This window comes from Amycolatopsis sp. NPDC003676 (genome assembly GCF_053587275.1).
The window spans coordinates 1-57,671 of the sequence record NZ_JBSFNS010000009.1 but is presented as its reverse complement, the minus strand read 5'-3'; the positions used below and the strand labels follow the sequence as shown (position 1 = coordinate 57,671).

At 69.2% G+C, this 57,671-nt stretch carries 47 protein-coding genes; 22 read left to right on the top strand and 25 right to left on the bottom strand.

The window, feature by feature from the left end; translation table 11 throughout:
* Nucleotides 1–136: 136 nt before the first annotated feature.
* Nucleotides 137–454, bottom strand: a complete 318-nt coding sequence (locus ACWDNU_RS07940) for a hypothetical protein (protein WP_370939371.1) — start codon at nt 452–454, stop codon at nt 137–139.
* Nucleotides 455–700: 246 nt separating this feature from the next.
* On the opposite strand from ACWDNU_RS07940, the gene ACWDNU_RS07935 reads away from it, so the two are divergent.
* The 3 genes from ACWDNU_RS07935 to ACWDNU_RS07925 all read left to right on the top strand — a co-directional run bounded on the left by ACWDNU_RS07935 (nt 701) and on the right by ACWDNU_RS07925 (nt 12,322).
* Entirely contained in the window at nt 701–2,629 is a 1,929-nt protein-coding gene (locus ACWDNU_RS07935; RefSeq protein WP_449668234.1) for a tachylectin-related carbohydrate-binding protein, read from the top strand.
* A 100-nt stretch (nt 2,630–2,729) separates the two neighbouring features.
* Nucleotides 2,730–11,822 carry a LamG-like jellyroll fold domain-containing protein gene (locus ACWDNU_RS07930; protein ID WP_449668233.1) on the top strand — a complete coding sequence of 3,031 codons (9,093 nt, stop codon included), beginning with the start codon at nt 2,730–2,732 and terminating at the stop codon, nt 11,820–11,822.
* 17 nt (nt 11,823–11,839) lie between these two features.
* Nucleotides 11,840–12,322 (top strand): hypothetical protein, encoded by a 483-nt coding sequence (locus ACWDNU_RS07925; protein WP_370939366.1) that lies wholly within the window; start codon nt 11,840–11,842, stop codon nt 12,320–12,322.
* Nucleotides 12,323–12,333: 11 nt separating this feature from the next.
* On the opposite strand, the gene ACWDNU_RS07920 is transcribed toward ACWDNU_RS07925, so the two are convergent.
* Both ACWDNU_RS07920 and ACWDNU_RS07915 read right to left on the bottom strand, forming a co-directional pair.
* Nucleotides 12,334–13,005, bottom strand: a complete 672-nt coding sequence (locus ACWDNU_RS07920) for a peptidylprolyl isomerase (protein ID WP_449668232.1) — start codon at nt 13,003–13,005, stop codon at nt 12,334–12,336.
* A gap of 42 nt (nt 13,006–13,047) precedes the next feature.
* Nucleotides 13,048–13,302, bottom strand: a complete 255-nt coding sequence (locus ACWDNU_RS07915) for a DUF2631 domain-containing protein (RefSeq protein WP_370939364.1) — start codon at nt 13,300–13,302, stop codon at nt 13,048–13,050.
* 93 nt (nt 13,303–13,395) lie between these two features.
* Here ACWDNU_RS07915 and dxr point away from each other — a divergent pair, with 93 nt between their 5' ends.
* From dxr to ispG, 3 genes are all read left to right on the top strand, one after another.
* Nucleotides 13,396–14,592, top strand: coding sequence for a 1-deoxy-D-xylulose-5-phosphate reductoisomerase (gene dxr / locus ACWDNU_RS07910; protein WP_449668231.1), 1,197 nt, complete (start codon nt 13,396–13,398; stop codon nt 14,590–14,592).
* A gap of 175 nt (nt 14,593–14,767) precedes the next feature.
* Nucleotides 14,768–15,970, top strand: a complete 1,203-nt coding sequence (locus ACWDNU_RS07905; RefSeq protein ID WP_449668230.1) for a M50 family metallopeptidase — start codon at nt 14,768–14,770, stop codon at nt 15,968–15,970.
* 118 nt (nt 15,971–16,088) lie between these two features.
* Nucleotides 16,089–17,240, top strand: a complete 1,152-nt coding sequence (gene ispG / locus ACWDNU_RS07900; protein WP_337822568.1) for a flavodoxin-dependent (E)-4-hydroxy-3-methylbut-2-enyl-diphosphate synthase — start codon at nt 16,089–16,091, stop codon at nt 17,238–17,240.
* Between the two features lie 52 nt (nt 17,241–17,292).
* On the opposite strand, the gene ACWDNU_RS07895 is transcribed toward ispG, so the two are convergent.
* Nucleotides 17,293–17,763 (bottom strand): nitroreductase/quinone reductase family protein, encoded by a 471-nt coding sequence (locus ACWDNU_RS07895; protein WP_449668229.1) that lies wholly within the window; start codon nt 17,761–17,763, stop codon nt 17,293–17,295.
* A gap of 89 nt (nt 17,764–17,852) precedes the next feature.
* Between ACWDNU_RS07895 and ACWDNU_RS07890 the strand changes: the two genes are divergently transcribed.
* The gene (locus tag ACWDNU_RS07890; protein WP_116200072.1) at nt 17,853–18,458 is read left to right on the top strand and encodes a TetR/AcrR family transcriptional regulator; all 606 of its coding nucleotides are present in this window, start codon (nt 17,853–17,855) and stop codon (nt 18,456–18,458) included.
* On the opposite strand, the gene ACWDNU_RS07885 is transcribed toward ACWDNU_RS07890, so the two are convergent.
* From ACWDNU_RS07885 to ACWDNU_RS07875, 3 genes are read right to left on the bottom strand one after another with little or no spacing between them, the layout of a single operon-like run.
* Nucleotides 18,455–18,733, bottom strand: coding sequence for a hypothetical protein (locus tag ACWDNU_RS07885; protein ID WP_449668228.1), 279 nt, complete (start codon nt 18,731–18,733; stop codon nt 18,455–18,457). The genes ACWDNU_RS07890 and ACWDNU_RS07885 overlap by 4 nt on opposite strands.
* Nucleotides 18,733–19,761 carry a DUF2891 domain-containing protein gene (locus ACWDNU_RS07880; protein WP_449668227.1) on the bottom strand — a complete coding sequence of 343 codons (1,029 nt, stop codon included), beginning with the start codon at nt 19,759–19,761 and terminating at the stop codon, nt 18,733–18,735. The genes ACWDNU_RS07885 and ACWDNU_RS07880 overlap by 1 nt, the downstream gene beginning before the upstream one ends.
* 1 nt (nt 19,762) lies before the next feature.
* Complete coding sequence (locus tag ACWDNU_RS07875; protein WP_354737427.1) at nt 19,763–20,017, bottom strand: hypothetical protein; 255 nt, start codon at nt 20,015–20,017, stop codon at nt 19,763–19,765.
* 76 nt (nt 20,018–20,093) lie between these two features.
* Between ACWDNU_RS07875 and ACWDNU_RS07870 the strand changes: the two genes are divergently transcribed.
* Nucleotides 20,094–20,918 carry a helix-turn-helix domain-containing protein gene (locus tag ACWDNU_RS07870; RefSeq protein WP_449668226.1) on the top strand — a complete coding sequence of 275 codons (825 nt, stop codon included), beginning with the start codon at nt 20,094–20,096 and terminating at the stop codon, nt 20,916–20,918.
* Nucleotides 20,915–21,307 (top strand): VOC family protein, encoded by a 393-nt coding sequence (locus ACWDNU_RS07865; RefSeq protein ID WP_449668225.1) that lies wholly within the window; start codon nt 20,915–20,917, stop codon nt 21,305–21,307. The genes ACWDNU_RS07870 and ACWDNU_RS07865 overlap by 4 nt, the downstream gene beginning before the upstream one ends.
* Here ACWDNU_RS07865 and ACWDNU_RS07860 read toward each other — a convergent pair.
* Nucleotides 21,304–21,639: a cupin domain-containing protein gene (locus ACWDNU_RS07860; RefSeq protein WP_370939351.1), complete on the bottom strand. Its 336-nt coding sequence runs from the start codon at nt 21,637–21,639 to the stop codon at nt 21,304–21,306. The two genes, ACWDNU_RS07865 and ACWDNU_RS07860, sit on opposite strands and share 4 nt — an antisense overlap.
* Nucleotides 21,640–21,710: 71 nt before the next feature.
* Between ACWDNU_RS07860 and ACWDNU_RS07855 the strand changes: the two genes are divergently transcribed.
* Entirely contained in the window at nt 21,711–22,649 is a 939-nt protein-coding gene (locus ACWDNU_RS07855) for a GlxA family transcriptional regulator (RefSeq protein WP_449668224.1), read from the top strand.
* 52 nt (nt 22,650–22,701) lie between these two features.
* On the opposite strand, the gene ACWDNU_RS07850 is transcribed toward ACWDNU_RS07855, so the two are convergent.
* The gene (locus ACWDNU_RS07850) at nt 22,702–25,326 is read right to left on the bottom strand and encodes a fibronectin type III domain-containing protein (RefSeq protein WP_449668223.1); all 2,625 of its coding nucleotides are present in this window, start codon (nt 25,324–25,326) and stop codon (nt 22,702–22,704) included.
* Nucleotides 25,327–25,561: 235 nt separating this feature from the next.
* On the opposite strand from ACWDNU_RS07850, the gene ACWDNU_RS07845 reads away from it, so the two are divergent.
* The 3 genes from ACWDNU_RS07845 to map all read left to right on the top strand — a co-directional run bounded on the left by ACWDNU_RS07845 (nt 25,562) and on the right by map (nt 28,855).
* Nucleotides 25,562–26,887, top strand: coding sequence for a glycoside hydrolase family 27 protein (locus tag ACWDNU_RS07845; RefSeq protein WP_449668222.1), 1,326 nt, complete (start codon nt 25,562–25,564; stop codon nt 26,885–26,887).
* Between the two features lie 214 nt (nt 26,888–27,101).
* The gene (locus tag ACWDNU_RS07840) at nt 27,102–27,956 is read left to right on the top strand and encodes a GNAT family N-acetyltransferase (protein WP_354737412.1); all 855 of its coding nucleotides are present in this window, start codon (nt 27,102–27,104) and stop codon (nt 27,954–27,956) included.
* 41 nt (nt 27,957–27,997) lie between these two features.
* Nucleotides 27,998–28,855, top strand: coding sequence for a type I methionyl aminopeptidase (gene map, locus ACWDNU_RS07835; RefSeq protein ID WP_449668221.1), 858 nt, complete (start codon nt 27,998–28,000; stop codon nt 28,853–28,855).
* Nucleotides 28,856–29,164: 309 nt separating this feature from the next.
* Here the strand turns inward: map and ACWDNU_RS07830 are convergent, their stop codons facing one another.
* Nucleotides 29,165–29,839: a FadR/GntR family transcriptional regulator gene (locus ACWDNU_RS07830; protein ID WP_449668220.1), complete on the bottom strand. Its 675-nt coding sequence runs from the start codon at nt 29,837–29,839 to the stop codon at nt 29,165–29,167.
* 48 nt (nt 29,840–29,887) lie between these two features.
* On the opposite strand from ACWDNU_RS07830, the gene ACWDNU_RS07825 reads away from it, so the two are divergent.
* The gene (locus ACWDNU_RS07825; protein ID WP_449668219.1) at nt 29,888–31,162 is read left to right on the top strand and encodes a CynX/NimT family MFS transporter; all 1,275 of its coding nucleotides are present in this window, start codon (nt 29,888–29,890) and stop codon (nt 31,160–31,162) included.
* Nucleotides 31,163–31,266: 104 nt separating this feature from the next.
* Here ACWDNU_RS07825 and ACWDNU_RS07820 read toward each other — a convergent pair whose 3' ends face one another.
* The 3 genes from ACWDNU_RS07820 to ACWDNU_RS07810 form a co-directional block, all read right to left on the bottom strand.
* Nucleotides 31,267–31,539 (bottom strand): hypothetical protein, encoded by a 273-nt coding sequence (locus ACWDNU_RS07820; RefSeq protein ID WP_370939345.1) that lies wholly within the window; start codon nt 31,537–31,539, stop codon nt 31,267–31,269.
* Nucleotides 31,540–31,640: 101 nt separating this feature from the next.
* Nucleotides 31,641–33,035 carry a mycothione reductase gene (locus tag ACWDNU_RS07815; protein ID WP_449668218.1) on the bottom strand — a complete coding sequence of 465 codons (1,395 nt, stop codon included), beginning with the start codon at nt 33,033–33,035 and terminating at the stop codon, nt 31,641–31,643.
* A 70-nt stretch (nt 33,036–33,105) separates the two neighbouring features.
* A complete protein-coding gene (locus tag ACWDNU_RS07810; RefSeq protein ID WP_449668217.1) occupies nt 33,106–33,966 on the bottom strand; it encodes a M15 family metallopeptidase in 861 nt (286 codons plus the stop codon).
* 172 nt (nt 33,967–34,138) lie between these two features.
* Between ACWDNU_RS07810 and ACWDNU_RS07805 the strand changes: the two genes are divergently transcribed.
* Together ACWDNU_RS07805 and ACWDNU_RS07800 are read left to right on the top strand one after the other, a co-directional pair.
* Nucleotides 34,139–34,957 carry a S1 family peptidase gene (locus ACWDNU_RS07805; protein WP_370939342.1) on the top strand — a complete coding sequence of 273 codons (819 nt, stop codon included), beginning with the start codon at nt 34,139–34,141 and terminating at the stop codon, nt 34,955–34,957.
* 20 nt (nt 34,958–34,977) lie between these two features.
* Nucleotides 34,978–35,406, top strand: coding sequence for a GNAT family N-acetyltransferase (locus tag ACWDNU_RS07800; protein ID WP_370939341.1), 429 nt, complete (start codon nt 34,978–34,980; stop codon nt 35,404–35,406).
* 147 nt (nt 35,407–35,553) lie between these two features.
* On the opposite strand, the gene ACWDNU_RS07795 is transcribed toward ACWDNU_RS07800, so the two are convergent.
* The 4 genes from ACWDNU_RS07795 to ACWDNU_RS07780 form a co-directional block, all read right to left on the bottom strand.
* On the bottom strand, nt 35,554–36,720 hold the full coding sequence (locus tag ACWDNU_RS07795; RefSeq protein WP_449668216.1) for an 8-amino-7-oxononanoate synthase: 1,167 nt from the start codon (nt 36,718–36,720) through the stop codon (nt 35,554–35,556).
* Nucleotides 36,721–37,570: 850 nt separating this feature from the next.
* Entirely contained in the window at nt 37,571–39,301 is a 1,731-nt protein-coding gene (locus ACWDNU_RS07790) for a DEAD/DEAH box helicase (protein ID WP_449668215.1), read from the bottom strand.
* Nucleotides 39,302–39,620: 319 nt separating this feature from the next.
* Nucleotides 39,621–40,577 (bottom strand): serine protein kinase RIO, encoded by a 957-nt coding sequence (locus tag ACWDNU_RS07785; protein WP_449668214.1) that lies wholly within the window; start codon nt 40,575–40,577, stop codon nt 39,621–39,623.
* Nucleotides 40,578–40,763: 186 nt separating this feature from the next.
* The gene (locus ACWDNU_RS07780) at nt 40,764–42,287 is read right to left on the bottom strand and encodes an FAD-dependent oxidoreductase (RefSeq protein ID WP_449668213.1); all 1,524 of its coding nucleotides are present in this window, start codon (nt 42,285–42,287) and stop codon (nt 40,764–40,766) included.
* A gap of 92 nt (nt 42,288–42,379) precedes the next feature.
* Between ACWDNU_RS07780 and ACWDNU_RS07775 the strand changes: the two genes are divergently transcribed.
* A complete protein-coding gene (locus tag ACWDNU_RS07775; RefSeq protein WP_370939336.1) occupies nt 42,380–42,982 on the top strand; it encodes a TetR/AcrR family transcriptional regulator in 603 nt (200 codons plus the stop codon).
* 204 nt (nt 42,983–43,186) lie between these two features.
* On the opposite strand, the gene ACWDNU_RS07770 is transcribed toward ACWDNU_RS07775, so the two are convergent.
* Nucleotides 43,187–44,173: an aldo/keto reductase gene (locus ACWDNU_RS07770; RefSeq protein WP_449668212.1), complete on the bottom strand. Its 987-nt coding sequence runs from the start codon at nt 44,171–44,173 to the stop codon at nt 43,187–43,189.
* A gap of 83 nt (nt 44,174–44,256) precedes the next feature.
* Here ACWDNU_RS07770 and ACWDNU_RS07765 point away from each other — a divergent pair, with 83 nt between their 5' ends.
* Entirely contained in the window at nt 44,257–45,777 is a 1,521-nt protein-coding gene (locus tag ACWDNU_RS07765; RefSeq protein ID WP_449668211.1) for a phytoene desaturase family protein, read from the top strand.
* Nucleotides 45,778–45,807: 30 nt separating this feature from the next.
* Here the strand turns inward: ACWDNU_RS07765 and yaaA are convergent, their stop codons facing one another.
* Nucleotides 45,808–46,551, bottom strand: coding sequence for a peroxide stress protein YaaA (gene yaaA, locus ACWDNU_RS07760; protein WP_370939333.1), 744 nt, complete (start codon nt 46,549–46,551; stop codon nt 45,808–45,810).
* Between the two features lie 66 nt (nt 46,552–46,617).
* On the opposite strand from yaaA, the gene ACWDNU_RS07755 reads away from it, so the two are divergent.
* Both ACWDNU_RS07755 and ACWDNU_RS07750 read left to right on the top strand, forming a co-directional pair.
* Nucleotides 46,618–47,583, top strand: coding sequence for a GNAT family N-acetyltransferase (locus tag ACWDNU_RS07755; protein ID WP_449668210.1), 966 nt, complete (start codon nt 46,618–46,620; stop codon nt 47,581–47,583).
* Nucleotides 47,584–48,028: 445 nt separating this feature from the next.
* Nucleotides 48,029–48,742: a hypothetical protein gene (locus ACWDNU_RS07750; RefSeq protein WP_449668209.1), complete on the top strand. Its 714-nt coding sequence runs from the start codon at nt 48,029–48,031 to the stop codon at nt 48,740–48,742.
* Nucleotides 48,743–48,769: 27 nt separating this feature from the next.
* Here ACWDNU_RS07750 and ACWDNU_RS07745 read toward each other — a convergent pair whose 3' ends face one another.
* Nucleotides 48,770–49,126 carry a VOC family protein gene (locus ACWDNU_RS07745; protein WP_449668208.1) on the bottom strand — a complete coding sequence of 119 codons (357 nt, stop codon included), beginning with the start codon at nt 49,124–49,126 and terminating at the stop codon, nt 48,770–48,772.
* A gap of 124 nt (nt 49,127–49,250) precedes the next feature.
* Between ACWDNU_RS07745 and ACWDNU_RS07740 the strand changes: the two genes are divergently transcribed.
* Nucleotides 49,251–50,999, top strand: a complete 1,749-nt coding sequence (locus ACWDNU_RS07740; protein WP_449668207.1) for a proline--tRNA ligase — start codon at nt 49,251–49,253, stop codon at nt 50,997–50,999.
* Between the two features lie 5 nt (nt 51,000–51,004).
* Complete coding sequence (locus ACWDNU_RS07735; protein ID WP_449668206.1) at nt 51,005–52,006, top strand: hypothetical protein; 1,002 nt, start codon at nt 51,005–51,007, stop codon at nt 52,004–52,006.
* Here the strand turns inward: ACWDNU_RS07735 and ACWDNU_RS07730 are convergent.
* From ACWDNU_RS07730 to ACWDNU_RS07710, 5 genes are all read right to left on the bottom strand, one after another.
* Nucleotides 51,946–54,117, bottom strand: coding sequence for a bifunctional lysylphosphatidylglycerol flippase/synthetase MprF (locus ACWDNU_RS07730; RefSeq protein WP_449668205.1), 2,172 nt, complete (start codon nt 54,115–54,117; stop codon nt 51,946–51,948). The genes ACWDNU_RS07735 and ACWDNU_RS07730 overlap by 61 nt on opposite strands.
* 233 nt (nt 54,118–54,350) lie before the next feature.
* Nucleotides 54,351–55,052 (bottom strand): haloacid dehalogenase-like hydrolase, encoded by a 702-nt coding sequence (locus ACWDNU_RS07725; protein ID WP_449668310.1) that lies wholly within the window; start codon nt 55,050–55,052, stop codon nt 54,351–54,353.
* A 30-nt stretch (nt 55,053–55,082) separates the two neighbouring features.
* On the bottom strand, nt 55,083–55,493 hold the full coding sequence (locus ACWDNU_RS07720) for a YjbQ family protein (protein ID WP_037820381.1): 411 nt from the start codon (nt 55,491–55,493) through the stop codon (nt 55,083–55,085).
* 16 nt (nt 55,494–55,509) lie between these two features.
* Nucleotides 55,510–56,154, bottom strand: coding sequence for a response regulator transcription factor (locus tag ACWDNU_RS07715; RefSeq protein ID WP_449668204.1), 645 nt, complete (start codon nt 56,152–56,154; stop codon nt 55,510–55,512).
* A gap of 24 nt (nt 56,155–56,178) precedes the next feature.
* On the bottom strand, nt 56,179–57,576 hold the full coding sequence (locus ACWDNU_RS07710) for a sensor histidine kinase (protein ID WP_449668203.1): 1,398 nt from the start codon (nt 57,574–57,576) through the stop codon (nt 56,179–56,181).
* Nucleotides 57,577–57,671: the final 95 nt, after the last annotated feature.

The following is a 57,671-nucleotide window of genomic DNA, read 5'->3' as shown; positions in this document are numbered from 1 at the left end:
GAGACCCGTTCGCCGCTCGCGGTCGGCTGGTCGTCGTAGAAGATCGCGCATCCTGCAGCCGGGTCGCCGATTGGCTCGGCGACGTACAGGACGAGGTCCAGCTGATCGGTCGTCTCCTCGGTCTGGCGGCACGTGCCTACGCTTCCCGGGCGACCTTTCGCCGCGTGATCTCCACGGGCTGGGCGGCCTCGGAGAGTTCGACGCGCACCCGCTGGAATTCCTCGACGTGCCGCTCGCGGTGACCGCTAGCCTGGACGACGAACTGCCCGCAGCCGTGACCGCCGCGGGTTTCGAAGTGCTCGAACTGCGCGAGGCGGCCGGCGACGGCCCGAAACCCGTCAGCATCGCTATGCCGCCGCTTGGGGGACTCGTGGCCGCCAAAGCGGTGAAAAGTGGACTGAACGGAGCAATTCCGTAAAAGCGGGTAACGGATCTGCCGGGCGATCGATACCAAGATCGCGAGGTTCGCGAACTGGTGGCCGGCGGCTGACCGGGGAGGTGTGGACGGCTTCAGGGAGGGAAGCTGTCAGAGCGTTTCCGCCGCCCGATCGCGATGGTCTTGAAGTCCACTGTCGAATGATCGCGTACCGGACGTGAGGTCCGGCGCAATCTGCTTGTGCTCGATTGTGCTGCCCCGCCGTGTGTCGCGGCCGGGGAATTCCGTTGTGCCTCATTTCTTGAAACAGCTGAGGGGTTTTCCATGCACCAGCGGCGTTTTCTGCTCAGATCCACGGTCCTGTGTTCCGCGCTCACCGCCGCGGTGGTCGCGCCCACGGCGAACGTGGCTGCCGCGGCGGACACGATCACCTGTCGAGAAAGCGCTTCCGTCTTTTACACCCGGCCTGACACTTATCTGGATCTCGACCGCCACAACGAGCCCGAAACCGGCATCAACTCCTGGACGGGACGGTCGACGATCGGCTACACGTGGAGCGGCCGCACGCTGGCCGGACCCGACGGACGGGTCTACTCCTTCGGGAAGGACGGCGTGGTCATCCGTCAGCGCCGGCAGGGGAACGCGTGGGACAACGGCGGCGTCTCCCAGACCATCGCGACCGGGTGGAACGTGACGCAGCCCGAGATGCGCAACCGCATCACCGTCGACAGTGCGGGTGACTTCTACTGGGCGCACGACGATGTCCTGACCTGGCGGCGCTACGACGAGACCGCCAAGACCTGGACCGAACGGCTCATCGACACCGGGTGGACGGCGCAGAAGTACGACCTGATCGTCGCGGCCGGGTATGGCGTTTTCTACGCGCGGACGCCTGCGGGCGTGCTGTACCGGTTCCAATACGACGCGGCGAGCCAGCGCTGGATCGAGCACGGCACCTTGGTCGGTTCGGGCGGCTGGCAGTACTTCAGCACGATCGCTTCGCCCGGCGGGGACGTCCTCTACGCGCTCGACAAGAACACCAAAGAGCTGAAGTGGTACCGCTACCTCGGCGGCGGGGTGTGGGCGGGTCCCACCGGCAAGGTGGTGGGCAACGTTCCGGCCGACTGGCAGGTGGCGATCACCACGGACGACTGCAAACTGGTCAACCCCGGCCAGCCGCAGCGGCCTGCGGTGCCGTCGAGGCCGACGTCGCCGAGCTTCGTTCTCGAGGGCGCCGCTGGGAAACTGCAGCACTTCTACGTCGACGACTTCGGCAGGCTGATCCACGGCAGGCAGCGCTCGGACGACATCACCTTGGTCGACTTCGCCGTGGTGCCCGGCTACCAGCAGCTCACCGGTATGCCCGGCGCGCTGCGCTCCGACGAATACGGCATGCTGGTGACCGCGCTCGGCCAGGACAGCGAAACCCGTGCCAGCACGCAGGCTCCGAACACGACGAGCTGGGCCCAGCTGACCGGTTTCGGCGGCTGGACGCCTGGGCCGCCGAGCCTCGTGATGCGGGAGAACCTCGGATACGCCTTCGCGGTCGACGCCTCCGGCAAGTTGTGGATGCGTGTGCAGAGCGCGGTGGGCCGCGAGTTCCTGCCCTGGACGGTGCTGCCCTCGTCCGGGCTGAGCCCGGACATCACCGTCGTGGCCCAGCCGGACGGCATCGACATCCTCGCGCGGACGACGAGCGGTGCCTACACCAAGGCCACCTACCTCGGCGGCACGCTCGGTCCCTGGATCACGGTCCCCGGGACGGGCTGGACAAAGAACACCGCCGCGGTCGCCAACCCGGACAAGAACCTCCAGGTTTTCGCTACCCAGCCGGACGGTGCCGTAGTCACGCTGCGGGAGACGAACGACGGGTTCACCGGCGAATGGAAGCCGCTGGCCGGGGTGACCGCCGCCGGCGCGCCGGCCGCCGCGGTGGACACCGCGGGGATCGTGCACGTGGCCGTCCTGGCGACCGACGGCTTCGTCTACGTCACCGAACAGGCGGCTCCGGGCAGCACGGCGTATCGCACCTGGGAAAGACTCAAGGATTCGCGGACCGGAGCCGCTTACCCGTCCGCGACGGACCCGTTCCTGGTCAGCCGCTCCGCGGGCGGCGTCGCCGCCGTATTCCGCGGCTCCGACGGCGTTTCCTACGCCTACAGTTCGGGCGCGGCCACCGCCGTCGCGGCGCGTTCGGCCGACGCCGATCGCACCGTCTTCGTGGGCGGGCCGTTGCCGAAGCCCCAGTTCTGACGGTATCCGGCGCGGCCGCCCCGAAGTACGCGGCCGCGCCGGACGCCCTCGATTCCTTTCCCTGGCTTCCTTTTCGCCGACTGACTTCGAGGTGGTCTCGATGTTCGCTCGTCAGGCTGGACACGTCCGTGCCCGGAAGATGTTCACCCGGCCCCTGCTCTTCGTCGTGCTGCTGGCGCTCCTCGCCGGGATGATCGGTCCCGCCGTCAACTACGCGATCCCCGGCCGGGACGACGACGCGACGCTGCTGGCCGAAGCCATGGCCAAATCGCCCAAGCAGCGAGGCGGAACGGCCGCCGGGCAGCAGGACGAGGCGGGGGGCGCGCCGAATTCCGCCGGCCCGAAGTCTCTGCAGTCGAAGTACGCCCCGATCGCGGCCGGAGTCGAGAAGGCAGCCGCCAACCGGGTCAAGGTCGAGACGCCGCCGTCGCGGGCCACCGGATACGACGAGAAGACGAGCAAGGAACTGCCGGAGCGGCGTACGCCCACCGAGCGGACCTACGCCAACACCGACGGCACCCACACCACCGAGTTCAGCCAGGACCCGATCAACTACCGGACTCCGAGCGGTGAGTACCAGCCGATCGACACCACGGTCGTGCCGAAGGAGAACGGCGCGGGCTGGCGGAACGCGGGGGACAGCATCGGGGTGGGGTTCGCGGCGGCCGGCTCCCCGGATTCATTGGTGGACCTGAAACTCGACGAAGAACACGGGTTCGGTTTCGGCGTCGCCGACGCGGCCGGAACCGCGGGCCAGGTGTCGGGCAGCAGCGTCAGCTACCGCGGCGTCCGCGAATCCGCCGACATCCGGTTCGACGTGGTGCCCGGCGGCCTGAAAGAGACGTTGGTCCTCGACAGTCCCCAGGCTCCGACGGCATGGGAATTCCCCTTGCGGCTCAATGGCCTCCGTCCGTCGCTTGTGGACGGTCGGGTCGCCTTGCTCGACACCGCCGGACAGGAGCGCGCGCGGATCCCGGCTGGGTTCATGACCGACGCCGCCCGCGACCCCGAGACCGGTGAGGCCGCCCTGTCTCGCGGAGTGACGTACCGGCTCGTGGAACGTGCTGGGAAGACCGTGCTGCGAGTGGAACTCGACGCGGCCTGGCTGCGCGATCCGGCCCGCAAGTACCCGGTCGAGGTGGACCCCAGCGTCGACACGACGGCGTCGAACGGCGGCACCGTTTTCCAGAACGGGAGCCGCCTCGACGGGTCGACCGAACTGAAGGCCGGGACGACCGGTCCGCTTCGGGCCGCCAGTTATCTGTCCTTCGGCGGAGTCGAAACCCGGCTGCGCAACCACAAGATCCTCGGTGCCCAGCTCACCCTCAAGAACACCTGGTCGTGGTCGTGCCAGCCGCGTCCGCTGACGGTGCACGGGGTCACCGCGCCGTGGAACACCGCGAGCGGCTATCCGGGCCCCGGCTACGGTCCGGCGCTGGCTGATCCGTCGTTCGCGCGCGGCTACATCGGCCGCCAGCAGCACGCGTCCAGTTGCCCGTCCACCACCGAGCTCATCCCGCTCGGCCCGGCGGGCCGCGACCTGGTGCAGCGCTGGGTCACCGGCGAAAGCCCCAACTACGGGCTGACCATCCGCGCTTCGGAGACCGATCCGTACGGCTGGAAGAAGTTCACCGGGCACAACACCGCCAACCCGCCGCGACTGTTCGTCACTCACTCCGCCTACGACGCCGGGTACCGAGTCGACCGCGGCGTTCCCGAGCCGCCGGTCACGCGCACGCAGGGCGGCAAGGTCCGGATCACGGTGACGAACCGGAGCGCCGAAACCTGGCGGGCGGCCGACTACGCGCTCGGCTATCGCGGCTTCACCGCCGCCGGCGCGCCGGTCGTCGCCAAGGAAGCCGCCAGCCTGCCCCGCGACGTTCCGCGCGGCGAGTCGGTCACGCTGGACGCGACGATCGGCGCCATCGAACCAGGGGACTACCTCTTCGACTTCAGCATGCTCCGCCGGGGCGGGCCGTGGTTCACCGACGAACAGGTCCCGCCCACCCGCCTGTCGATGACGGTTTTCGACATTCCGCCGATCGTGAAGGCCCAGTACCCGCCGAACGGCTATTCCGCGCAGACATTGACCCCTCAGCTGTGGGTGGACGCCGTCGATGTCGACGCGCCGGTGTCCTCGGCCCTGAAGTACCGCTTCGAGGTCTGCGAGGACTACCGGAAGCAGCCGGACGGAACGCTGACCGGAGTGTCCTGTGTGGACTCTGGCTACGTGGGCAAGCGGACGTGGAACGTCCCGCCCGGCGCCCTGCGATGGAGCAAGGACTACCAATGGCGGGCCTTCGCCTACGACGGTCATTCGGAGAGCGAGAAGCTCGCCCCGAGCCACCTGCTCACCGCGGTGCCCCAGCCGGAGATCACCTCGCATCTGGCCAACGCACCCTACAGCGGGGCGCAGCGCGACTTCGATCCCCAAACCGGCAACTACTTCTCGAGCGCCGTCGACGCGGCACTACAGGTGACCGGACCCGAGCTGAACATCACGCGGACGTACAACAGCCTTGATCCCCGACGGGACCTCCTCTTCGGCTCAGGCTGGTCGACGCGTTACGACATGAAGGTCGTCCCCGACGACGACGGCTCGGGCAACGTCGTGGTGACCTATCCCGACGGGCAGCAGGTACGGTTCGGCCGCAACCACGACGGCTCCTTCGCCGCACCGCCCGGGCGCCAGGCCAACTTCCGCGTCGAGGTCGAGGCGAACGGCGGCGGCTGGGTCCTCACCGACAAAGCTTCGACGCTGTACCGCTTCCGGCCCGACGGCCGGCTCATCGCGGTGTACGACCAGGCCGGGCACTACATCGAGCTCGACTACGGCACCCCCGAACACCTCAAGCGGATCATCAGCCGCACGAGCGACCGGATCCTGTACTTCACGTGGACCGGCAACCACGTGACGTCCGTGGCGACCGACCCGATCGACGGCAAGCAGCTCACCTGGACCTACAGCTACGACGGCGACAAGCTGACCAAGGTCTGCGATCCGAACAACGGATGCACCGGCTACGACCACGTCGCGGGTTCGCACTACCGGAGTTCGGTCGTGGATTCGCGTCCGTCCTCGTACTGGCGGTTCGGCGAGACGAACGGCGCCGTGGCGGCAAGCCAGAACGGGCTCAAACTCGGCAAGGACAACGGGACCTACAAGGACGTCGTCCTGGGCCAGCCCGGCCCGCTGAAGGACGGCGCGGACACCGCCGCGTCCTTCAACGGCACGTCGTCAGTGGTCACCGTGCCGGACGGCTTGGTGCGCAAGAACCGCGATCTCGCCATCGAGATGTGGTTCAAGACCTCCCAGGGCGGGCCGCTCTTCGGCTATCAGCGAGCGCCGATCGGCAGCACGCCCACCGGTGCGGTGCCGGTGCTCTACGTCGGAACCGACGGCAAGCTGCGCGGGCAGTTCTGGAACGGGGGCGTCGGGCCGATCACCTCGGCGGAGGCCGTCAACAACGACCAGTGGCATCACGTGGTGCTTTCCGGGTCGCTCGCGACGCAGACGCTGTACCTGGACGGGCGAAAGGTCGGCAGCGCCCAAGGCGAGATTTCGCACGACGACATCGTTTACAACCAGATCGGCGCCGCCTACACGGTGCCGCCGTCGGCATGGCCGGCGTGGGGTACCGAGCCGCGCCGGTTCTTCTCCGGCCAGATCGACGAGGTGGCCTTCTACGAGTACCCCGTCGGGCCCACGACCGCGCAGGCCCACTTCCAGGCCGGCTCCGGCGCCGACTACCTCTCGAAGATCACGCTGCCGAGCGGCCGGGTCGCCGCGCAGCTGTCCTACAACACCGCCGCCGACCGGCTGGCCGAGGTCACCGATCGGGACGACGGCCACTGGAAGCTCGGCGTCCCGGTGGTGACCGGCACCGAGGGCAACCTGATCCGCACGACCCAGATCTCCGATCCGGGGAACCGTCCGCATTTTTACGACTACGACCCGATGCGCGGCCGGATCCTGCGTTATGTCGCGCCGCTGGGTCTCGGCCTGCGTCCCGAGGATCGTCGCGACAACACGGGAGCGCCCGCTCCGCCGGAACCGCCGTGCGACCCTTCGGCGCCGCCCAAACCGGGCGAACCGTCCTACTGCGGCGGTCCGGTCAACGGCGGCGGTCCCTGGACGGGCGGCCCGGTCACGGGACTGGGCGTGCGGACCTACGACTACGACGACAAGGGTTTCCAGACCACCGTCGGCGACGAACTCGGCAACGTCCTGGTGTTCACCAACGACGAGCGCGGCAACGTCGTGGCGCGCAAGTCGTGCCGGGTGTCGCCGGGCGACTGCCAGACCAGCTACTACAGCTACTACCTGAACTCCGCCGACGTCACCGATCCGCGCAACGACAAGCTGTTGTCGGCGAAGGACGCGCGTTCGTCCGGCCCCGGTGACGCGAAGTACGCCACGACGTACACCTACACCGATCTGGGCGTGCGCGGCCTGGTGCAGACGAAGACGACGCCCGACGGAGCGACGACCCGATACCGGTACACGGAAAGCTCCGATGCCGCGGTCGGGGGAGGGAACACCCCGGCGGGGCTGATCGCGCTGATCACCGACCCCCGCGGCGGCGAGACGCGGTACTCGTACTTCCGCAACGGCGACCTGGCCCAGGTGGTCGATCCTGCCGGGCTGACCACGACCTACACCTACGACGTGTTCGGCAGGCAGCTGGCCGAAACCACGAAGAGCGACTCGAACCCCGGCGGGCTGACGACAACCTACGGCTACGACGCGCTTTCGCACCAGGTGTCGGTCACGAGCCCCGGCGTGGTCAATCCGCTCGACAACATCACGCACACCGCGCAGACAGTGTCTGCTTACGACCCCGACGGCAATCTCCTGCGGACTGAGGCGAAGGACCTGACCGGCGGGGACGCCGCCCGGATCACGGCCTACGCCTACGACAACTTCGGCCGCCGCAGCCAGGAGACCGACGCCGAGGGCGGTAACACCTTCTACGGCTATGACCCGTTCGGCAACAAGACGTGGATGGTCGATCCGGGCGGGAACAAGTACGAATACGGCTACACGGCTCGCAATGCCCTGGCCGAGGTCCGGCTGCGCGCCTGGCACGGCCAGGCAACCGACCCGTCCACCGGGGCCGGGGACCAGGACGGCGAAGGGGACACTTCGGCACTGCCGACCCTGGTGCTCGACTCCTACGGGTACGACCTCGCGGGGCGCCGGATCCGGCACACCGACTCGATGGGCCGGACCACCAAATACCAGTACTTCGACGACGGCAAGCTCTGGCGCACCATCGCCCGTGACGTCCGGGACCCGGACAACCCGAACGCGGCGAAACGCGACATCAAACTGGAAGAACTCACCTACGACGCCGCGGGCAACGTCGTCAAGCGGCTGGCACCCGGTGGCCTGCTCACCGCGTACGAATACGACGCCACGGGGCGGGGCACGGCGCAGACGGCGGATCCGGCCGGGCTCGCCAACCGCGTCGAGTGGACGTACGCGCCGGGAGGCGACGTCACCAGGGCTCAGCACACCGGTGCCAGCTCGAACAGCACCCGGGTCGATGTCGGCCGGGTCGAGACCGTCGAGTACGGCTACGACGTCGCGGGACGGCAGACGAGCACGTCCGTGATGAACGGTTCCTCGGGCAAGCTCACCACCAGCTACACCTACGACCAGCGTGGCCTGGTCACCTCGGTCACGGCGCCGCGCGGCAACGTCGAGGGTGCCGATCCCGCGCAGTTCACCACGAACTTCGAGTACGACAGGTCCGGGCTCGCCAGCTCGGTCGTCTTCCCGCCCGCCGCAGCCGAAAGCGCTGGGGGACAAGCGGTTCAAACTCGTGCTCGCGAGACGACCGGCTACAACGCCTTCGGCGAGCCCACCGGTGCGCGGGACGCGAACGGCAATGTCAGCAGCACGACCTACGACCGCGTGGGCCGGGTCGTCGAGCAAGCGTCGCCCGACTACCGCAAGCCCGGCGAAAGCGCCGCGGCGAAATCGATCACCAAGGTGCGTTACGACGCACAGGGCAATGTCCTGTCGAAGACCGATCCGATGGGCGCGACCACGCGGTTCCGCTACGACCAGCTCAACCGGCCGGTGGAACGCGTCGATCCCAAACCCGACGCGGGAGACCAGCCGGGCGGGGTCTGGAGCTACACCTACACGACCGCGGGCGAGCAACTGTCCGAAATGGACCCGACAGGGGCCAGGACGGAGGCGACCTACGACGATCTCGGCCGCCAGCTCACCGCCACGAAGCTCGAACGACGCCCGGAACCGGCGGCGTACACGACCCAGCTCCGCTACGACGACGCGGGCAACGTCGTTTCGACCATGTCCCCGACGGGTGAGGCGACGAAGCACGCGTATGACGTGCTCGGCCGGCGCGTCTCCACCACCGATCCCGCTGGCGTAATCACTCAGCAGGGATATGACCTGTCCGGGAACCAGGTCCGGGCCTCCGACGGTCTCGGCCGCACGACCTACCTGACCTTCGACGCCGCGGGCCGCAACGTCGGGGCCTACTGGTACGCCCCGGACGAGCACCTCCTGCGCAAGACGTCGGCGGGCTACGACCAAGACGGCAACCGGATCTCGGTGACCGACGCGCTGCTGCGCACGACGAAGTTCGCCTACGACAACCGCGGGCGGCTCGTGCAGCAGCAGGAACCCGTGTCGGACAAGGAAACCATCACCACGTCGTTCGGCTACGACGCGGCGGGCAACCGTACCCGCAGCACCGACGGCCGCGGCAACGCCACGATCCAGACCTACAACGCGCTGGGATTGCCGGAGTCGGTCGTCGAACCCGCGACCGCCGCTCACCCGAACTCCGCCGACCGCACTTGGACGGCGTCCTACGACCTCAACGGTCAGGCCCTGACCCTTCAGGCACCCGGTGGGGTCACGCGTCAGCGGACCGTCGATGCCTTGGGGCGCCTGACGGCGGAGACAGGTTCCGGGGCGGCCGAGCCGACGACTGAACGCAAGCGGCGTTTCGACGCCGCGGGGCGGCTGGTGGGCGTGAACACGCCCACGGGCGAGGAGATCTTCACCTACAACGACCGCGGCGATCTGCTGACCAGCACGGGACCGGTGGCCGGAACGTCGACCTACGGCTACGACGCGGCCGGGCGCCTGACCCAGCGTGTTGACGGAGCGGGGACGGCGACCTTCTCCTATGCCCAGGGCAGGCTGGCGACCCAGCAGGACGGGTTGACCGGTGTCAAGCAGACGGTCGGGTACGACGGTGCCGGTGCGTTGGCGTCGGTCGACTACGGTTCCGGCCGGACGCGGACGTATTCCTACGACGACCTCGGCCGCCAGACCGGCGATGTGGTCAAGGGCTCCGATGGCGCGTCGCTGGCGTCGATGACCTACGGCTATGACGCCAACGATCGGCTGACGAGCAAGAAAACCACCGGGTTCGCCGGAGCAGGCGACAACGCTTACGGCTACGACTACGCCGGGCGTCTGACGTCGTGGACCGCGGGTGGCCAGACCGTCGACTACGGCTGGGACGCATCGGGTAACCGTGTCAAGGCGGGGGACAAGACCGCCACCTTCGACGAGCGGAACCGCCAGCTGACCGACGGTGCGGACACCCTGCGGTGGAGCCCGCGCGGAACCCTGGAATCCCGTGGAGGCGTCGCGTTCGGGTTCGACGCGTTCGACCGCTCGGTCAAGCAGGGTGGTGCCTCCTACTCGTACGACGGTCTGGACCGGACTTCGGGACGTGACGACAAGACGTTCTCCTACGACGGTCTGAGCCTGAACCTGACCTCGGACGGCACGTCGAGTTTCTCGCGGTCGGCAGGCGACGACCTGCTCGCGCAGCGTCCGGGCGGCGGTGCGGGGCAGTTAGCCCTCACCGACCGGCATTCCGACGTCGTGGGAGGCCTCGATCCCTCCGCGAGTGCGCTGACGGGCTCGGCGAGCTTCGATCCCTTCGGAACGAAGACCGGTTCCGCGGGGGCGACATCCGCACTGGGCTTCCAGTCGGACTACACCGATCCGGACACCGGCTCGGTCGACATGGGCGCACGCTGGTACGCCCCGGGCACGGGCACCTTCAGCGCACGGGACGACGTCTCGCTGCCGGCGGACCCGTCCGTGGCCTCAAACCGCTACACCTTCGGAAACGCGTCGCCGACCAACTACACCGATCCGGACGGCCATTGCCCGATCTGCGTGGTGATCATCATTCACCTCGGTGTCGAGGTCGCCGTGGACCTCATCTTCGAGGGCACCGCGAACGCACCCACCTATCACGGCAGCCCGGGCGACTACCGCACGGACGGCTGGGGCAAGAGTGATCGGGGCTGGAATCCTTCCTACCGGTCCTCCTACTCCGATTCGGGCACTGGCGCAGGTCCAGCACCAGGACGTCGCGGGGGACACAGCGTCGGACCACGCGACCGGCACGGTCACGGCGTCGCCGCACCGCACGGCCGGCGTGGGCACGGCGGCGGCTCCGCCTGGCGACCGGCTCCGCCGCCTCCCCCGCCGCCGGGCATCAAGGCACGGCAAGACGCCTGGGAACGCGCCCTGCGGGTCGCCGACGCCATTCCCGCCGACGCGCAGAAGAACTACCTGGTCGACGGAACGACGTCGAGCAACCCGAACCTTCCCGCCAGCCGGGTGTCCGGAACCGCGGAAGGCCTGCAGAACGCGGCCGAGCTCTATCGGATCTTCCGGGACATCGTCCGGGGACCCAACGGCGAAGTGGTGCAGAACGTTGATCCGCTGCCCATGTCGGAGTTGGCGCAGCACGGAGACGTCGAGGTCTTCTTCCGGGCTATGTCCCGCAAGGAATTCGAGTCTTTCAAGGTGAATGGAATCGTGCCGAAGCGGACTGAAAGTTTTGTCACTCAGGAGGCCGACTACATCAAGACGAGGATTCCGCGGTTCAAGAGAGGGGAATACGATGTCGTCGTCACCATGTTCATGAAACCTGGCACCAGGGACATGCTGGTCGAGCATGGTGCGATCAGTCGGCCGCCGGCTCCCCTGCTGGAGGAACGCGGGCTGGGACACCTGCCGACACTGCAACCGGGTAACGCGAATCAGGTGCACGTCAAGGCTGAGCGCGGCTACGTGACGTATGGCCTCAGGCTGAGGGACGGGTCTGGGACGTCACAGCTGTACAATGAGAGAATAATCGGATACCGGGACGACGAATTAAAGGATTTCGCGGGCTGATGCTTTCCTGTGCGGACGTGGAACAAGTTGTGACGAATGCTTCCTTGTCGCCTCGGGAGAAGGGAGCCCGGTTACGCGAATGCGAGAACCTGGGAGACTGCGTCGAAGGCGGCTTGCGGGCCAGTCTCGATGCCGGTGACTGGAAGAAGTTCTATTGGTACGTGCTCGCGACCGATCTCGCTCCCCGGGAAAGCTACGTCCCGATTCTGGTCGAGGCACTGGAAATGGCTCGCGGTGAACCTCGGATCCATGCCGCTGATGTGGTCTCGGTTCTGTCCGACCTGGCTTCGCCCGAGTCGGTGCGTGTTCTCGCTCGCACGGTTGCTTGGCGTCCGAATGGAGAGGGGGGCGCCGACCTCGCGCTGGACGCGATGGACGCGTTACTGCATATCGACACGCCTGAGTCGAGGGAGGCCATCGCCTCCTTGGTGAGCGACGATCGCGCCGAGGTGCGGGAACTGGCGCGGGATGTCGTCGACAATCCCGGCCAGTTCTGGTGAGGAGCCGGATCTCAGAAGCCGAAGCTGACTCGTTCGATCTTCACCGGCTTGGCCGGAAGACCGTCGAGCGGCCCGCGTTCGCTAGGGATGATCCCAGCCGCCACGATCCGGTCCAGCACGTCCATCCCGCGCACCACTCGACCCAGCACCGAGTAATTCGCCGGAATATGCGCGAAAGAATGCACGATGAAGAACTCCGACCCGTTCGTCCCCGGCCCCTGGTTCCCCATGGCCACAGTGCCGCGCTCGTAGGTCTCCGCCCCGCTGACCTCGTCCGGGAACTTGTACCCAGGCCCGCCTTTTTCGACCTCGTAGATGTCGCCGCACTGCAGGACTCCGAGGCGCGCGGAGTTCGTCAGCCGCCAGCACTGGGAGCGGTCGTAGAAGTGCTGCAGCACCAGGCTCGCCATGTTCGCGACCGCGCACGGGGCCGCTCCGCCGCTGTTGAGGCGGACGGTGACCGGGCCGTAGTTGTAGTGGAAGGTGACGTCGATCGTGCCGCGGGTAAGCGCGAACGGCAGCGGGCGCAGCACCGGACGCGCCGCCGGGTTCTCCGGCGTCGGCGTGAAAGTGCATTTCACCACCGGCGGCTTCGCCGACGGGGCAGCGCTGGCCGGGGCCGCGGTGCACAGGGAAAGACCGGCGATGACGGCGGCCGCGAGCGCGGCCCAGCGTGGCTTCATGGGCCCGGAAACTAGCGAATCAGGGGCCGCCGGCGCCAGGGCTTACTTGCGCCAGGCGGTGCGGCTCTTGCGCAGGTCGAGCAGCAGGAGCAGGACGATGAACGCGGCCAGCCCGACGAGCCACACGTTCTCGGTGTTGTTCTCGTGGTTGCCCTTGATCATCACCAGCAGGATGGCCGCGGACAGCCAGCCCGCGATGCGGGTGGCCTTCGGGAACGAGCCGTGCCAGCCCCACTCCGCCGACGGCTCGTCGCGCGGGTCGACCTCGGGGCGCTTCTCGACCGCCTTGCCTGCCACGACCACTCCTTCAAACCGCCCGATGTTGTGCTCTCGCATGATCCCACACCGCTGGCCGCCGCGCGGACACGACCCGGGCCATAATGCTTGCTGATGACTACTTCGCGAAGCGTCCTCGTGCTGGGTTCCACCGGGTCCGTCGGGACCCAGGCGCTCGACGTCGCCGCACGTAACCCGCATTTGTTCACGATCGCCGGCCTCGCCGCCGGCGGTTCCGACCCGGCGACGCTCGCCGAGCAAGCGATCGCGCACGAAGTAGCGGCCATCGCCGTGACGAAGCCCACGGCGGTCGAAGACGTGCAGCTCGCGCTGTACGCCGAGGCGCAGCGCAGGGGGTACTCGAAGGGCGAGTTCCGTCTTCCGCGCATTCTCGCCGGCGCTGACGCGGTCGGCGAGCTGATCGATTCGGTGCCGGTCGACGTAGTGCTCAACGCGGTGCCCGGTTCCCAGGGCCTCGACCCGACGCTGCGCGCGCTCGCCACCGGCGCGACGCTCGCGCTGGCCAACAAGGAATCCCTCATCGCCGGCGGTCCGCTGGTGCTCGCCGCTGCGAAGCCGGGACAGCTGGTGCCGGTCGACTCAGAGCATTCGGCGATGGCGCAGGCGCTGCGGTCCGGCGAGGACAACGAGGTCGCGCGGCTCGTGCTCACCGCGTCCGGCGGTCCGTTCCGCGGGAAGCAGCGCGCGGACCTCGGCGAGGTCACCGTCGAGCAGGCGATGGCGCATCCGACCTGGTCGATGGGCAAGCTGATCACCATCAACTCGGCGACGCTGGTGAACAAGGGCCTGGAGCTGATCGAGGCGTCGCTGCTGTTCGGCATCGAACCCGCGCGCATCGACGTGACGGTGCACCCCCAGTCGATCGTGCACTCGATGGTCACCTTCGCCGACGGCTCCACCATCGCCCAGGCGAGCCCGCCGGACATGCGGCTGCCGATCGCGCTGGCGCTCAACTGGCCGCACCGCGTGCCCGGCGCGGCCGCCGCGTGCTCCTGGGACACCGCGGCGAGCTGGACCTTCGAGCCGGTCGACAACGACGCGTTCCCGGCCGTCGAGCTGGCTCGCGAAGCGGGTGCCGCGGGCGGCTGCCTGCCCGCGGTTTTCAACGCGGCGAACGAGGAATCAGTAGCCGCGTTCCTGGCGGGCAAGGCCGGATTCCTGTCGATTGTGGACACCGTCTCGCAGGTGGTGTCCGACGCGGGCGAATGGCGGCGCGAACCCCGCGACGTCGCGGACGTGCTCGCCGCCGAGCAGTGGGCCCGCACCCGGGCCGCCGAGCTGCTGGGATGAGCGCGACCGGTGCGCGAAGGCGGGCCGGTTGATGCAACACTGGTTTCACGCTGGCGGCGGATACTTGAACCCGTAACTTTCTCTCGGGTGGTCTCACCGCCTGAAGCCGTGGAAGACGACGAAACCTGCCGCCACCGCATCGCGGATCGCGGCTGAGGGGTGAGGTGCAGGGCCCGTGCTTGCCTATGTGATCGGCGTGGTGCTCTTCGCGCTCGCGATCTGTGTTTCGGTCGCGTTGCACGAAGCGGGCCACATGGTCACCGCCCGGATGTTCGGGATGCGGGTCCGCCGGTACTTCGTCGGCTTCGGTCCGACGGTGTTCTCGTTCCGGCGCGGCGAGACCGAATACGGCCTCAAGGCGATCCCGCTCGGCGGCTTCTGCGACATCGCGGGCATGACCGCGCTCGACGAGGTCACCCCGGAAGAGGCGCCGCGCGCGATGTGGCGGTTCAAGGCCTGGAAGCGGACCGTCGTGATGTCGGCCGGTTCCATCACGCACTTCCTGCTCGGCTTCATCGTGCTGTTCATCATGGCCGCGACCATGGGCCTGCCGAACGTGGACATGAAGCCGATCGCCGCGCAGATCTCCGACTGCGTGCAGAACGCCACCACGGTCGAGGCGGCCAACAACCCGGTGTGCAAGCCGGGCGACCCGGCTCCCGCCAAGCAGGCCGGTCTGCTCCCCGGCGACCAGGTGCTGTCGGTCGCGGGCAAGCCCACTCCGACCTGGGACGACATGGTCACCCAGGTGAAGTCGCTCTCCGGGCCGGTCCCGGTGGTCGTGCAGCGCGACGGGGCCGAGCGCACCTTCGTCGTCGACATCCCGAAGGTGATCCGGCCCGCCGCGAAGGGCGGCACCGAGTCGGTCGGCGCGGTGGGCATCGCCAGGGCCACGGCCATCCACTACAGCGTGGCCGGCGCGTTCGGCGGCGCGGCGTCGTTCACCGGCGACATGTTCGCCCGCACGTGGGACGGGCTGATGGCCTTCCCGAAGCGCATCCCGGCGGTCTTCAACTCGATCTTCGGCGGCGAGCGCGACCCGGACACCCCGGTCAGCGTCGTCGGCGCGAGCAGGCTCGGCGGCGAGGCGGTCGAGGCCGGGCTGTGGCAGGTCTTCCTGCTGCTGCTGGCCAGCCTGAACTTCTTCATCGGCGTGTTCAACCTGCTGCCGCTGCTGCCGATGGACGGCGGGCACATCGCGATCGTCTGGTACGAGCGGGTCCGCGACTGGCTGCGCGGCCTGCGCGGCAAACCCGCGGGCGGCCCGGTTGACTACACGAAGCTGTCCGCGATCACGATGGTGCTGGTGGTGATCGGCGGCGGCGTCACGCTGCTCACGGTGACCGCCGACATCGTCAATCCGATCCGCCTGCAGTAACCGCGCGCACCGGCCGGGTCACGCACGCGTCCCCGGCCGCCCGACCGGGGGTAACGCTGCTCACCGCGTCGGCTGACTTCGTTGAACCGCGCCCGGGTGGGGTGGGTACGCTGGAAGCGTGACCGTCGCGTTAGGTATGCCCGCTCTGCCCCCGCCCGTTCTCGCCGAGCGTCGCAAGACCCGCCAGCTGATGGTGGGGTCGGTGGGCGTCGGCAGCGACCACCCGATCTCGGTGCAGTCGATGACCACGACGCTGACCTCCGACGTCAACGCCACCCTGCAGCAGATCGCCGAGCTGACCGCCGCTGGCTGCGACATCGTGCGCGTCGCGTGCCCGTCGGCCGACGACGCCGAGGCGCTGCCCGCGATCGCGAAGAAGTCGCAGATCCCGGTGATCGCCGACATCCACTTCCAGCCCAAGTACGTGTTCGCCGCGATCGAGGCCGGCTGTGCCGCGGTGCGGGTGAACCCGGGCAACATCCGCAAGTTCGACGACCAGGTCAAGGAAATCGCGCAGGCCGCGAAGGACCACGGCACGCCGATCCGGATCGGCGTCAACGCCGGGTCGCTCGACAAGCGGCTGCTCGAGAAGTACGGCAAGGCCACTCCCGAAGCGCTCGCCGAATCGGCGATGTGGGAGGCGTCGCTGTTCGCCGAGCACGATTTCCACGACATCAAGATCTCGGTCAAGCACAACGACCCGGTCGTGATGGTGCGCGCCTACGAGATCCTCGCCGAGCAGTGCGACTACCCGCTGCACCTCGGCGTCACCGAGGCCGGGCCCGCGTTCCAGGGCACGATCAAGTCCGCCGTCGCGTTCGGCGCGCTGCTGCGCCAGGGCATCGGCGACACCATCCGGGTGTCGCTGTCCGCGCCGCCGGTGGAGGAGGTCAAGGTCGGCACGCAGATCCTGCAGTCGCTGAACCTGCGGCCGCGGAAGCTGGAGATCGTGTCGTGCCCGTCGTGCGGGCGCGCGCAGGTGGACGTCTACACCCTCGCCGACCAGGTCACCGCCGGGCTGGAGGGGATGGAGATCCCGCTGCGCGTCGCGGTGATGGGCTGCGTCGTGAACGGTCCCGGCGAGGCCCGCGAGGCCGACCTCGGCGTCGCGTCCGGCAACGGCAAGGGCCAGATCTTCGTGAAGGGCGAGGTCATCAAGACCGTGCCGGAGCACGCGATCGTGGAGACCCTGATCGAAGAGGCCATGCGGATCGCCGAGGAATCCGGCGAGAGCATCGGCGAGGGCGCGCCGAGCGTCACCGTCGGCTGAGTTTTTCCCCGCGGAAGGGCTCCTCGGCTTCGGTCGAGGAGCCCTTTCTTTTTCAGCGGCGTTCCAGCAGGACGACCGGGACCTGCCTCCCGGAAGAGGCCTCGAACTCGGCGAATTTCGGGACCAGCGCGATCTGTTCCGCCCAGATCCTGGCGCGTTCTTCCCCGGCGGCGAGCCGTGCTTCAACCGGGATTTCTCCCGTGCCCGCCTCGACGACGGTTCGCGGATTCGCCATGAGATTGCGGTACCACGCGGGGTCGCGCGGGCTGCCGCCGTGCGTCCCGAATACCGCCCAGTTCTCGCCGACCGGCCGGTAGAACAGCGGGCTGATCCGCGCTTTCCCGGTTTTCGCGCCGACGTGGTGCACGAGGATCAACGGCATCCCCTTTTCCGGAAACCCCGGCATATGCGGCGGTACCGGACGGCCCGCCGCGAGTTCCTCCGGACTGCTCCACGCGACGTATCCGGCGTTCTCCCGGAATTCGGCGCGGATCCGGACATTCCAGTCGTCAAGGGTGGGCACGGCATCTCCTTCGCTAGGCGGAGCACTTGCTCCGCAAAGTAGCACACTAGGAGGAGCGAGTGCTCCGGTTAAGCGAGTATGCTCGGCGCATGGCCGTGGCTGAACCGCACACCCCCACCCGCCGTCGGGCTTTGCGCGCGGACGCGATCCGCAACCGGGAGGCGATCGTCGAAGCCGCCGCCGAGGTGATGGCGGAGCAGGGAGCCGCGGTCGACGTCCGCGAGATCGCGCGACGCAGCGGGGTCGGCATGGGGACGCTGTACCGGCACTTCCCGAAGAAGGAAGACCTGGTCCGGACGGTCTTGGACCAGGATTTCTCCCGGTGGGCCGAGGCCGCGCGCCAAGCCGCGATCGAGGCGGAGGACCCGTGGGCGGCGCTGACGGATTTCTACCGGCAGGCGTTGTCCGGCTGCGCCCGGCACCGCGCGATCATGGAAAGCTTCGCGCTGACGTGGACGGACCCGGATCCGACGGGGATTCCCCAGCTTCGTGCGGTTCTGGAGGAGCTGCGGGCACGGGCGGCGGAGTTGCTGCGTCCTGGGGTTACTACGGATGATTTGGTGCTGTTGCTGATTTCCCTGGGGTACGCCGCGCAGTTCACGGACGAGTGCCGTCCGCACATGTGGAACCGGTTGTTGCTGGTTTCGCTGGACGGGCTGCGGGCGGAGCACCGGGAGCCGTTGCCGGAAAGCTAATCGCCACCGCCGGGCGTGATGGAGAGCCCGTGGCGCGGGTCCGGCACGGCTTCGAGCGCTGCTTTTACCGAGGGCTGATCGCAGAATTCGTCGCGGATGGTCTCGGTCCTGAAGGCGATCTCGAACACGACGCCGCGTTCGTGCGTCCGCCACGACCATCGCACGGCGCGGTCGATAATCGCGGCTTTGAGGAAGGTGTCGAAGTAGGTGCGGCGCCAAGTGCTCGCCGGGGTTTCTCCGTCGAGTACTTCGATGAGCAGCCAGGGGTCTGACACTATTCGGCCTCGCTCAGCAGAAGAAGCGCGTAGTAGGCCAAGAAATGCTCCACCGCATACGGTCCCTCGGTCACCTGCGGCAGCGAGGCCTCCGCATGCTCCCGCGAAGCCGCCTCGACCGCGGCGACCCGGCTGTCCCCATCCGGCAACGCCGCCGCGATCCGCCGCCAGCACCAGGCGCGGTGCAGGTTGAGCCCGTGCAGATGGGCGATCAACCCGTCGGAAGCGTCGGTCACCACCGCCGGAGTGAACAACGCTGCCGGGTTCCGGTCGGAGATTCCGGGCAGGAAATCCTCCAGCCAGGCCCCGAAATCGGCAGCCGACATGAGGCGGCTCATCAACTCAGCCTCAGCCAGCGCGGGGGTCAGGAAGTCGGCCCCGGACGGCTCCCAGGCACCTGGGTAACCACGGTCCGAGCCGAACCAGCGCCAGGCCGTTTCGGTGATCACCTCCCGCAACTGCGGTTCGCCCTGGGACGCCAGGTGGTCGGCGTACGGCAGCGCGCGAGAGAGCCCGAAAGCGCCGTTCTCGTGCAGGCCATAGCGAATGGGATAAGTGACCTTCGGCAGCCAGTCGAGGAAGCGGGTCACGAAAAGCCTGCTTAACGGCTGGAGGGCAGCGGACCAGCGCGCGGCGTCAGGGTCGTCCCAGGTCGCGGTTTCCCTGGTCAGAGCCAGCAGGATCGACCAGCCATACGGGCGTTGAGCCGTCCGGTGCTGCTCCGGCGCGAAGCAGGCGGCTTCGGCGGCCAGCGCGGGCTCGGTCAGGTGCGCATTGAGCACAGCGCGGATCTCGTCGGCCGGGACGAGGGCAGGGTAGTGGCGCAGCAGATGTGCCAGCACCCAGAACATTTCCACGCACGAATGCCAGTCGAAGCTGCCGTAGAAGCACGGGTGCAGCTCGCGGATCGGCGGGACGGGAGAGTCGTCGATGCGCCAGTGGCTCTCGTAATGCGGATACTCGCGCACGACGTTGGCCAGCGCGATCCCCGCGAACTCGCCGGCGTGCGCGGCCAGCAGCCCGGCCACGTCAGCCGCGCAGGTGATGTTGGGCGGCTTCGCGGATCTGCAGCCGCACGTTCTCCAGCGAAGCCGCGACCTCGTCGATCTGCCGGATCGCGATCTGCACCGACCCCTGGATCGCCGTCGCGGAGCCGGTTTCGCCGAGCAGGCCGAGCACCTGGGCCTGCAGGCCCTCCAGCTCGTCCTTCGTGGCGAGGGCGATGCCGGTCGGCACCTGGTCGGCGAGCAGTTCGAGCTGCTGCGCCTGTTCCTGGATCGTCATCGGGCTTCTCCTCATCGTGGGGACCGCTCTCCCGTGGTAGCACGAATTCGCCCGCGTCCGGCGCTAGCCTGATCACGTGAGTGAGAGCTGGGCCGCCCGTCCGCCGCATCCGGTGCTGCGGGGGCTGGTCACGCGCTACGTCGGGTACGCACAGGAGAACGTCACCCTCGAAGTGCACCGCGGGCTGCCTTCGCGGCACATCACGCTTGTGATCAGCCTCGAAGAGCCGATCCGGTACGCCGGGCTGGACGGAGCCGGAACGCTGCAGAGCGTCGTCGGCGGCCTGCACACCGAACCCGCGCTGATCACGCAGGACCGGGTGCAACGAGGCGTGCAACTGGAGCTGGACCCGCTGGGAGCGCGGACGCTGCTGGGCGTCACGGCCGCGGAACTGACCGGCCGGGTAACCGACCTGGCCGACTTCGGCGGCGACCTCGCCTGCCTGCCGGACCGGCTGGCGTCGGCGAAGGATTGGCGCACCCGGTTCGCGATTCTCGACGAGGTGCTGGCCGCGCGGGCGGTCGAGCCTGCCGAGCAGCCACCGGAACTGAACCGCGCGTGGCACGAACTGCGCCGCAGCGGCGGCTTGCTGCGGGTCGGCGATTTGGCGGAGGAGGTCGGCTGGAGCCGTCGGCATCTGGGGGAGCGGTTTCGCGCGGAGCTGGGGCTGGCCCCTAAGCAGGCGGCGCGCGTGCTGCGCTTCGAGCGCGCGGTCCGGTTGTTGCGCAGCGGGCATCGTGATCTGGCCGGGATCGCTTATGCCGCAGGGTATTACGACCAGGCGCACTTCTCGAACGAGTGGCGCTCGCTGGCGGGGTGCTCGCCGCGGACGTGGATGGCGGAGGAGCTCCCGTTTCTCCAAGACGAGACCAAACCCGCCGCCGCAGAATCCAGGGCATGACACCACAACCGACAGTCTGGCCAGCCTTCCGCTACAACGACGCCCGGGGCGCGATCCGTTTCCTCACCGACGTCCTGGGCTTCGAGGAGGCCCTCGTGGTGCCCGGCGAGAACGGCGTCGCGCATGCCGAACTCCGGTGGCCCGAAGGCGGTGCCGTGATGCTGGGCAGCTACGGCGGTCCCGCCGACGGGGTGCACGACGAGATGAAACCTGGCACCAGCGCCGTGTACGTGGTGTCGGATCGGGTGGACGAGATCTACGCCCGCGTGCGCGAAGCCGGTGCCGAAATCAGCCTGGAGCTGCACGACACCGACTACGGCTCGCACACGTTCACCGTCCGCGATCCCGAGGGGAACGCTTGGACGGTCGGGAGTTACCGGGGCGCTTAGCCCTCGGGGTAGAAGACGAACAGGGTGCAGCCGGTCGCCGTCGCGGGGACGTGCCACGAGCCGGCCGGGGCGTGGATGAACGTGCCAGCCGGGTAGTCGCGGGCGCCGTCGTTGAAGACGCCGGACACGACGAAGACCTCTTCGGAACCGGGTTCGTGCACGTCGCGTTCGGGCCATGTGCTGCCGGGGTCGAACTCGACGACGTTGGCGTGCGCGCCGTTTTCGCCCTTCCACAGCGGGCGGAGGCGGATGCCGGGGAACAGCTCCTTCACCGGCGCTTCGTCGACCGGGACCGAGGTGTAGCCCGGCTGGGCAAGGATTTCGGGGTGCATGGGTCCCAGCTTGGCTTTCCCGGCGCACGCGGGACAGTGTCAGGAAAGACGTCATAGGGTACTTTCTTGCCATGCATCGCGTGGTGGCTCTCGTTCAGCCGGTGCAGTCGACGTTCGAACTCGGCTGCGGCGTCGAAGTGTTCGGCACGACCCGGGGCGGGGTGCCGCAGCACTACGAATTCGAGGTGTGCACCGAGAATCCCGGGCCGGTGCCGACCACGGCCGGCTACGAGATTCACGTGTCCAGCGGGCTTTCGGCGCTTTCCCGGGCCGACACGGTGCTGATCCCCGGCTGGACGCCCGTCGAAACACCGCTCTCGCCGAAGGTGCGGCGAGCGTTGCTGCGCGCGCGCGAACGAGGCGCGCGGCTCGTCACGATCTGCTCGGGTTCCTTCGCGCTGGCCCAGACCGGGCTGCTGGACGGAAGAACGGCCACGACGCACTGGGCGCGGCTCGACCAGCTGCAGCGGGATTTTCCGAAACTGCAAGTGGAACCGGACGTGCTGTACGTGGACCACGGCGATGTCGCCACGAGCGCGGGCGCGGGAGCAGGCATCGACCTGTGCCTCCACCTGGTCCGGCGCGACCACGGGGCGGCGCACGCGGCGCTGATCTCGCGGCACATGGTGATGCCGACGCATCGCGAGGGCGGGCAGGTGCAGTACGTGCCGCGGCAGGTGTCCGCGGACGCGTCGCTGGACGGGCTGCTCGACTGGGCGGGGGAGCGGTTGGGCACGCCGTTGTCGGTGGAGGATTTGGCTGCCCGCTTGAGGATTTCCCCGCGGACACTGGCCAGGAGGTTCGCGGATCAGCTCGGCACGAGCCCGGGCGCGTGGCTGCTGTCGCGGCGGGTGGCGGAGGCACGGCGACTGCTGGAGGAGACAGACTTGCCGGTGGACGCGATCGCGGCGCGGGTCGGCCTGGTGTCGGCGGTGAACTTGAGGCGCCGGTTCCGGGCGCAGGTCGGAACAACGCCGGGGGCGTATCGAAGGGCTTTCCGGCTGGGGTGAACGGTGATCGGCGCGTACCGGCAGGGAGGTCCGGTACGCGCCGATCACCGGGTTACGCGGTAGTGGTCTGCGCCGTCACCGCGGGGCCGACGCCGTTTCCGGTGACGGCCGCGATCGTGAAGGTGTACGCGGTCCCGGACTTCAGCCCGTCCACGACGCGGGTCAGGCCCTTCTGCGTGGGCTGGCTGACGATCGTGTCGCGGCCGACGACCTCGATGGTGCGGCCGTCGGACACGGTGATCCGGTAGCCGATCACCGGGGTCGACCCGGATTCCTTCGGCGGCGTCCAGCGGATGCTCGCCGCGTCAGTGCTCGGCAGCGCCTTGGCCCCTGTCGGGACGGCCGCGAGCTGGGTGCCAGGCGGCCCGACGGTGACCGGTGCCGACGGCAGCGACGGCAGGCCAGTGCCGAACCGGTTCCGTGCGGCGACCGTGACTGTGTACGTCTGACCATCCGTCAGCTTCGGGATCACTGTGTATCCGGTGCGCGCGAAGTCCTTGGCAGACACCGAACTCGTGACACTGTGCTTGCCGTCCGAAGCAGTCAGCACGTAGTCCTGCACCGGCGCACCGTTCTCCGCGACCGTCGGGTTCCAGGTCGCGTACAGCTGGCCGGACACCGAGAACGTGCCGATCCGCGTCGGAGCCTGCGGAGCGGACGCGCCGTCGATCCTGCGGTTCAGCACCGAGCGGTGGCCCGGTTCGATGCCCGCGTTGTCCACAATGGACTTAGGTGCGGCGGCCGGGTTGCTCAGCAGGTGGTTGCCCGACGTGATGACACCCTTCTTGTTGCCGTCCGGATCGCCCTGCTCCCAGTAGTTCTCGGAGATGACCGTCGGGTCGTTGTTGCCCAGCGAGTCGCGGTAGTCCACGTGCGTGGAGGCGACGTTTGCGTACGCCGCGTGGTAAAGCACGTTGCCGGAAACGGTTTCGTAGGTGCAGCCGTTGTCGGTGTAGACGGACTTCCCGAGACCCCACTGGTCGTAGATGACGTTCCCGGTCACCTTTTCGCCCTCGGCCTGCGACGGTCCGGTGATGCCCTGCGTGTAGATGCCGCCGCCGTCGTCCAGCGAAAGCATGTAGTCGTGGATCAGGTTGTTGGACACCACGTTGTTGCGCGAGACGTTCGGCGTCGCGGCCTGCTTGATCTTGTCCGGCCAGCCGCCCCAGCCCATCGAGATGCCGGAGTACGCTACGTGGTCGATCTGGTTGTGCGACACGACATTGTCCTGCGAATACCCGTTGACGATCGGGACTCCGCCGGTGAATTCGCGCGGCATGCCGTACAGGTGGTTGTTGGTCACCTTGACCCGCGTGGTCAGGTCCGCACCCGCCGCGGTGGGCTTGCTGACGCCACCGATTTCGACGCCGTTGCCGGAGATGTCGGTGAACACGCTGTCGGACACGCTGCTGTCCTGCGCGCCTTCGCCGAGGTCGAGTCCGGCCGCGCCGAGGTGTGCGAACACGGTGTCCTGGAACTCGATCCGGTGCCCGTGCGACAGCGAGACGTTGCCGGGTTCCTTCGTCCAATCCGCGTACGGGCAGGAACCGCCGGGCGTGAACTGGCACAGGCCCTGCGTTGCCCAGCCGCGTTCGCCGGTGATCCGGTAGCCGGCCTGGATTTCGGAGAAGCCTTCCGGCGACGACGGTTCGAGCCACGTCGCGTAGGAGAACTGGATGCCGCGGAAGGAGATGTCGTGGATCGGCTTCTCAGCAGTGCCGCGGCCGTCCACGAGCTTCTCCAGCGCGGGCATCTCGACGTCCGCCCAGTGCAGGTTTTCGCCCTTGCGCGGCAGGTAGTACACGGTGTGCGCGGCGCGGTCGAGGTACCACTCGCCGGGAGTGTCCAGCAGCTCGAACGCATTCTCCACATAGGACGGTTGCCGTCCGTTGGTGAGATCGCCCGGGCCGACCATGTTGACCGAGCGACCGGGGATGTCGGCGAACATCACGCGCTTGGTCGAGTTGTCCCAGCACGGCTGCGCCATGGTGATCGTGGTGCCGGTTGCCGAGGCGACCGGGCAGCGCGGCTCGGTCCACTGGCCGAGGCCGTTGCGCTCGACGTTCCACAGCTCCTCGCCGCTGGTGTACACCAGTTCGAGGTCGCTCGGGTTTCGCCAGTGCGCCATGGTGTCCGCGGACGCGGTGTACCCGGTGTCGGTCGCCTTCACGGTGACCGGAAGCCGCCCGGAAGCCCGCTGCGCGCGGACCCCGTCGACGTACAGCTGGCGAGTGTTGTCCAGGCCGGCGGGCGCGGGCGCGGAGTAAAGCCCCGGCCGTCCGGCGACCGGACGCCAGCCGCTGACCTGCTTGCCGCCGCTGACCACGGTGCCCGGCGAACCCTGCCAGACCACCCGGTGGCCGTTCGTGCCGGAATCGGCCGCGTCGAGTTCGAGCGGCTTGTCGAGCCGGTAAGTGCCGGAGGCGACGTGCACGGTCAGATCGGAGTGCAGCTGCGCGGCGCGTTGCCGGACCAGCTGCTGCGCGCGGGGGAGCGTGCGCACCGGCGACCAGGCGGCGCCGGACCCGGAATCGTTGCCCCACGGCGAGACGTACACGTCCTGGCTGCCCGGCCACGCGGCGGCCGCACCCGCGGGGAGCAGTGCGGTCGCGGTCAGCACCGCGGCGGCGAGCCCGAGGGCGCGCCTCCCGCTGGCGCGCGCTGGTCTGAGCTTCATCCGGGACCTCCGTGTTCGCCAGTGAACGACGCTGGGGCGCGCCGCAAGAAAGATAGGATCTATTCGCGATCGTGTCGAGGGGATTCGGGCGGATATTCCGAGCATTCACGGTGGTGAACAGGGTTGATCCGGTCGGCGGGTTCCGTCCCGGCTAGCGGTCAGTGATCCGATGAATCATTGCTGCCCGAGGTTCGGCGCGCGTACAACGAAGCGATCCCCGGGAGAGGTGGTCGCGATGAAGCGAAGTCGGATCGGTGTGCTGGCCGCGGCGGTCGCGGTGCTGGCCGGAGCGCTGGCGGGAACAGCCGCCGCGGACAGTCAGTCGATCGAGTCCTGGACGCCGGTGGCGAGAACGCCGCCGATGGGCTGGAGCAGCTGGAGCGCGCTGCGCCGGAAGTTCACCGAGGAGACGATCAAGGCGCAGGCCGACGTCATGCACGACCGGCTCGCCGCCTACGGCTACCGGTACCTCAACATCGACGCGGGCTGGAACGACCACGTCGACGAATTCGGCCGCGTCGCGCCGGACCCGAAGAAGTTCCCGAACGGCATTGCCTCGCTGGCCCGGTACCTGCACCAGCGCGGCCTGAAATTCGGCATCTACCTGGTGCCCGGCGTCCCCGCGCAAGCGGTCGCGGCCGATTCGCCGATCGAGGGCACGCCGTACCGGGTGCACGACATCGTCATGCCCGGCGCGGGCAACACCGCGGACGACAAATCCGCGAAGCTCGATTTCAGCAAGCCCGGCGCGGCCGCGTACGTCCGCTCGCAGGCGCGGCAGCTGGCGTCGTGGGGCGTCGACTACATCAAAATGGACTTCGTCGGCCCCGGCGGCGGAAAGATCCCCGCGGACAACCGCGAGGACATCCGGCAGTGGCATTCAGCGATCCAGGCCACCGGTCGTCCGATCCACTTGGAACTGTCGAACTCGCTCAGCATCGCCGAGGCCGCGACCTGGCAGCGCTACAGCAACGGCTGGCGGATCGAAGGCGACATCGAGTGCTACTCGCACTGCGTGGGCCTCACGAACTGGGACGTGCGGGTCAAGCTGCGTTTCGCCGACGCTCCCCAGTGGACTGGCTTCGCGGGTCCCGGTCACTGGAACGACCTGGACTCCATCGAGATCGGCAACGGCGAAGCGAACGGCATCACTCCCGACGAGCGGCAAAGCGTGATGACGCTCTGGGCGATCGAATCCTCGCCGCTGCTGCTCGGCACCGACCTGACCAAACTCGACCCGGACGACCTGAAGCTGCTCACCAACCGCGAGGTCCTGGCCGTCGACCAGGCAGGCCGACCGGCGCATCCGGTTTCGCAGGCAACGCAGCAGCAGGTCTGGTTCAGCCCCGACGGTCGCGGCGGGGTGACGGTCGCGCTGTTCAATCTGGGCTCGACGGAAGCCCCGGTGACCGCGTCTTGGCAGGACCTGGGGCTGAGCGGCCCGGCAGCGGTACGGGATCTGTGGACGCATCGGAACCTCGGGGTCAGCCGGGACAGTTTCACCGCGACGCTCGCGCCGCACGCTTCGCGGCTGCTGCACCTGGTTCCGCGTCATCACTGAGCCCGGCGGCCGTGAGGGGAACCCTCACGTCCGCCAGGGGGACAGCTCCGGAGGCGCCCGGGCGGGGTGCCTCCGGAGCGCTGTGCGGCGGGTTCGAGCACTGTCGGTGGCCGAGCCCGCCGGGGCGCCGCCGTTCGGGTGCGAGGTTCATTCATCTCAGCGTGTCGCCTGGCTCGCGTTCCGTTCACCCGGTTCATCTGGCACTCTGGACCCCGTGTTGCGGCTTGCAGGTGCACGGCTGCTCGATGATCGGGACTATCCGGCGGTGCGCGCTGCACTCGCCGCCGACCCGGTGGGCAGCTGCATGGTCAGCGCCCGGGTCGAGGCGGCCGGTCTCGACCCGTGGCGTCTTGGTGGCGAGCTGTGGGCGTCCGACGCCCGTCCGGTGCGCGCCGGACGGCTCACCGGTTTGTGCTTCGCCGGACCGAATCTGATCCCGTTGCGCGGCAACGCTTCGGCGCTGCGGTCGTTCGCCGACCGGGCCCTGCGCCGCCAGCGCACCTGCTCCTCGCTCGTCGGGCCCGCGCCGCAGGTGCTCGGGCTGTGGGACGAGCTGTCTTCGGAATGGGGACCGGCCCGCGAGGTGCGCGGCGACCAGCCGCTGATGGCGCTCGAAGGCGACCCGCTGGTGCCCGCCGATCCGCAGGTCCGCACCGTCCGCCCGCACGAACTCGACCGCTACCTGCCCGCGGCGGTGGCGATGTTCATCGAGGAGGTCGGCGTCGACCCGCGCGCGGGCGACGGCGGCGCCAGTTACCGCGCCCGGGTGAGCGAGCTGATCTCCACCGGCCGCGCGTTCGCCCGGTTCGAGGACGGCGAGGTCGTGTTCAAGGCCGAGATCGGCGCGATGTCCGCGCGGGTCGGCCAGATCCAGGGCGTGTGGGTGCACCCGGACCGGCGCGGCGGCGGCCTGGGCACCGCAGGCACTGCCGCGGTGGTGAATCGTCTGGTCCACGGCCTCGGCCGGACCGCGAGCCTCTACGTGAACGGGTTCAACGCGCCCGCGCTGGCGGCGTACCGGCGGATCGGGTTCCAGCAGGTCGGGCAGTACGCGACCGTGCTGTTCTGAGCTGGCTGCGCCGCGATCGGGTGAGGTCGTAGGCTGGGGACATGTCCGTTCGCGCCCCGTTGAAGCCCGGCGTCCAGACGCCGCGCCGTGCCGTCCCCGCCGACATCGCCCGCCCCGAGTACGTGGACCGGCCGGCGCCGAAACGGGACACCGGCAACGGAGTGCGCACGCCCGAGGTCATCGAGGCGATGCGGGTCGCGTCGAAGATCGCCGCACAGGCGCTCGAAGAGGGCGGCAAGGCGGTCAAGCCGGGCGCGACCACCGACGACGTCGACAAGGTGGTGCACGAGTTCCTGCTGGACCACCGCGCGTACCCGTCGACGCTCGGCTACCGCGGCTTCCCGAAGTCGTGCTGCACCTCGCTGAACGAGGTGATCTGCCACGGCATCCCGGACTCGACCGTGATCGAGGACGGCGACATCTGCAACATCGACGTGACGGCCTTCATCGGCGGCGTGCACGGTGACACCAACGCGACGTTCCTCGCCGGCGACGTCTCCGAAGAGGTGCGGCTCCTGGTCGAGCGCACCCGAGAGGCGACCGCCCGCGCGATCAAGGCGGTCCGCCCCGGCCGTCAGCTCAACGTGATCGGCCGCGTGATCGAGGCGTACGCGAAGCGCTTCGGCTACGGCGTGGTTCGCGACTTCACCGGCCACGGCGTCGGCCCGGCGTTCCACACCGCCCCGACGGTGCTGCACTACGAGGAGCCCTCGGTGCAGACGCTGATCGAGGAGGGCATGACCTTCACGATCGAGCCGATGATCACGCTGGGCACCATCGAGTACGACGTGTGGAGCGACGACTGGACGGTCACCACGAAGGACAAGAAGTGGACGGCCCAGTTCGAGCACACCCTCGTGGTGACGGCTGACGGCGCGGAGATCCTGACGCTTCCGTAAGGCTTCTCCGGCGGGGAAATTCGATAGGCGGCGCGTGCTGGCCGAGGCAGAATTCGGTCGTCGAACGCATGACGGCGGAGGCATTGCTCCGCCGTCACAACCCGGCCTGGCTTGCCGTGGTCGCCGCCGCTTTGCCGACGCCGACCCGAACCACGCTGACCGGATCACTACCGCGGTGGACGACGCCGCGGTGGTGAGTGGAAGGCACTGAAAAGGGACGCTGACGAGCGAATGCAGCGCGGTGCGAAGCTCTTGATCGACGCGCTCACCTCATTCACCCCGCTCCTCAGCCCACCGCGGAACGACTGATCACAAGTCCTCCGCCCGCGCGATCAGCACGTCCAAGAATCCCGCAGCTTCGGCAGCCGACCGATCCGCGTCGCGGGCCTCGATCGCGTCCACCAGTTCCCGGTGCCGGATCATCTCCGCGTGTTCCGGATTGTCCGAAGTGGACGCCACGCTCGCCGTGATCGCCTCCATCAGGCCGCGGTACAGCTCCAGCAGCAGCCCGTTGTGCCCGCACCGGACGACGACCTGGTGGAATTCCGCGTCGCTGCGGGCGAAATCGTCGAGGCGGCCTTCGTCCCAGTCGGTGTCGCGGCGGTTGAGCAGGACGCGCAGCTCGGCCACGTCTTCGTCGGTACGCGCGGTCGCGGCCAGCCGAGCGCCCTCGACCTCCAGCAACCGGCGCACGTGCAGCACCTCGCGCAATTCCGTGCCGCACAGCCGGCGGATCGCGCCGGACACCTCGCTCGTCGCGCGCACGTACGTGCCGTCGCCCTGGCGGACCTCCAGGATCCCGGTGTGCGCCAGCGCGCGCACGGCCTCACGGACCGTGTTGCGCCCGACGCCCAGCTGCGCGGACAGCTCCGGCTCGGTCGGGATCCGGTGCCCGATCGGCCATTCTCCTGCGGTGACCGCCTCGCGCAGCTGCTCGATGACCTGGTCGACGAGTCCGGCGCGGCGGGTGGTGGCCAACGGCACAGCCTGATCCCTTCATCCAATCATCCTACGTATGCGATAGTAGCGCACATGTCCGCCGATTCCCGAGACTCAGCAGCCGTGTCCACCGCCACCTATTCCGACCGGCTCGAGCTCGAGCTGGAAGGCAGCCTCGAGGAAGAGGTGCCCGCGGGCCGTCGGCCGGGCGTGGTGGCCGGCGGCGTGCTGCTGGCGGTCGCGGTGGTGCTGACGGCGATGAACCTGCGGCCGGCGATCACGAGCGTCGGCCCGCTGCTCGCGGAAATGCGCGGAAGCCTCGGCGCGTCCGCGGTGTGGGCGAGCATCCTCACGACCCTGCCCGGCCTGTGCTTCGCCGGGGCCGGCCTGGCTGCGCCCGTGCTGTCGCGCCGCCTGGGCATCGGCCCGGCGATCGGCCTCGCGCTGGCGGTGTTGACCGCGGGCCTGGTGGTGCGGGTGCTCGACGGACCGTACGTCGTGCTCGGCGGCACGCTCATCGCCACCGCCGGAATCGCGCTGGTCAACGTGCTGATCCCAGTGGTCATCAAGGATTCGTTCCCGGCTCGCGTCGGGCTCATGACCGGCGTCTACACCGCGGCCCTGCAGGGCGGCGGCGCGGCGGGTTCCGCGCTGAGCCCGCCGCTGGAATCGGCTCTCGGCGGCTGGCGTGCCGCGCTCGGCGCGTGGGGCGTGCTGTCGGCGATCGCTTTGGTGGCTTGGCTGATCGCTTCGCGCGGCGCCGGTCGTCCGCCGCGTCCGGCCGCCGGCACCGCTCCCGCCCGGTCGCTGATGCGCAGCCCGCTCGCGTGGATCGTCACGATCTTCTTCGGCCTGCAGTCGTTCATCGCCTACGTCGTGATGGGCTGGCTGCCGCAGGTCTTCATCGACGCGGGCGTCAGCAAGGCCGACGCCGGTCTGCTGCTCGGCCTGATCTCGGTGATCGCGGTGCCGATCAGCCTGGTGATCCCGCCGATCGCGGCGCGGCAGAAGAGCCAGAGCCCGTGGATCGTCGGAATGGGCGTCTTCGGCGCGGCCGGGATGCTCGGTCTGGTGATCGCACCGGGGTTCTCGCCGCTGCTGTGGAGCATCCTGCTCGGCATCGGGATGAGCGTGTTCTCGTTGGCGCTGACGGTGATCGCCCTGCGAGCCCGCAGCGGTGCCGAGACCGCGCGGCTGTCGGGAATGGCGCAGGGCTTCGGATACCTGCTGGCGGCGGTCGGCCCGTTCGTGTTCGGCTTGCTGCACGATGCGACGGGTAGCTGGACGGTGTCGTTGATCGTGCTGCTCGTGGTGATGGTGACGCAGATGATCTTCGGCGCACTGTCTGGGCGGCGTCGCTTCGTCTGATCCAACCGAAGAACGGGCGGCCGGTAATCCACCGGCCGCCCGTTCTTTTGGTCCCTGGCTCCGACGGGGTCTGCCCACTGTGGACACTCCCGCCGGACAGCCGCCTAACTCGCTAGCGCCGCGTCTTCCAGCACCGGCCCGGGAAGCTGGCCCGTGCGCCGGACGTCGTCGAGCGCGGCCACCGCGACCGCGAGGCATTCCGCGGCCCGTTCGGACGGCATCGCCCGAAGCTCCTCCAGCAACGTCAGCGTCGCGGCCGTCGTCCCGAGCTCCGCCCGCCGCGCGGCGAACATCAGCTCGAGATCCGTGACTTCGCTCCAGCGAGCGGCCAAATCTTTCGCGGCCACAACGAATCCCCCGGCGATCATGTCGGTCATGTCAGTCCCCGCACCTCCGCGAGAACACTAACAACGCGACATCCTTGTTACCCGATTCGGGAATCGCCTCCCCGCGAGATCAACTCTGGGTATCCCCGGGGTCAGTCGAGCGGCAGGTTCAGCAGCGCGTTCTCCACCAGTTCCGGCATCGCCGGGTGGATCCAGTACTGCCCGCGCGCCATCGACCGCGCGTCGAGGCCGAAGCTCATCGCCTGGATCAGCGGCTGGATCACCGTCGACGCCTGCGGGCCGATGATGTGCGCGCCCAGCAGCTGCCCGGTCGCCGGATCGGCGAGCAGCTTCGCGAAACCGGTGGTGTCCTCCATCGCCCAGCCGTAGGCGATGCCAGCGTAGTCCTGCTTCGAGACCACAAAGGACAGTCCGCGCTCGGCCGCCTGCTCCTCGGTCAGCCCGACCGACGCGACCTGCGGCGAAGTGAACACCGCGTGCGGCACGAAGCGGTGGTCGGCCTTGATCCGGTCGTCCGGGTGCGCCAGATTGTGTTGCACCACCCGGGCTTCGTGGTTCGCGACGTGCTTCAGCTCCAGCGGCGACGAGATGTCCCCGAGCGCGTAGATGCCTTCGACGGACGTCTGCTGGTAGTCGTCCACCACGACGTGCCCGCGCGCGGTGGTGGCGACGCCGGTGGCGCCCACGTCGAGCAGGTCCGAGTTCGGCTTGCGGCCGGTGGCGACCAGGATCAGGTCGGCCTCGACGGTCTCCGCTCCCTGCGGGCCTTCGAGATCCAGCGCGACGCCGTTGTCCGTGCGGCGCGCGCGAACCGTCTTGCGGTCCAGCCGGACGTCGAACCGTTGCGAAGCCAGTTCGGTGAACCGGGCGCTGACGTCCGCGTCCTCCTGCCGCAGCAGGGCGCCGGAGCGGTTCACCATCGTGACCGCGACGCCGAACGACGCGAAAACGTGCGCGAATTCCGCCGCGATGTAGCCGCCGCCGAGGATGACGATCCGCTCCGGCAGCGCGTCGAGCCGCATGATCGTGTCGGAGGTGTAGTAGCCGGTTTCGGCCAGCCCCGGCACGTCCGGGATCACCGGCCGCCCGCCCGCGGCGAGCACGAACCGGTCCGCGGTGACGACCTCGTCGGTGCGGCCGTCGGCGAAGCTGACGCGCAGCTCCTTCATGCCGGTGAACCGGCCCTCGCCGCGGTAGACGTCGACGTTGCGGTTGTCTTCGTGGTTCTCGCGGTACTGTGCGCCGCCCTCGGCGATCGGGTCGATCCGGCCGAAGATCCGGTCCCGGATGTCCGGCCAGCGCACCGCGGTGAGCTCCTCGTCCACGCCGAAGCGCGAGCTGCCCGCGGGCGTCGCGGCGACGTCGGCGGCGTAGACGAACATCTTCGTCGGGATGCAGCCGACGTTCAGGCAGGTCCCGCCGAACACGCCCTTCTCGACGATGGCCGTCCGGAGGTCGGCGAACTCCGGCCCGAGGATCGAGTTTCCCGATCCGGTCCCGATGATCACCAGGTCGTAGTGCGGCACGGCGGTCCTTCCCGAAAGCGGTCTGCTGCCAGCCTAGTCAACCCCGGCGCCCCGCCCCGGTGTTCCCGGATCACTCGCCGTTGGCTGTGAAATGCATCCGGTCGACCGGCGACTTCCACGCCCCGCCCCACTGCCAGCCCGCTCCGGCGAACGCGCGCACGATCGGCCCGTCGGCGGTGACCATCCCCGGCCGCACGTTCGCGCGGTCCAGGTAGGCGGACGCCAGCTCCGGGACGACGAGGTCGTCCTTGGTGTAGGGGTTGCAGAACGGATTGACGTCCACCGCGAGCCCGTACGCGTGCGCGGACCAGTTCTTCTGCCCGCGCATCGGACGGCAGACGAACGCGCTGGTGTTGTTGCCGTCCCCGGTTGGCGGCGCGTTGAGTTCGGCGGGGGAGGTGATGCGCATTTCCTCGATGGGGAACTGCTGCGCGTACAGCTCGCTGAACGCTTTCACCACCGCCGAGGCACCGTCCTTGTTGACCAGCAGCTCGCCGGTGTGCGCGCGATGGTCGAAGCCCCAGAAGGAAAGCGTGACGTAGCGGAGGTCGGCCGACGACACCGGGCACGCGGCCTGCCAGGTGCTGCGCTTGAGCACGGTGTCGGGGACGTCGGCGATCTTCGCGGTGTACGTCGTGCTCGTCGGCGGCGGAAGGAAGTCCCGAGTCGGCAGCGAGCGGTTCACCAGTTCAGGTGGAGTCGGCTGGATCTCGCCGAAACCGTCCGGGCGCAGCGGCAGCGGACGAGCACCCACCTGCCAGGTGACGGCGGGCGCGCTCGTCGCTGTCCGAGTTGCCGGAAGTGTCGGACTGGCCGGTGCCGACGGCGCGCTCAACGGGCTCGGCGGGGGAGCCGCCGGGGTGCTCGTGGCACATCCGGCCAGCAAGAAGACTGTCAGCGCGCTGGCCGTCGCGGCTGTTATCCGTCGCATGACTCCACCTAAGCGAATGCGCCCGGTGTATAGAGAGTCCACCCGTTCCAGTGACACCGTTTTGGGCTTGGCCCGTTTAGGGTAATCGCGGCCGTGTGTGCACGCGCCGGAGTCAGTTGATTCCTGAGCGCGTCCAGGCTGTGCTGTCGTAGTGCCGATGAAGGGAAAGCCCATGCCCGCGAAGTTCCGTCGTCCGGTCCTGCTCGCGGCGGGGACGCTGCTCGCCGCCGGGATCGCGGTCCCGGTCGGCTCGGCCTGGGCGTCGACGCCTTCCGACCCCGGCTCGCACGCGCAGCCGCGGATCGTCGGCGGCAGCGAAGCCTCGCTGGCCGACCATCCGTACGCGGTGTACCTCACCGACCAGAGCGGTTCGCAGTTCTGCGGCGCGGTGATCGTGAGCCCGTCCGCGGTCGCGACCGCCGCGCACTGCGCGAAAGCCCTGCCGAAGTCGTCGGTCCACGTGGTCGCGGGCCGCCAGGACAAACGCGGCGACGACGGCGTGGAACTCGGCGTCTCGCGGGTCTGGGTGAACCCGGACTACAGCGACCCGACCAAGGGCGACGACATCGCGGTCCTGACTGTGCGCGGACGGCTGCCTTACCGCGCGGCGAAGCTCGCGGGCAAGAGCGACCAGTCGCTGTACGCGGAAGGCACGCAGGCGACCGTGCTCGGCTGGGGACGGCTTTCCGAAGGGGGCGAGCGGTCGGACGTGCTGCGCAGCGCCCAGGTGCCGGTGGTCAGCGACTCCACCTGCAAGACGGCCTACGACACCTACGACCCCGCGAGCATGGTGTGCGCCGGGTATCCGCAGGGCGGCCAGGACGCGTGCCAGGGAGACTCCGGCGGCCCACTGGTCGAGGGCGACACCCTGGTCGGCATCGTGTCCTTCGGCGACGGCTGCGGAAAGCCGGGCAAGCCCGGGGTGTACACGCGGGTTTCGCAGTTCTCGGACGACATCGCGGCGCAATCCCAGGCGCGGCTTTTCGGCTGAGCTGTGTTAAGCAGGGTGGTGTGACGACTCTGCACCGCGCCGCTGGGCCCGACCTCGCCGCTGCCGACCTGTACGAGATTCTCCGGCTGCGGTCGGAGGTGTTCGTGGTGGAACAAGACTGCGTGTACGCCGACATCGACGGGCGCGATCTGCTTCCGGAGACGCAGCACCTGTGGCTGGCTTCCGACACGGAGATCCTCGCGTACCTGCGAGTGCTGGCCGAGCCTGGCGGTGGGCGGATCGGCCGCGTGGTGACGGCGAAGTCGGCGCGGGGCCAGGGGTTGGCGGCGCAGTTGATGGCTGCGGCGTTGGACGGTGCGGAGGGCGAGTTCGTGCTGGACGCGCAGACGTATGCGCAGGGGCTCTACGCGCGGTTCGGGTTTGTGGCTGAGGGTGCGGAATACCTTGAGGACGGGATTCCGCACATCACCATGCGTCGTCCGGGTTAGTCGCGAGGCCTGGGTGTCTGCCTGGTCGCGATTGGCCCGGCGCAGTAACGGTGCCGTCGAGGAGCACGTGCTGGATCCGCAGGGGCTTTATGCGCTGTTCGGGTTCGTCGCCGAGGGGTTCCCGCGCAGCACCATGGGCCGCTGCGGTCAGCCGCGGGGAGCGGTCGCCGAGATCACCTTCACCGCGCGGTCGACGTCCGCCTCCGACAGGTCCGCACGGGCGGTGAGACGCAGCCGGGAAACGCCGTCCGGCACCGCGGGCGGACGGGCGCAGCCGACCTGGATTCCTTGCTCCGCACAGGCTTCCGCCCACGCGGCAGCGGCTTGCGGCGACGGCGTCTGCACGGCGACAATCCCGGCTTCCGGCAGTTCGACCGGCACGCCAGCGTTCTTCAGCCCCATCGCCAGGTTTGCGGCGTTCTCGATGACCTTCGCCGGCAGCTCCGGTTCGGATTTGAGCACCTGCAACGCGGTCAACGCGGCGGCGGCGCTGGCCGGGGCGAGGGCGGTGTCGAAGATGAAGCTGCGCGCGGTGTCGACGAGATGCCGGATCACCCGGCGCGGACCGACGACGGCGCCGCCTTGCGCGCCAAGGGCATTGGAGAGTGTCAGCGTGGTGACGACGTCCGGCGCGGACGACAGCCCCGCAGCGTGCACCGCGCCCCGGCCGCCTTCGCCGAGGACGCCGAAGCCGTGCGCGTCGTTGACCACCAGCGCGGCACTGTGCGTACGGCAGATTTCGGCGAGTTCGCCCAGCGGCGCGAGTTCGCCGTCGGCGGAGAACACCGAATCGGTGACCACAATCGCGCGCGGTTTGCGGCGCGTGGCCAACGCGTGCTTGATCGCCGACGGGGTCGAGTGCTCGACGGCCGCGATGTCCGCGCGGGACAGCCGGCAGCCTTCGACCAGCGACGCGTGGACGTACTTGTCGGTGACGATCGCCGATTCGGCCCCGGAGAGGGCCGTCACCGCGCCGAGGTTCGCGGTGAATCCGGAGGAGAACACCAGCGCCGCTTGGGCTCCGCAGAACCGGGCGAGCTCGTGTTCGAGCTCCGCGTGGAGTTCGGTGGACCCGGTGACCAGGCGCGATCCGGTCGCCCCGGCGCCCCAGCGCAACGCGGCCGCGGCGGCTGCCCCGGCGACGCGCTTGTCCCGGGCGAGGCCGAGGTAGTCGTCGCCCGCGAGGTCGAGCACGGCGTGCTGCGCCGGACGCGGAGTCAACCGCCGGGAGAGACCGGCTTCCGCGCGCCGCTGGCCTTCGGTTTCAGTCCAGTCGAAGACGTTCTCAGGCGGCAGCGGCGGAGTGTCAGTCACCCAGGCAGTGTCGCATCCGGCCGGGTAGCGCGTTTGCCACCCCCGCCTCGGCGATGGCGGGAAGCGGGGCGGGGCAACGGAAACCAGGTTGGTTCGGCGGCTTCGGGTGTGGCTGGTTGGTGGAGCGTGGTCGGCCGGGGGTGGCGCTGTTCGGCGACGGCTGGTGCGCTGGGCGGGGCTTGCTCAGTAGCGGCCACTGCGGCTGATGGCTGGCTGGTGGAGCGTCGTTGGCCGGGCGAGGTGTTGTTCGGTGGCGACTGCGGTGCTGGGCGAGGTCCTGCTTGGTACCGGCCGCTGGATTTCGGGTGTAGCTGGTTGGTCGAGCGTGGTCCGCCTGGCGTGATGGTGTTTGGCGGCGATTGCTGTGCTGGCGCGGTCTGGCTCGGTGGTCACCGCTGTGGCTTATGGCTGGCTGGTGGAGCGTGGTCGGCCGGGCGAGGCGTTGTTCGGCGACGGCTGGTGCGCCGGTCGAGATCGTGTCCGGTTGTGACTGCTGCGGCAGGCGAGGCATTGCTTGGCAGCGACTGGCTGCGCTGGACGAGATGCTGTTCGGAGGCGGCTGTCCGGGCGAGCGTGGCGTGTTCGGCGACGGCCGCTGGGGCAAGCGCGCTGGTGTTGCGCAGCGACTGTCGCGCCGCGCGTGATGCCTTTAGGCGACGACAGCTGCGGTGGGCGAGGCCCCGTCCGGCAACGGCGGCTGAGCCGGGCGCGATCCGGGGTGCGGTGACTGGCGCGAGGCTGGCAGCGAGCCGGGCCGTTGCGGTGCGCGAACCGGCCCGGTGCCCGGAGCCTGCCGGAAACGAAGAACGGCCCCGCCGAAGCGGGGCCGTTCTCAGCGTTCAGACGTCACTCAGGCGTCGTGTCCGCGGCGCGGGCCGCGGCTCGGGCGGCCGAAGCCGCCGCCGGCGCGGGACTGCTTTCGGCTGCGGCTGTAACCGCCGCCGCCGTGGTTTTCACGGGAGCCGTAGCCGCCTTCGCGGGCGTAGCCGCCCTCGCGACCACCTTCGCGCGAGTAGCCGCCTTCGCGACCGCCCTCGCGGGCGTAGCCGCCGTCGCGCGAGCCGCGGCCCTCGTACGAGCCACGGTTGTAGCCGCCTTCGCGGGAACCACCGCGGTCGTCACGCGAGCCGTAGCCGCCACGGTCTTCTCGGGAGCCGTAGCCGCCGCGGCCGCCGTCGCGGGAGCCGCGGTAGCCGCCGCCCTCGCGCGGGCCGCGGAAGCCGCCTCGGTCGCCGCCGCCGAAGCCTCGGCCGCCGGAGCGGCGCGGGGACTCCCGGCGACGCTCCACGACCGGCTCGCCGCTCGGTTCGCGGGCGCCGGTGATGCGCGACAGGTCCTCGTCGTGGGTGCGGATCATCGTGGTCTCGGCGCGCACGCCGGCCCGGTCGGTCATCCTGCGGACGGTGCGCCGCTGGTCGTGCGTCACCAGGGTGACGACGATGCCGGACGCGCCCGCCCGGGCGGTGCGGCCCGCGCGGTGCAGGTAGTCCTTGTGGTCCGCGGCCGGGTCGACGTGCAGCACCAGCGAGATGTCGTCCACGTGGATGCCGCGCGCGGCGACGTCGGTGGCCACCAGGACCGCCGCGTGGCCTTCCTTGAAGTCGGAGAGGACGCGGTTGCGCTGGCCCTGGGTCTTGCCGCCGTGCAGGGCCACCGCGTGCACGCCGCTCTCTCGCAGCCGCTCGGTGAGCCGGTCCACGTGGTGCTTGGTGCGCACGAACATGATCGTGCGGCCCTCGCGGGCGCCGATCCGGGTGATGATGTCCTGCTTGTCGGAGTGCGACACCTGGAACAGGTGGTGGTCCATGGTGGTGACGCTCGCCGTCGACGGCGCGACCGAGTGCGTAACCGGGTCGGCCAGGTACTGCCGGACCAGCTTGTCGACGTCGCCGTCGAGCGTCGCGGAGAACAGCAGCCGCTGCCCGCCGGGAGGGGTCAGGTCCATGATCTCGCGGACCTGCGGCATGAAGCCCATGTCGGCCATCTGGTCGGCCTCGTCGAGCGCGATGAAGTTGCAGTCGCCGAGCGAGGCGGTGCCCTGGCGGACGTGGTCCGACAGCCGGCCCGGGGTGGCGATCAGCAGGTCGACGCCGCGGGCGAGCGATTCGGCCTGGCGGCCGAAGGACATGCCGCCGACCGCGGTGCGGCACCACAGGCCGAGCGACTTGGCCAGCGGGGTCAGCGAGTCGGCCACCTGCATGGCCAGCTCGCGGGTCGGGACCAGCACGAGCGCGCGGGGGCGCTTCGGGCGGGCCTTGCCGCCGTCGAGCCGGGCCAGGATGGCCAGGCCGAAGGCCAGCGTCTTGCCGGAACCGGTCTGGGCGCGGCCCAGCACGTCGCGGCCGGCCAGCGCGTCCGGGATGGTCGCGGACTGGATCGGGAACGGCGAGTCGATGCCCGCCTCGGCGAGCGCCCGCAGCAGCGGCTCGGGCAGGCCCAGCTGGGCGAAGGTCTTCACGGCGGGGGTCTCCACCGTGTCGTCGTGGAGAACGTCTCCACCGGCCGGCCGGTGCCGCGGCTTGCGCTCGGGGCGGCCCGCTCGGGAGCGGGCGGACTGGCCGGAGTCGTACGTGATCGTCACAAATGCCTCTCGGACGTGGCACGTCGCAAGGAGGCCCGGGCTGCCCGCGCGCAGGCAGGGCAAGATGGTGTGGCGATGGGCGTTCACAGGGACGGACCCGGTGCGCCGAGCCATGGCGTGGCACACCGACGGAAATTGCTTCGGATGGCCGCGAGTCCTTCTGCGGACTGTGGAGGCGACGGACACCAACTCATCCACGCCGCCGTTGCGGTCTTGACACACTGTACCTGAGAGAGAGCGGTTGCCCCGCACCCAGGTGCGCGGTTGTGGGCGGGGTCGCAGGTGTGCGCTGCGGCACATCGCGGCCCCGCCCGTCCGCTCAGCCGAGACCGGCCGCGTTTTCCAGTTCCCGCACCAGGTCATCGGTGTCGGTGACCTGTTCGGACAGTCCGCGGCCGCGGAACCAGCCGGCGAGGTTCGCGACGTCGCGGGCGAGGAATTCCCGGCCGCGCGGGTTCGCGATCACGTCGACCGCCTGGGGAAGGTCGATCACCATCAGGTGACCTTCGTGCACCAGGAGGTTGTACGCGGACAGGTCGCCGTGCGCGAGCCCTTGTCCCGCCAGGAGTTCCAGCGCGGACACGGCCTGCTCCCACAGGTCGGCCAGCTCGTCCGGTTCCGGCCGCAGTTGCGCCAGCCGCGGCGCGGCGGTGCCGTCGGATTCGCCGAGGAATTCCAGCAGGATCTCGGTGCCGTGCCGCTGCACCGGATACGGCACTGGCGCGCCGATCGTCCACAAGCGACTGAGGACGGCGAACTCCGCCACCGCCCACTGTTCGGCGATCAGGTTGCGGCCGAACGAGGTGCGCCCGGCCATGGCCCGCATCTCGCGGGACCGGCGCATCCGCCTCCCTTCGAGGTAGCCCGCGTCGCGGTGGAACAGCTTGTGCTCGTCTGAGCGGTATCGCTTGGCTGCCAGCAAAACGCCGTCTTCGCCGGGAAGATTGCGGCGCAGCAGATGGACATCCGCTTCTTTGCCGGTCTTGAGCACGCCGAGGTCGGTGTCGACCGCGGCGAGTTCGGTGACCACCCAGTCCGGCCGCGGATGCGGACCCTGGTCGGCGTCGTCCCAGTTGGTCCATCGGTCGGCGCCGTCGGGCAATTCGGTTTCGGTGTAGGCGTCTTCGCGAAGCTGGGAAAGCCGGACTCGCTCGGCTTCGGTGAGCCGTCCCCGGCGGGCCGGGGCAGGCCCGTCGTCGTAGCTGGGGCGACGGCGCATCCGGCGGTCGGTGAAGTCGGAGGCGTCGGCAAATTCGTCGAAATCGTGCTCGCGCACTGGTGGGTTCTCCTAGATCAGGGTGCCCACCGGGCGAGCGCGTGCTCTAGCCGAGGCGGGCGGGCGGAAGAGGGCAGGACAGCGCCCGGACAATCTCCACGACGCACCTCCCTTTCTTCCGGCAGCCGACGGCAACCCGCCGGACGCCGCTCACTGTGCCGCCCGCCTCGAACCCGCGCAACTCATTTATTTCGCCCCCGCCCAGCGCGCTAGTGCGGCGTCGAGGAGTTTCTGGTCGTCGCTCCCGGAACTCGCCCACACGATCACCCCGTCCGGCCGGACGAGCAGGCTCGGTTCACCCGCCGGATCGGCGACGTACGCGAGCCGGTCGGCCAAGCCGGACACCGCGAACCGGCCGTCGGCGGAGCGGTCGACGAGCACGAACCGGCCGTCGTGCGCGTGGTCGGCGAGGCGGGTGCCGGACGTCAGTTCGACGTCCCCGGCGATCGAGCCGACCGGTTCGGCGGTGTTGTCGGCAGTGCCGGACACGTCGTAGCGCTGCAGGATTCCGGACGACAGCGCGACGATCCGGTTCATCGCGGCGGGCACCCGGAGCAGTTCGCCGCCGACGATCTTGCGCAGTTGCTCGGTGCGTCCGTCTCCGCGCAGGAGCGCGACCTGAGCGCGGGTCCAGTCGAGGACGCCTGCGCCGACCGGGTGGCGTTCGGTTTCGTAGGTGTCGAGCAGTCCGGCCGGAGCCCAGCCCTGGACGGTCGCGGCGAGTTTCCAGCCGAGGTTCGCCGCGTCGCCGAGGCCGAGGTTCAGGCCCTGTCCGCCGAGCGGGGAGTGGACGTGCGCCGCGTCGCCGGCCAGGAACACGCGGCCTTGCCGGTAGCGCCGCGCCTGGCGTGCGTTGTCGGTGAACCGCGTGGCCCGGCCGCGGATTGCGGTGATGGTGACCGGCACCCCGGTGACGTCGCGGACGGCTTCCTGCAGCTCTTCGACCGACACCGGAACGTCGCGATCCTCCGGCGGCTGCCGGAACCGGCTGAGGAAGATGCGGCCGGGAACCGGGCCGTACGCGTAGACGCCGCGCGGTGTCCACGTCCAGCCGGGACGCAGGCCGCTCGCGTCTTCGAAGTCTGCGATGGCCTGGTAGCCGGTCATTTCCGGGTCGGTGCCGTCGAACTCGATGCCGAGTTGCTTCCGGATGATGCTCCGCCCGCCGTCGGCCGCGACGAGCCAGCTCGCGGTGAACTCGCCCGCGCTCGTTTCGACCGTCACGGATTCGTCGGAGGCGCGCACGCCGTGCACTTCGACGCCGCGTCTGAGGTCGACGCCGAGCCGGGCGCAGTGTTCGGCGAGCATTTGCTCGACTTCCTGCTGCGGCACGCCGAGCCCGTTCGACACCGCCCGGTGCGCGGCGAGCACGGGGTCGTTCTGATCGATCAGGTCGTTGTCGAACAGGAATCCGGCGAAGTGCCCGGCGGCCAGGAACCGCCGCCCGCCCCGTTTGGCGGCCTCGACAGTCGGGCCGAATTTGCCGACCGACGCGAGGAACCGCTGCTGCGCCGCCTCCGCCGCGGGCAGCAGGCCGCGCCGGTCGAGCAGTTCGGCGCTGGCGACGTTGACCGACCCGGCCTTGATGTTCTGGTCCGGTTCCTCCAGCCGGTCCAGCACGGTCACTCCCACCCCGCGCAGCGCGAGCTCCCCGGCGAGGAACAACCCGGTGGGTCCTGCCCCGGCGACGATCACCTCAGTCCGCTCCATGACCTTCTCCCCTTTACCCTTGTCCGACGGCTTAACCAAGTGTGCTTACTGAGTAAGCTTACCGGATAAAGGCAGCACGGGAGGGTGAACTCATGCCTAATCGCGGCGATCGGGGCGGGGCCAAGACGCGGGCGCGGATCGCCGAGGTCGCGACCGGGCTGTTCCTGGAGCGCGGGTTCGACGCGGTCACGATCGCCGACGTCGCCGCCGCGGCCGGGGTGTCCAAGGTGACGGTGTTCTCGCACTTCGAGCGCAAGGAAGACCTGCTGCTGGACCGCTTGCCGGAGGCGATCGAACTGGTGCGGTCGGCGGTCCGGGCGCGGACTGGCGGCGTGGTCGAGGCGCTTCGACAGCTCGCGCTGCGGTTGACGGAGGAGCAGCACGTGCTGTCCGGCATCGGCGGCGACGTCGGGCCGCTGATGCGGACGGTCGCGGAGTCGCCCGCATTGATCGCGCGGCTGCGGGCGTTCGGGTACGAGATGGAGTCCGAGCTGGCCGGGGAACTCGCCGCGGACGCGCGGTTTTCCGGGGACGCGGCGCTGACCGCCGCGTTGGTGGTGGCGGCTTACCGGACGGTGGCGGTGGCGACGATCCGGCGTCGGCTGGCGGGGGAGGATCTGGCTGCGCTGGCGGAATCGCACCGGGAGCGGCTGACGGAGGCGTTCGACGTGGTGGAGCGCATGGTCAGCGAGTGAAGCCTGGCCGGGTCTCGCCTCGCTAAGAGATCGGCTGCCCGGCACCAAGCCCGTCGCCGCGGGCAGTATCGGGCGAGTTGGCGGGCGGCGTCGGCTCCGGCCAGGTTGTCCCCGAATCCGACGTCGAGCGAGATGCAGATCGCCGCCGGGAAAACCGATCGCCGAGGCGACGCCGGACAGCGGGCGGCCAGCGTCGCCTCGAAGTCAGCGGTTGACGAACGCGAGGTGTGCCGCGTCGTAGCGCTCGCCCGCGAAGTTCTCCGGCGCGGCGACGGTCTCGATCGCGGCGAGGTCGTCGGCGGTCAGATCGACGGTCAGGGCCGCGAGGTTTTCCTCCAGGTACTGCTTCCGCCGCGTGCCCGGGATCGGCACGACGTCCTCGCCGCGCGCCTGCACCCAGGCCAGCGCCAGCTGTCCGGTCGTGACCTCCTTCGCGGCGGCCAGCTCCTCCAGTTTCGCCACGATCGCGAGGTTCCGGTCGAGGTTGCCGTCGGCGAAACGGGGCTGGTAGCGCCGCACGTCGTTGTCCGCCATCGTTTCGGTGGAGCGGTAGCGGCCGGTCAGGAAGCCGCGGCCGAGCGGGGAGAACGGGACGATGCCGATGCCCAGTTCGCGGCAGGTCGGCGCGATTTCGGCTTCCAGATCGCGGGTCCACAGCGACCATTCGCTCTCCAGCGCGGCGATCGGGTGCACCGCGTGCGCGCGCCGGACGGTCTGCGCGCTCGCCTCGGAAAGCCCTAGGTGCCGGACCTTTCCGGCCTGCACCAGCTCCGCCATCGCGCCGACGGTTTCCTCGATCGGCACGTCCGGGTCGACGCGGTGCAGGTAGTACAGGTCAATGTGGTCGACGCCGAGCCGCTGCAGGGAGGCTTCGCAGGCCTGGCGCACGTAGGCAGCGTCGCCGCGTACCTGGGTCGGTTCGCCGAGACGGCTCGCGATGCCGAATTTGGTGGCCAGCACTACCTCGTCGCGGCGGCCGGCGATCGCGCGGCCGATGAGTTCCTCGTTGTGGCCGGAACCGTAGAAGTCAGACGTGTCAAGGAAAGTCACGCCGAGGTCGAGTGCGTGGTGCAGCGTTTCGATCGACTGCGCGTCGTCCGTCGCGCCGTAGCCGTGGCTCATTCCCATGCAGCCCAAGCCCTGTGCGGAAACCGTCAGTCCGCCGAGGTTCCGGGTCGGGACGTCGGTCATGGTCGCTCCTTCTGCGCCGGATCTTGTCGTTGGCGACGCTAAGACCTGGAGTGCGCTCCGGGTCAAGCATTAGGCTCGCGGCGGTGGACTACGACGCGGTGATCGTCGGCGGCGGGCACAACGGGCTCGTCGCCGCTGCCTATCTGGCCCGGGCCGGACGGTCGGTGCTGGTGCTGGAACGACGTGCGGAGATCGGGGGCGCGGCGGTGTCGTTCCGCGCTTTTCCTGGTGTGGATGTTCGGCTGTCGCGGTATTCGTATCTGGTCAGCTTGCTGCCGAGGCGGATCGTGGCTGAGCTGGGGCTGGACATCCAGCTGCGGAGGCGGCGGATGTCGTCCTATACGCCGGTCGGCGACACGGGTCTCCTTGTCGACACGGGAGATGACGAGCGGACTGGGGCGTCGTTTCGTGCGGTTACTGGGTCGGCGAAGGATTATGTTGCCTGGCAACGGTTTTACGCTTCGGCGGCTCGGATGGCTGGGGTGACGTTCGATTCACTGACTGAGCCGTTGCCTGCGCGGGCTGAGCTGCGTCGGCGGATTGGCGATGACGAGGCATGGGAGACGTTTTTCGAGCGTCCGGTCGGGGAGACGCTGCGCGGGTCGTTCGAGGACGACGTCGTGCGCGGGGTTGTGCTCACTGATGCGTTGATCGGCACTTTCGCCTCCGCGGACGACGAGCAGCTTCGGCAGAACCGCTGCCTGCTCTACCACCTCATCGGCAACGGCACCGGGGACTGGGACGTTCCGGTCGGCGGAATGGGCGCGGTCACCGATGCGCTCGCGGACGCGGCCCGTCGCGCTGGAGCGAGGCTGGTCGCCGGCGCGGAGGTGCGGTCGGTGACGCCGGACGGCGAAGTTCTTTACCGCGAAGGCGATACGGAACGCGTGGTGACCGGCGGGCACGTGCTGGCGAATGTCGCGCCGCGCACGCTCGCCCGGTTGCTCGGCGAGGAGCCCGCGGAGTCGCCGGAGGGGGCCCAGTTGAAGGTGAACATGGTGCTGCGGCGGTTGCCCCGGTTGCGTGACGCGGCAGTCGATCCGCGTGCCGCGTTCGGCGGGACCTTCCACGTCAACGAATCGTTCGCCCAGCTGGAAACTGCTCATCGGGAGGCCGCGGCAGGCCGGGTCCCGACGGTGCCGCCGTGCGAGATCTACTGCCATTCGCTGACTGATCCGTCGATCCTCGGTCCGGCTGAACGAGCGGCCGGGGTGCAGACGCTGACGTTGTTCGGCCTGCACATGCCGGCCCGGCTGTTCGAAGCGGACAACGACGGTGCGCGGGCGGAGGCGTTGCACGCCACGGTGGCGTCGCTGGACAGCGTGCTCGCGGAGCCGATCTCGGACTGCCTGCTGCTCGACGGCGACGGAAACCCGTGTATCGAAGCCAAAACGCCGCTGGATCTGGAGGCGGAGCTGGGCTTGCCGCGCGGGCACATCTTCCACCGCGACCTGTCGTGGCCGTACGGCGACGACGAGACGGCGGGGACGTGGGGCGTCGAGACCCGGCACGAGCGGGTGTTGCTGTGCGGGGCGGGCGCGGTTCGCGGCGGCGGGGTGAGCGGGATTCCCGGGCACAACGCGGCGATGGCGGTGCTCGGCTGAAGATCCCGCGCGTGACTCGTGGGCGCCGGTTCAGTCGGTGAGCAGTTCCAGCGCGTGGTCGCCGGTGCGTTCTACGGTCAGGCCTGCTTTGGTGATCACCCGCACTAACTGGTCCACAGAGGACGGTTCGCTTCGCGAGGTGGCCAGTACGGCGGCCAGTTTTCCTTTATAGGCCTTGTTGAAGTGGCTCACCGTGGTGCGGTTGCCGTTGGCGTCTTCGGTGACTACTCGGACGGTGACTGCGTCCGCGCGCAGTTTGGCGAAGGCGGCGTACGTGCCGGAACGGAGGTCCACGATCAGGCCTTCGACCTCGTGCAGTACTGGTTCCAGGACCGGCTTCCACAGGCCTCGGACGGTGCCCAGCGCGGGCACTGTGTTGCCGCCCGAGAGGCGGTAGGCGGGGATGGGGTCGGTGGCCGCGACGACGCCGAACAGGGAGGACGTGACGGCCAGTCGTTGCTGTGCTTTGGCCAGGCCGGCGCGGGTGAAGCTTTTGACGTCCAGTGCGTCGTAGAGGACGCCGGTGTAGCGGCTCAGCGCGGGCATCGTCGGGGAGGTCCAGAGCTGGGCGTTGCGGGTGACCTCGTCGGCTTGGCGCGCGGAGATGCCCAGCGCGGCGAGGCTCGCGGGGACGTCGGCCGCGAGTTCGACCAGGGCGTCGGCCAGCTTGGCGCGCACCGGGTTCAACTCGGGGAACGACAGCGCGTCCAGGTCCAGCGGCGCGCCTTTGCCGCCGTCGGCCTTGGTTTCTGAAGGGGGGAGGAGCACCAGCACCCCCGGAGCGTAACCGCCGGGTAATCCAGGTGCGTTGGCCGTGTGCCGCTCCTTACTCTGGCTCGCATGGAACTCACCTGGCGCCCGCTCACGCTCGCCGACGTCGGCGAGGTCACCCGGCTCTGCGCGGTCGCGGAGGAAACCGACCGCACTGGCGAGCACTGGGACGAGGGCGACGTGCGCCAGGAACTGTCGGGTCCGTCGGTCGATCTGCCTGGAGCGAGCATCGGTGCTTGGGACGGGGCGCGGCTGGTGAGCTATGCGTTGGTCATTGCCCGCGACGCCGCTGATCCGGTGCATCAGCCGCATGTCGCAGCGCTGACTGACCCGGAGTATCGGACCGACGAGGTCGCTTCGGCGCTGACGGAGTGGCTTGTGCGCACGGCTCGGACCGTCCACGCGCGGCACTTCCCGGAAGCGAAGCTGGAACTGCACGCTGGCGCGCACGAGAACGAGCATTGGTACATCTCGCTGCTGGAGCGCGGCGGGTTCAAGCAGGAACGCACCTTCGTGGAGATGCGCGCGGACCTGGCCTCGCTGCCCCCGGCCCCGGAGCTTCCGGACGATCTTCCGCTGGTCGCCTGCGAGAAACGCTACGACGCGCTGGTGCTCGACGCGCGCAACGCCGCGTTCGCCGGGCACTGGGGCAGCACCTGGCTCTCCGCCGACGAGTGGGAACACCGGTTTCGCGGCAACAAGGACTTTCAGCCGGACCTGTCGTTTCTCCTCCTTTCCCCGGAGCGGGACCGGGTCGTGGCGTTCGTGATGTCGTCGTTCTACGAGGCGGACGCGGCGGCGACCGGAGTGCGCGAGCTGCATGTCAACTACGTCGGCACCCTGGCGGAGGCTCGCGGCCGGGGCCTGGCGTCGGCGCTGCTGGCACACACCCTCGAGGCCGGTCGCGCGGCTGGCTTCGAGAGGTCGTCGCTGTCGGTGGACGTGGACAACACCCACCGGGCGCTCGCTGTTTACGAACGGTGCGGGTATCAGGCGGCTGAGCGGAATTACGGGTACGTTTTGCCGCTCGGCTGACCGTGGTTCGGGGCAGCCTAGTGCCGACGCTGCTCGCCTTGGGTGACATGTGCGGCGCTCTGGGTAGTAATTTCCTGTCCAGTCGCCGCTTCTTGCGGGTTGCTCGGTGCGTGGCCATCCGCTGGATCTCTGCTAGCTGAGCACATGGTCGGCTGGTGGTCAGCAGTCGGCCCTTGTGGACTCCCTTCAGTGCGTGTACCTCGCAGGTGCACGACACGTCCCCTGCGTGCGCTTCTGTGCAGCGCCCTTTGCGCTTTCGCCGGTCTGCGGGCTGGATCCTGCAGGCTGTGTGCCTGGTCTGTCATACAGTGAGTTTTTGGTCCGAAAGCAGGGGGGCTAGGGAATGCGGAGGTACTGCGACTGTCCATACATGCGGGAGAAAAGGGCTACTGGACGCCGACTGCGTCGAGCACTTTTCATCGCCATTGGCGGGTATCTATCCGGAATGGCCGTACTTGCACTTATACGTGCTCTCGGTTACCTGTCTGGTGACCTGGTCGCTCTAATCAGTCTCGGGCTTCTCGTCGCAGCCGGCTTGGTTTGGCTTGAACTAGCTCAGGAGCGCCGCCCTCCGCTGCACTGGCGCACTCTGAGTCCCAGTGACGGCTTCTCAGGGGCGGCGTTTCCGCTGTTCTGTGCCTACAGTTGGCACGACACCTTCGTCAACGCCCTCAACGGTTGGGCGTTGACGATCACTGTGGTCGCAGCGACGCTGGTGTTCTGCTTCGTCGCTCTGGAGTTCGTCCTTAGAGTGCCCCAACGAGTGATCGACTACCGGCAGGTGCTGTTTGGCCCGATGACCGAGAAGCATCGCCGATTCGACTATTACGCACGACGCCATGAACTCTTCTGCTTGGCTGGCGAAGACCAGGCGCGGAAGGCGAGAATCCGCAGGCGGGCGCTACGAGCCGCGAAACGGCGCAAGGCAGCGCGAGAAAAGGTGTGGCTGAGCAAGTTCGACCAGAACGTTCTCGTGCCATATACGGATACGTCGATGTGGCTCGCGGCGTATACGATCAGCGCGAGTGTGTTCGCCCTCCTCGTTCAACATGCGCAGCCAGGACCGCTGACAGCGCAGCTGCTCTTTGTTCCGATGGCGCTGATCCCGCCGTTCTCATATGTCTGGCGGCGGGTAACCGCCTCCGCGCGGGCGGTCTAACGTCGCTCAGCCACCCTCACTCAATCCTCAATGCGCCCCCTTCGCGGACACACAAAACACATTCCCCTCCGGATCCTCCAGCACCGTCCACTCCAGCCCGGGCACCTGATGCCGCCCCAGCTCCACCGCACCAAGCCCGACCAGTCGCCGGACCTCGGCCTCCCGGTCGTCCGCGCCGAAGTCCACGTGCACTCGGTTCTTCCCGCTCCGCGGCTCCGGCACCCGCTGCAACCCCAGCCGAGGCCCGCCCGCCGCAGGACCCTCCAGCATCACGAACTCGCCGTAGTCCGCCGCCACCGAAACGCCCAGTGCCGCTGTCCAGAACTCCGCCAGGCGCTGCGGCTCGGCGCAGTCGACGGTGATCATGCCCATCTCCAAACCCATGCCCGCACGCTAACCGCGACCACCGACAAAAACGGCACTCGCCGATAACCCGCATGCGTCGAGGCCCGGGGGTTGACTACTCTGTGCGAAACGTCTAAGGCCCGCTCAGCGCAGGGAGTTCCCAGTGATCACCAGGATGTCGTCGTTGTTCCTCCGCACGCTGCGCGAGGATCCGGCGGACGCCGAAGTGCCCAGCCACCGGCTGCTGGTGCGCGCCGGCTACGTCCGCCGGGTCGCCCCGGGTGGTTACTCGTGGCTGCCGCTCGGCCTGCGGGTGCTGCGCCGGGTCGAGGAGACCGTGCGCGAGGAGATGAACGCGATCGGCGCGCAGGAGATCCAGTTCCCCGCGCTGCTGCCCCGCGAACCGTACGAGGCCACCAACCGCTGGACCGAGTACGGCGACAACCTCTTCCGCCTCAAGGACCGCAAGGGGGCCGACTACCTCCTCGGCCCGACCCACGAGGAGCTGTTCGCGCTCACCGTGAAGGGGGAGTACAGCTCCTACAAGGACTTCCCGGTCACGCTGTACCAAATCCAGACCAAGTACCGCGACGAGGCGCGCCCCCGCGCGGGCGTCCTGCGCGGCCGCGAGTTCGTCATGAAGGACTCCTACTCCTTCGACCTCGACGACGAAGGCCTCGAGCGTTCCTACCAGGCCCACCGCGACGCCTACATCAAGCTGTTCGACCGCCTCGGCCTCGAGTACGTCATCGTGGCCGCCACGTCCGGCGCGATGGGCGGCTCGGCGTCCGAGGAGTTCCTCGCGGTCGCGGAGAACGGCGAGGACACCTTCGTCCGCAGCACCGAATCCGGCTACGCGGCGAACGTCGAGGCCGTGGTCACGCCCGTGCCCGCCGCCCGGCCGCTCGAAGGCCTGCCCGAGGCGCAGATCCACCACACCCCGGACACGCCGACCATCGAGACCCTCGTCGCGTTCTTCAACGCCGCCGGGCTCGGCCGCGAGTTCACTGCCGCGGACACGCTGAAGAACGTCCTGGTCAAGACGCGCCAGCCGGGCGCGAAGGAGTGGGAGCTGCTCGGCATCGGCGTCCCGGGCGACCGCGAGGTGGACTTCAAGCGTCTCGAAGCGGCGCTCGAGCCCGCCGAGGTGGAGCTGCTCGAGGAAGCCGACTTCGCGAAGAACCCGTTCCTCGTCAAGGGGTACATCGGCCCGAAGGGGCTGCAGGAGAACGGCGTCCGCTACCTCGTCGACCCGCGCGTGGTCGAAGGCACCGCCTGGCTGACCGGCGCCGACAAGCGCGACCACCACGTGCTCGACCTGGTCGTCGGCCGCGACTTCACGCCGGACGGCACCATCGAGGCCGCCGAGGTCCGCGAGGGCGACGCGTCGCCGGACGGACAGGGCACGCTCGTCGCCGCGCGCGGCATCGAGATCGGGCACATCTTCCAGCTCGGCCGCAAGTACACCGACGCCTTCGAGGTCGACGCGCTCGGCCCGGACTCCAAGCCGGTCCGGATCACTATGGGCTCCTACGGCGTCGGCGTCTCCCGCCTGGTCGGTGTGCTCGCCGAGCAGAACCACGACGAGCAGGGCCTGGTGTGGCCGCGCGAGGTCTCGCCGTTCGACGTGCACGTGGTCATCGCGGGCAAGGACGAGACGGTGCGCGAGGGCGCGGAGAAGATCGCCGCCGAACTCGACGCCGCCGGTCTCGAAATCATCCTCGACGACCGCAAGGCCACCCCGGGCGTGAAGTTCGCCGACGCGGAACTGGTCGGCGTCCCGACGATCCTCGTCGTCGGCCGCGGCCTCGCGAACGGCCTGGTCGAGGTCAAGGACCGGCGCACCGGCGAACGCGAGGAAATCGCCGTCGACTCGGTCGTCGACCACCTCGCGAAGCTCGTCCGCGGCTGAAGCCCGTGGGCTGGTTCGGACGCAAACGGCGCGACGACGGCGGGTACCAGGACAACGCCGCGCTGAGCGGCTTCGGCGGGTACGAGCCGTCCGACGCGCCGAAGTTCCCGAGCGCCGGGTACGAGAAAACAGCGCCGAAGCCGTCCGAACCAGCCCCGCAGCCGCAGGGGACTCCGCCGCCTGAAGAGGGCGCGGATCCCCTGCGGCAAAGCCTCACCCCGGCGCAGCTCCGGCGATCCACGCCCCGCAAAACCAATCTCCGGCTGGTGAAGGCGGTCCCGATCCTCATCATGATCGGGATATTCGGCTACAACATCTTCTCCACGAAGAGCCACCATTCCGCCAGCACGGACGACACTCCGCGCGCCCCGCGCACCTACCAGCCGGACCCCAAGGTGGTCGTGCCGCCGGTGGTCGCGGGATGGCAGTCAGTGCCGGGCAAAGACGGCAGCTACGCGTACGACGTGCCGCCGTCTTGGGAACCGGCGCCGACCACGCTGCACGGCTGGGACCCGGTCGCCGGATCGCCCGGGATCAACCTGACCACCAGTGCGTTCCTCGGCAAGGGCAGCTGCAAGGAAGACCCGGTCGGCCAGGTCGGCGGCGCGGGGTTCACCACCGAGAAGACCAGCGACGCCGCCGAAGCCGCCCGCAAGGCGGTCACCGACCTGGGCATCAGCGCGTACACCGGCGAAGGCGCTCCGGCCGCGAAGGTGACGCCTGGCGCGCCGGAGAAGACCGAGGTCAAGATCGAGAACGAAAGCCGCGAGGGCACACTCGTGGTCGCCGAGGTGGCCCCGAGCAACGCGCCGTGCCAGCCGCAGAGCGTGCTTGTCGGAGCACTCGCGCTCAAAGCCGGCGACAGGTCGGCCGTGCTGGTCGCGTACTCCGAACAAGGCCGCCCGGGCTCCGCGTCCCGAGACGACCTCGTCCGGATCCTGCACAGTTACCGCGGCGTCCCGGCCGCGGACCGGTCCACGACCACGCCGCCGCCGACCACGCGCTGACGCCGCAGCGCCAGCTTCGCGAAGTCCATCAGCCCGGCGTTCGGCAGATACGCGCGGCCCAGGGCGATCCCGATCCGCGGCAGATCGGCCTCGTCGCGGTAAGCGAGGTACAACGGCTCGTGCCGCGGCTGGAACTTCGCCTTGAACGCGTGCAGGGAACGGAATCCGTAGTACGGCTCCATCATCGAACCCAGCGCGTCCAGCATCCGGTCGACCATCTGCCGCGGCGTGCTGTCGTTGCTGCGGACCAGCGGCGCGCCCGAGAGCGACACGAACTTCGCGCCCTCCTCGCGGAACGCCAGGCAGGTCGAGGCGATCAGGAATTCCATCACCGGCCGGAATCCGCCCGCGCGGCGGCGCATCACGTCGAGCGTCCAGCCGCCGACTTCGCCGTCGCCGGTGTGCACCGGCAGCCACGACGTCACGCCGTGCACCGTGCCGTCCGCGTCGACCGCGAGGCCGACCCGCGTCGCCGGGTCCATCGCCTGGTCCACGCCGCCGAGCGTGAAGCCCATCTCCGGAAGGCCCTTGTCGCAGATCCATTCCTCGGACAGCGCCCGCACCTGTTCGCGGATCGACCACGGCTGTTCGGCCAGTCGCACCAGCCGGAACTCGATGCCGTCCTTCTTGGCGCGGTTCAGCGCGGTCCGCACGTCCTGCCAGGCCTTGCCGCGGAATTCGAGGTTTTCCAAGTCCACCAACGTGTCCTCGGCGACCTGGACGTGCTGCCAGCCGAGTTTCGTGGTCTGCGCGACGGTCCCGGCGGTCGCCGAGAACACGCACGGCACAAGCCCGGTGTTCTCGCACATCGCGGAGAACTCCCGCAGCGTGCGGTCGCTCGTCCCGTCTGGTGCGACCGGGTCGCCGAGTGCCACCGCGACGCCGGCGTGCCGCTGGTACGCCAGGTACGACGTGCCGTCGGAGGCGACGAAGTAGGTGTTCTGCGGCCAGGTCGTCATCCATGAGATGGTGCTGCCGCCGTTGCGGCCCAGCAGAAGCCGCGCGAAGGCCGGGTCCGGTCCGCCGCGGAAGATCTTGCGCCGCCTGCGCCGCGAGGGAACGCGGAACGCGCGCCGGGCCGAGATCAGCAACACCAGCTCGACTGTCCACAAGAGATTGTCCACGATGAACAGCGGCGGGCTGCTGAGGTCGTAGTCCTCGCGGATCAGTTGCGTGATCGCGACGAGCCCGGCGAGCACCGCCATCTGCGACGCGGCGAGCACGCACAGCGCGATCGCGCACCGCCAGGCGAACCGCGAACCGCGGCGCAGCCCGTTGAGGATCGGCACCGCGACGATGCACAGCGGGAGAAGTTCGTTGCCGGACAACGAGATCGAGTCCGACGAGCCGAACGGGCCGTCGCCCGGGACCAGCCACATCACCACTTCGGCGACGACCAGCAGCACCAACCCGGCGGACGCGAGCAGCCGCCATTCGCGCAGCGACGGCTTGTTGGCGTTGCGTGCGGCGGGCCCGGCGAGCCGTCGGCCCAGCGGCAGCGCGAGAACGAGCGCGAAGAAGTGCACGAGGTCGGCGAGGGTGCCGACATAAACGATCGCTACTCCGGCGTACACGCAAAGCCCGGCTCGCAGCCGCAGCCGCCACGGCGTGCGCAGGGTGGCGCTGGTGATGGCGATCGCGGCGAGCGCGCCGCCGGAGAAGCCGACGTCGAGCGTGCCGGAGATCCGGTCGGCCCAGGCCCAGCCGGAATTGCGGGAAAGTTCGAGGAATTGCACCGCGACGATCGTCGACACCAATTGCCCGCCGATGGTCACCGCCATCGCTCGCCGGGTGCCCAGGTGCCATTCGGCGAACCCGGCCATCAGCGCGAAACTTCCCGCCATCGGCAGGTAGAACCACGGGCGCAGGGCGTAGAACGGCCCGGTGAACAGCGTCCACCAGCGGCCGTGTTCGAGCGACGGGAGGCCGTAGGCGTAGTAGTGGAAAGCGTGCTGGTGCTCGGCGGCGTGCCAGAGCGAGCCGGTCGCGACCCCCACGATCATGATCGCGAGCACGACGGTCGTCGTGAACGGGATCCGGTTCCACAGCACCGCTAGCCGTCCGCGTGCCTCTCCGGCCACGAGGCCGGTTCCCCCCTGTGCGATCGTCATGGGGAAAGTTTGGCGCGGCGATCTTAAGCGGTCATCGCCCGTCGGACCTACTTCTCCCCCTAAGGGACTGCTACCCCAGGGGGACCCGACCCTGGCCCCAAGACTGACCTTCGTCGAAGGTCAACGCGCTGACCAGGGAAAACAGGTTGGCATTCGGCTCAGGCGAGGCTTATCCGACTCGGAACAGGGGTTGACAGGGATGTCGCCCGAACGAGTGATCCAGGTCGCTTGTCTCAGGGCAGTCCGAGCACCGCGGCGCGGACCGCGGACAGATCGGCGAGGTCCGGCAAAACCCGGTGTGCGCCCGCTTCGGCCAGTTGCCCGGCGGAAAACCGGCCAGTGGCAACGCCGATCGCCACCGCGCCGTATTCGAGCGCCGCATCGATGTCGTTCGGAGTATCCCCGAGAATCACCACGGTTTCCGCGGGAAATTCCTTGCCGTGCTTCGCTTCCGCGGCTTTGACGGCGTGCGGGACGAGATCCGCGCGGCGCGGCGAAAGCGAACCGTAGCCGCCGATCTCCAGATCGAGATGCTCGTCGAGACCGAGCGCGGCGAGTTTGTGCCGCGAGATCTCCGGCAGGTTTCCGGTGACGAGACTCTGCACGACGCCGTCGGTCTTGGCGAGATCGGCGAGCACGGCCGCCGCGCCGTCGAGCGCCCGGCCTTCCTCGGGAAGCGTTTCCCGGGCGCGTTCGACGGCAGCGATCAACTCCCGCCACATCCGCTGGATGGTGTCCTCGTCCGGTTCGATCCCGTGCATGCTCAGGACGTCGGCGGTGATCGCGCGCTCGGTCCGGCCGCCGAAATCCGGGTGCGTGCGGAACTGCGCCCCGGTCGCCGCCGCCAGCGCCGAGCCGTACCAGCCGACCCCGAGCCCGGTGTAGTCGACGAGCGTGTGGTCGATGTCCCAGAGCACCAGCCGGTGCGCGCGAATGGCTGTCACGTCCGCGATGCTACGGCGGGATCAGCCGGTGAGGTAGCTGAAGCGGACCCGGCGGACGGGGTTGTCGACGTTGGTGTCCACCAGGCACACCGACTGCCAGGTGCCGAGCAGCAGCACGCCGCCGAGCACCGGCACGGTCGCGTACGGCGGGAGGAACGCGGGAAGCACGTGGTCGCGGCCGTGTCCGCCGGTGCCGTGCTGGTGGCGCCAGCGATTGTCCCGGGGGAGCAGGTCGTCGAGCGCGGCGAGGAGGTCGTCGTCGCTGCCCGCGCCGGTTTCCAGCACCGCGAGCCCGGCCGTCGCGTGCGGCACCCACACGTGCAGCAGGCCGTCGGTGGCATCGGCGTCGCGCAGGAACCTCTCGGCCTCCCGGGTCAGGTTGTGCACGACGGCGGTGTTTCCGGTGTGCACCTCGATCTCGGTGGAGTACATACCGTCAGGGTAGGCGTCAGGAATCGAGATAGCGGAGCACGGCGAGGACGCGCCGGTTGTGCCCGTCCGACGGGGGCAGGCCCAGCTTGCCGAAAATGCTCGTCACGTACTTCTCCACCGAGCCCGCCGACAGGAACGCCTCGGCCGCGATCGCCGAGTTCGACCGGCCTTGCGCCATCAATCCGAGAATCTCGCGTTCGCGCGGGGTCAGCTCGGCGAGCGGACCGGCCTGGCCGGTGGTCGCGAACAGCTGGCGGACGACTTCCGGGTCGAGCACCGTCTCGCCCTTGGCGACGCGTTCCAGCGCGGTGAGGAAGTCCGACACCTCGGCGACGCGGTCCTTCAGCAGATAGCCGACCGCGCCCGCTTCTCCGGCGAGGAGTTGCTTGGCGTAGTTGGTTTCGACGTACTGCGAGAAGACGAGGATCGCGCAGCCTGGCCGTTCCGCGCGCAGGTCTATTGCCGCGCGCAGGCCTTCGTCCGTGTGGGTCGGCGGCATCCTTATGTCCACAATGGACACGTCGGGCTGGTGCTCGCGGACGGCGGTTCGGAGGTCGTCGGCGTTCTTCACTGCCGCTACTACCTCGTGGCCGCGCAGGCCCAGGAGTTCGGCTAGGCCCTGGCGCAGGATTGCCGAGTCCTCCGCGATCACGATCCGCACTGTTTCCCCCTCATTTCACCGAGTTTAGCGGGGCAGCGGGAGTGTTGCGGTGACTACGGTCGGGCCGCCGTTCGGGCTCGAAACGGTCAGCTCGCCGTCGGCCGGGCGGAGTCGTTCGGCGATTCCGGACAGTCCGCCGCCGGGGATGACCGCGGCGCCGCCGGGGCCGTGGTCGACGACGGTCAGCCGCAGCACGTCTTCGCGGTCTTCGACCAGGACTGTGCATCGTCCGGCACCGTGTTTGGACGCGTTGGTCATGAGTTCGGCGGCGGCGAAGTAGACGATTGTCTCCAGTGACGGGGGTGGGCGGCGGCTTAGTTCTACTGCGACGGTCGCGGAAAAGTCGGTTGAGCTGGCCAATGTGGACAGTGCGAGGCTCAAGCCTTTGTCGAGCGCTGCGGGGTGGATGCCGCGGGCCAGGTCGCGGAGTTCGATGAGGGCTTGTTTGGCGTTGCTGTGGGCGGTGTCGACGAGGGTGCGGATTTGGTCGAGGTTGACGGAGTCGGCGGCTAGTTCTTCTTTTGCCAGGCCGAGTTTCATTGCCATGGCGACTAGTTGGGCCTGGGCGCCGTCGTGGAGGTCTCGTTCGATGCGGCGGAGTTGTTCGGCTGCTTCGTCTAGGGCAGTGGCTCGCGTTTCTTCGAGGAAGCGGACTCGTTCGCGGAGGCCTGGGTCGGCTGTCAGAGTGCGGAGGAGGAGGCGGTCGACTTCGGTGAGGAGGTGCACTACGGCGGGCCAGACGGTCAGGACGGCGATGCCGAGGAGGCACCAGCCGAGGGAGCCCAGCCAGCTGAAGCTCCCGATGTTGAAGACCGGCAGGCGGTGGCCGGGCCTGGTCTCGAGGAGCCAGGTGAGCGGGTAGGTGAAGGAGGCCAGGCCGAAGAAGCCGAGCGCGCCTGCGCCGATCATGGCGAGGAGGCCGAAGGGGAGGCGGACCAGGAGGTAGGCGACGGAGCGCCAGGCTGTTCGGTCGCCTAGGCGGGCGGTTAGCCAGTTCCAGAGGCCTGGGTTGAGGTCGGTTCTTGGTGGGGGTGGGAGGGAGATTCCTAGGAGTTTTGTGGCTAGGCGGCGGTGTAGGCCGGTGAAGAGTCTTGCTCCGCGGAGGACGGCCGTGAGGATGAGGAATCCGGCGAGGACGGGGGTCAGGGCTATGCCGACGGCTGTTCCGGCCAGGAGGAGGACTACTGAGAGCAGGGGGAGGGGGCCGGTGATTGCCAGCCAGGCGGTTTCGCGGAGGGCTTGGCGCGGGGTGGCGGGCCATAGGCGGCGGAGTAGGGCTGGGTTCACCGGGTGACCTGGGGTGCCGGGGTGTGGGTGGGTGGTCACGTGGTTGAGTTTGCCGCGTTTTGGGGGTGAGGGGTACGGGGCTGGCTTGTGTGGTGGGGCGGGGGGTAGCCCTACCTCGTCGCCTGGCGGCGACATTGCGCACGGTGGTTGCGTGGGGCACCCCGAAGCTTGAGTGTGCTGACGGTCTGGGGGTGCTTGTCAAGGCGGGAAAGATGCCTTGACAAGCACCC

Excerpts from the sequence above, each read along its gene's own strand:
- ACWDNU_RS07935 (WP_449668234.1), top strand. The coding sequence starts at position 701 with ATGCACCAGCGGCGTTTTCTGCTCAGATCCACGGTCCTGTGTTCCGCG.
- ACWDNU_RS07930 (WP_449668233.1), top strand. The coding sequence starts at position 2,730 with ATGTTCGCTCGTCAGGCTGGACACGTCCGTGCCCGGAAGATGTTCACC.
- ACWDNU_RS07920 (WP_449668232.1), bottom strand. The coding sequence starts at position 13,005 with ATGAAGCCACGCTGGGCCGCGCTCGCGGCCGCCGTCATCGCCGGTCTT.
- dxr (WP_449668231.1), top strand. The coding sequence starts at position 13,396 with ATGACTACTTCGCGAAGCGTCCTCGTGCTGGGTTCCACCGGGTCCGTC.
- ACWDNU_RS07890 (WP_116200072.1), top strand. The coding sequence starts at position 17,853 with ATGGCCGTGGCTGAACCGCACACCCCCACCCGCCGTCGGGCTTTGCGC.
- ACWDNU_RS07875 (WP_354737427.1), bottom strand. The coding sequence starts at position 20,017 with ATGACGATCCAGGAACAGGCGCAGCAGCTCGAACTGCTCGCCGACCAG.
- ACWDNU_RS07865 (WP_449668225.1), top strand. The coding sequence starts at position 20,915 with ATGACACCACAACCGACAGTCTGGCCAGCCTTCCGCTACAACGACGCC.
- ACWDNU_RS07860 (WP_370939351.1), bottom strand. The coding sequence starts at position 21,639 with ATGCACCCCGAAATCCTTGCCCAGCCGGGCTACACCTCGGTCCCGGTC.
- ACWDNU_RS07855 (WP_449668224.1), top strand. The coding sequence starts at position 21,711 with ATGCATCGCGTGGTGGCTCTCGTTCAGCCGGTGCAGTCGACGTTCGAA.
- ACWDNU_RS07850 (WP_449668223.1), bottom strand. The coding sequence starts at position 25,326 with ATGAAGCTCAGACCAGCGCGCGCCAGCGGGAGGCGCGCCCTCGGGCTC.
- ACWDNU_RS07845 (WP_449668222.1), top strand. The coding sequence starts at position 25,562 with ATGAAGCGAAGTCGGATCGGTGTGCTGGCCGCGGCGGTCGCGGTGCTG.
- map (WP_449668221.1), top strand. The coding sequence starts at position 27,998 with ATGTCCGTTCGCGCCCCGTTGAAGCCCGGCGTCCAGACGCCGCGCCGT.
- ACWDNU_RS07825 (WP_449668219.1), top strand. The coding sequence starts at position 29,888 with ATGTCCGCCGATTCCCGAGACTCAGCAGCCGTGTCCACCGCCACCTAT.
- ACWDNU_RS07820 (WP_370939345.1), bottom strand. The coding sequence starts at position 31,539 with ATGACCGACATGATCGCCGGGGGATTCGTTGTGGCCGCGAAAGATTTG.
- ACWDNU_RS07810 (WP_449668217.1), bottom strand. The coding sequence starts at position 33,966 with ATGCGACGGATAACAGCCGCGACGGCCAGCGCGCTGACAGTCTTCTTG.
- ACWDNU_RS07805 (WP_370939342.1), top strand. The coding sequence starts at position 34,139 with ATGCCCGCGAAGTTCCGTCGTCCGGTCCTGCTCGCGGCGGGGACGCTG.
- ACWDNU_RS07780 (WP_449668213.1), bottom strand. The coding sequence starts at position 42,287 with ATGGAGCGGACTGAGGTGATCGTCGCCGGGGCAGGACCCACCGGGTTG.
- ACWDNU_RS07775 (WP_370939336.1), top strand. The coding sequence starts at position 42,380 with ATGCCTAATCGCGGCGATCGGGGCGGGGCCAAGACGCGGGCGCGGATC.
- ACWDNU_RS07770 (WP_449668212.1), bottom strand. The coding sequence starts at position 44,173 with ATGACCGACGTCCCGACCCGGAACCTCGGCGGACTGACGGTTTCCGCA.
- ACWDNU_RS07755 (WP_449668210.1), top strand. The coding sequence starts at position 46,618 with ATGGAACTCACCTGGCGCCCGCTCACGCTCGCCGACGTCGGCGAGGTC.
- ACWDNU_RS07750 (WP_449668209.1), top strand. The coding sequence starts at position 48,029 with ATGGCCGTACTTGCACTTATACGTGCTCTCGGTTACCTGTCTGGTGAC.
- ACWDNU_RS07745 (WP_449668208.1), bottom strand. The coding sequence starts at position 49,126 with ATGGGTTTGGAGATGGGCATGATCACCGTCGACTGCGCCGAGCCGCAG.
- ACWDNU_RS07730 (WP_449668205.1), bottom strand. The coding sequence starts at position 54,117 with ATGACGATCGCACAGGGGGGAACCGGCCTCGTGGCCGGAGAGGCACGC.
- ACWDNU_RS07720 (WP_037820381.1), bottom strand. The coding sequence starts at position 55,493 with ATGTACTCCACCGAGATCGAGGTGCACACCGGAAACACCGCCGTCGTG.
- ACWDNU_RS07710 (WP_449668203.1), bottom strand. The coding sequence starts at position 57,576 with ATGTCGCCGCCAGGCGACGAGGTAGGGCTACCCCCCGCCCCACCACAC.